The 43,216-nt window shown below is 63.7% G+C and carries 44 protein-coding genes (1 of these 44 running past the window's edge); 12 read left to right on the top strand and 32 right to left on the bottom strand.

The features are described from left to right. The 18 genes from folD to ruvC form a co-directional block, all read right to left on the bottom strand. Positions 1–898: bifunctional methylenetetrahydrofolate dehydrogenase/methenyltetrahydrofolate cyclohydrolase FolD (gene folD / locus ACP15O_RS15125; protein ID WP_425096959.1), on the bottom strand; the 898-nt coding region annotated here is incomplete at its 3' end. A 158-nt stretch (positions 899–1,056) separates the two neighbouring features. Then, the gene (locus ACP15O_RS15120; protein ID WP_425096958.1) at positions 1,057–2,733 is read right to left on the bottom strand and encodes a formate--tetrahydrofolate ligase; all 1,677 of its coding nucleotides are present in this window, start codon (positions 2,731–2,733) and stop codon (positions 1,057–1,059) included. 98 nt (positions 2,734–2,831) lie between these two features. Then, positions 2,832–3,431, bottom strand: a complete 600-nt coding sequence (locus ACP15O_RS15115; RefSeq protein WP_425096957.1) for an MOSC domain-containing protein — start codon at positions 3,429–3,431, stop codon at positions 2,832–2,834. Between the two features lie 91 nt (positions 3,432–3,522). Continuing rightward, positions 3,523–4,290, bottom strand: a complete 768-nt coding sequence (locus tag ACP15O_RS15110; protein ID WP_425096956.1) for a methyltransferase domain-containing protein — start codon at positions 4,288–4,290, stop codon at positions 3,523–3,525. Between the two features lie 78 nt (positions 4,291–4,368). After that, the gene (gene ftsH / locus ACP15O_RS15105; protein WP_425096955.1) at positions 4,369–6,282 is read right to left on the bottom strand and encodes an ATP-dependent zinc metalloprotease FtsH; all 1,914 of its coding nucleotides are present in this window, start codon (positions 6,280–6,282) and stop codon (positions 4,369–4,371) included. Positions 6,283–6,362: 80 nt separating this feature from the next. Beyond that, positions 6,363–7,595, bottom strand: a complete 1,233-nt coding sequence (tilS, locus tag ACP15O_RS15100; protein ID WP_425096954.1) for a tRNA lysidine(34) synthetase TilS — start codon at positions 7,593–7,595, stop codon at positions 6,363–6,365. Beyond that, on the bottom strand, positions 7,586–8,413 hold the full coding sequence (gene ybgF / locus ACP15O_RS15095; protein WP_425096953.1) for a tol-pal system protein YbgF: 828 nt from the start codon (positions 8,411–8,413) through the stop codon (positions 7,586–7,588). Before ybgF ends, tilS begins: the two co-directional genes overlap by 10 nt. A gap of 10 nt (positions 8,414–8,423) precedes the next feature. Beyond that, positions 8,424–8,924: a peptidoglycan-associated lipoprotein Pal gene (pal, locus tag ACP15O_RS15090; protein WP_425096952.1), complete on the bottom strand. Its 501-nt coding sequence runs from the start codon at positions 8,922–8,924 to the stop codon at positions 8,424–8,426. A 71-nt stretch (positions 8,925–8,995) separates the two neighbouring features. Then, the gene (tolB, locus tag ACP15O_RS15085) at positions 8,996–10,318 is read right to left on the bottom strand and encodes a Tol-Pal system beta propeller repeat protein TolB (protein ID WP_425096951.1); all 1,323 of its coding nucleotides are present in this window, start codon (positions 10,316–10,318) and stop codon (positions 8,996–8,998) included. Next, positions 10,315–11,415 (bottom strand): energy transducer TonB, encoded by a 1,101-nt coding sequence (locus tag ACP15O_RS15080; RefSeq protein ID WP_425096950.1) that lies wholly within the window; start codon positions 11,413–11,415, stop codon positions 10,315–10,317. Before ACP15O_RS15080 ends, tolB begins: the two co-directional genes overlap by 4 nt. Before the next feature lie 7 nt (positions 11,416–11,422). Further along, positions 11,423–11,917: a protein TolR gene (tolR, locus tag ACP15O_RS15075; protein ID WP_425096949.1), complete on the bottom strand. Its 495-nt coding sequence runs from the start codon at positions 11,915–11,917 to the stop codon at positions 11,423–11,425. 3 nt (positions 11,918–11,920) lie between these two features. After that, the gene (gene tolQ, locus ACP15O_RS15070; RefSeq protein WP_425096948.1) at positions 11,921–12,616 is read right to left on the bottom strand and encodes a protein TolQ; all 696 of its coding nucleotides are present in this window, start codon (positions 12,614–12,616) and stop codon (positions 11,921–11,923) included. Positions 12,617–12,728: 112 nt separating this feature from the next. After that, complete coding sequence (ybgC, locus tag ACP15O_RS15065; protein WP_425096947.1) at positions 12,729–13,118, bottom strand: tol-pal system-associated acyl-CoA thioesterase; 390 nt, start codon at positions 13,116–13,118, stop codon at positions 12,729–12,731. A gap of 30 nt (positions 13,119–13,148) precedes the next feature. Continuing rightward, the gene (locus tag ACP15O_RS15060) at positions 13,149–13,454 is read right to left on the bottom strand and encodes a 2'-5' RNA ligase family protein (protein ID WP_425096946.1); all 306 of its coding nucleotides are present in this window, start codon (positions 13,452–13,454) and stop codon (positions 13,149–13,151) included. Continuing rightward, complete coding sequence (locus ACP15O_RS15055) at positions 13,417–14,037, bottom strand: hypothetical protein (protein ID WP_425096945.1); 621 nt, start codon at positions 14,035–14,037, stop codon at positions 13,417–13,419. The genes ACP15O_RS15060 and ACP15O_RS15055 overlap by 38 nt, the downstream gene beginning before the upstream one ends. A gap of 98 nt (positions 14,038–14,135) precedes the next feature. Then, a complete protein-coding gene (gene ruvB, locus ACP15O_RS15050) occupies positions 14,136–15,179 on the bottom strand; it encodes a Holliday junction branch migration DNA helicase RuvB (RefSeq protein ID WP_425096944.1) in 1,044 nt (347 codons plus the stop codon). 18 nt (positions 15,180–15,197) lie between these two features. After that, on the bottom strand, positions 15,198–15,881 hold the full coding sequence (gene ruvA / locus ACP15O_RS15045; RefSeq protein ID WP_425096943.1) for a Holliday junction branch migration protein RuvA: 684 nt from the start codon (positions 15,879–15,881) through the stop codon (positions 15,198–15,200). Continuing rightward, positions 15,878–16,381: a crossover junction endodeoxyribonuclease RuvC gene (gene ruvC, locus ACP15O_RS15040; protein ID WP_425096942.1), complete on the bottom strand. Its 504-nt coding sequence runs from the start codon at positions 16,379–16,381 to the stop codon at positions 15,878–15,880. The genes ruvA and ruvC overlap by 4 nt, the downstream gene beginning before the upstream one ends. A gap of 305 nt (positions 16,382–16,686) precedes the next feature. Here ruvC and ACP15O_RS15035 point away from each other — a divergent pair, with 305 nt between their 5' ends. Next, positions 16,687–16,893, top strand: coding sequence for a DUF1127 domain-containing protein (locus ACP15O_RS15035; RefSeq protein WP_425096941.1), 207 nt, complete (start codon positions 16,687–16,689; stop codon positions 16,891–16,893). A gap of 76 nt (positions 16,894–16,969) precedes the next feature. Here ACP15O_RS15035 and ACP15O_RS15030 read toward each other — a convergent pair whose 3' ends face one another. The 4 genes from ACP15O_RS15030 to ACP15O_RS15015 form a co-directional block, all read right to left on the bottom strand. After that, positions 16,970–17,314 carry a hypothetical protein gene (locus tag ACP15O_RS15030; RefSeq protein WP_425096940.1) on the bottom strand — a complete coding sequence of 115 codons (345 nt, stop codon included), beginning with the start codon at positions 17,312–17,314 and terminating at the stop codon, positions 16,970–16,972. Positions 17,315–17,424: 110 nt separating this feature from the next. Continuing rightward, positions 17,425–18,291 carry a 50S ribosomal protein L11 methyltransferase gene (locus ACP15O_RS15025; RefSeq protein ID WP_425096939.1) on the bottom strand — a complete coding sequence of 289 codons (867 nt, stop codon included), beginning with the start codon at positions 18,289–18,291 and terminating at the stop codon, positions 17,425–17,427. Positions 18,292–18,348: 57 nt separating this feature from the next. Beyond that, complete coding sequence (locus tag ACP15O_RS15020; protein ID WP_425096938.1) at positions 18,349–19,731, bottom strand: MATE family efflux transporter; 1,383 nt, start codon at positions 19,729–19,731, stop codon at positions 18,349–18,351. A 4-nt stretch (positions 19,732–19,735) separates the two neighbouring features. Then, positions 19,736–20,968 carry an MFS transporter gene (locus tag ACP15O_RS15015; protein WP_425096937.1) on the bottom strand — a complete coding sequence of 411 codons (1,233 nt, stop codon included), beginning with the start codon at positions 20,966–20,968 and terminating at the stop codon, positions 19,736–19,738. 168 nt (positions 20,969–21,136) lie between these two features. Between ACP15O_RS15015 and ACP15O_RS15010 the strand changes: the two genes are divergently transcribed. The 4 genes from ACP15O_RS15010 to ACP15O_RS14995 all read left to right on the top strand — a co-directional run bounded on the left by ACP15O_RS15010 (position 21,137) and on the right by ACP15O_RS14995 (position 24,039). Further along, entirely contained in the window at positions 21,137–22,201 is a 1,065-nt protein-coding gene (locus tag ACP15O_RS15010; RefSeq protein ID WP_425096936.1) for a YeeE/YedE family protein, read from the top strand. Positions 22,202–22,328: 127 nt separating this feature from the next. After that, positions 22,329–22,709: a COG4315 family predicted lipoprotein gene (locus tag ACP15O_RS15005; RefSeq protein WP_425096935.1), complete on the top strand. Its 381-nt coding sequence runs from the start codon at positions 22,329–22,331 to the stop codon at positions 22,707–22,709. Between the two features lie 14 nt (positions 22,710–22,723). Beyond that, positions 22,724–23,233 carry a sigma-70 family RNA polymerase sigma factor gene (locus ACP15O_RS15000; protein ID WP_425096934.1) on the top strand — a complete coding sequence of 170 codons (510 nt, stop codon included), beginning with the start codon at positions 22,724–22,726 and terminating at the stop codon, positions 23,231–23,233. Further along, positions 23,230–24,039, top strand: coding sequence for an anti-sigma factor family protein (locus tag ACP15O_RS14995; RefSeq protein ID WP_425096933.1), 810 nt, complete (start codon positions 23,230–23,232; stop codon positions 24,037–24,039). Before ACP15O_RS15000 ends, ACP15O_RS14995 begins: the two co-directional genes overlap by 4 nt. Positions 24,040–24,041: 2 nt before the next feature. On the opposite strand, the gene ACP15O_RS14990 is transcribed toward ACP15O_RS14995, so the two are convergent. Continuing rightward, positions 24,042–26,237 (bottom strand): primosomal protein N', encoded by a 2,196-nt coding sequence (locus ACP15O_RS14990; protein WP_425096932.1) that lies wholly within the window; start codon positions 26,235–26,237, stop codon positions 24,042–24,044. 88 nt (positions 26,238–26,325) lie between these two features. Between ACP15O_RS14990 and fsa the strand changes: the two genes are divergently transcribed. From fsa to ACP15O_RS14970, 4 genes are all read left to right on the top strand, one after another. Further along, positions 26,326–26,979, top strand: coding sequence for a fructose-6-phosphate aldolase (gene fsa / locus ACP15O_RS14985; RefSeq protein ID WP_425096931.1), 654 nt, complete (start codon positions 26,326–26,328; stop codon positions 26,977–26,979). Positions 26,980–27,072: 93 nt separating this feature from the next. Beyond that, positions 27,073–27,780 carry a DUF484 family protein gene (locus tag ACP15O_RS14980; RefSeq protein ID WP_425096930.1) on the top strand — a complete coding sequence of 236 codons (708 nt, stop codon included), beginning with the start codon at positions 27,073–27,075 and terminating at the stop codon, positions 27,778–27,780. Further along, positions 27,777–28,700 carry a tyrosine recombinase XerC gene (locus ACP15O_RS14975; RefSeq protein WP_425096929.1) on the top strand — a complete coding sequence of 308 codons (924 nt, stop codon included), beginning with the start codon at positions 27,777–27,779 and terminating at the stop codon, positions 28,698–28,700. Before ACP15O_RS14980 ends, ACP15O_RS14975 begins: the two co-directional genes overlap by 4 nt. A gap of 48 nt (positions 28,701–28,748) precedes the next feature. After that, positions 28,749–29,420 carry a CDP-alcohol phosphatidyltransferase family protein gene (locus ACP15O_RS14970; RefSeq protein WP_425096928.1) on the top strand — a complete coding sequence of 224 codons (672 nt, stop codon included), beginning with the start codon at positions 28,749–28,751 and terminating at the stop codon, positions 29,418–29,420. Here ACP15O_RS14970 and ACP15O_RS14965 read toward each other — a convergent pair. Beyond that, entirely contained in the window at positions 29,417–29,866 is a 450-nt protein-coding gene (locus tag ACP15O_RS14965) for a methylated-DNA--[protein]-cysteine S-methyltransferase (protein ID WP_425096927.1), read from the bottom strand. The two genes, ACP15O_RS14970 and ACP15O_RS14965, sit on opposite strands and share 4 nt — an antisense overlap. Before the next feature lie 75 nt (positions 29,867–29,941). Beyond that, on the bottom strand, positions 29,942–32,845 hold the full coding sequence (gene ileS, locus ACP15O_RS14960) for an isoleucine--tRNA ligase (protein WP_425096926.1): 2,904 nt from the start codon (positions 32,843–32,845) through the stop codon (positions 29,942–29,944). 531 nt (positions 32,846–33,376) lie between these two features. On the opposite strand from ileS, the gene ACP15O_RS14955 reads away from it, so the two are divergent. Then, positions 33,377–33,784, top strand: coding sequence for a group III truncated hemoglobin (locus ACP15O_RS14955; RefSeq protein WP_425096925.1), 408 nt, complete (start codon positions 33,377–33,379; stop codon positions 33,782–33,784). Here ACP15O_RS14955 and ACP15O_RS14950 read toward each other — a convergent pair whose 3' ends face one another. From ACP15O_RS14950 to ACP15O_RS14940, 3 genes are read right to left on the bottom strand one after another with little or no spacing between them, the layout of a single operon-like run. Continuing rightward, complete coding sequence (locus ACP15O_RS14950) at positions 33,785–34,792, bottom strand: YcjF family protein (protein WP_425096924.1); 1,008 nt, start codon at positions 34,790–34,792, stop codon at positions 33,785–33,787. After that, on the bottom strand, positions 34,789–35,226 hold the full coding sequence (locus ACP15O_RS14945) for a GNAT family N-acetyltransferase (RefSeq protein ID WP_425096923.1): 438 nt from the start codon (positions 35,224–35,226) through the stop codon (positions 34,789–34,791). The genes ACP15O_RS14950 and ACP15O_RS14945 overlap by 4 nt, the downstream gene beginning before the upstream one ends. A gap of 14 nt (positions 35,227–35,240) precedes the next feature. Further along, positions 35,241–36,662 (bottom strand): YcjX family GTP-binding protein, encoded by a 1,422-nt coding sequence (locus ACP15O_RS14940; protein ID WP_425096922.1) that lies wholly within the window; start codon positions 36,660–36,662, stop codon positions 35,241–35,243. A 158-nt stretch (positions 36,663–36,820) separates the two neighbouring features. Between ACP15O_RS14940 and truA the strand changes: the two genes are divergently transcribed. Next, positions 36,821–37,615: a tRNA pseudouridine(38-40) synthase TruA gene (truA, locus tag ACP15O_RS14935; protein ID WP_425096921.1), complete on the top strand. Its 795-nt coding sequence runs from the start codon at positions 36,821–36,823 to the stop codon at positions 37,613–37,615. Here the strand turns inward: truA and ACP15O_RS14930 are convergent. Next, positions 37,564–38,835: an NAD(P)/FAD-dependent oxidoreductase gene (locus ACP15O_RS14930; RefSeq protein ID WP_425096920.1), complete on the bottom strand. Its 1,272-nt coding sequence runs from the start codon at positions 38,833–38,835 to the stop codon at positions 37,564–37,566. The two genes, truA and ACP15O_RS14930, sit on opposite strands and share 52 nt — an antisense overlap. Before the next feature lie 206 nt (positions 38,836–39,041). On the opposite strand from ACP15O_RS14930, the gene ACP15O_RS14925 reads away from it, so the two are divergent. Further along, positions 39,042–39,689: a hypothetical protein gene (locus ACP15O_RS14925; RefSeq protein ID WP_425096919.1), complete on the top strand. Its 648-nt coding sequence runs from the start codon at positions 39,042–39,044 to the stop codon at positions 39,687–39,689. A 6-nt stretch (positions 39,690–39,695) separates the two neighbouring features. On the opposite strand, the gene ACP15O_RS14920 is transcribed toward ACP15O_RS14925, so the two are convergent. The 3 genes from ACP15O_RS14920 to ACP15O_RS14910 all read right to left on the bottom strand — a co-directional run. Next, positions 39,696–40,115 (bottom strand): hypothetical protein, encoded by a 420-nt coding sequence (locus tag ACP15O_RS14920; protein ID WP_425096918.1) that lies wholly within the window; start codon positions 40,113–40,115, stop codon positions 39,696–39,698. Between the two features lie 70 nt (positions 40,116–40,185). Beyond that, positions 40,186–41,274, bottom strand: a complete 1,089-nt coding sequence (locus ACP15O_RS14915) for a serine protease (RefSeq protein ID WP_425096917.1) — start codon at positions 41,272–41,274, stop codon at positions 40,186–40,188. 59 nt (positions 41,275–41,333) lie between these two features. Beyond that, a protein-coding gene (locus tag ACP15O_RS14910; protein WP_425096916.1) for a caspase family protein crosses the window boundary here: on the bottom strand, positions 41,334–43,216 show its 3' portion. 181 nt of this gene lie beyond the right edge of the window; the window shows 1,883 of its 2,064 coding nt (coding positions 182–2,064); its start codon lies off the right edge, out of view — the gene reads right to left on this strand; it ends in the stop codon at positions 41,334–41,336.

The raw sequence follows: 43,216 nt of genomic DNA, 5'->3' as shown, positions 1-43,216 counted from the left end.
CGGTCAGCCCCTCTGGCTCTGTCAGGCCATTGGCGCGGCAGCAGGCGGTCAGGGTGTTGGCCAGAAGGCAGGCGATGGTCATTGGGCCGACGCCTCCGGGTACCGGGGTGATCGCCCCGGCCACCGCCGCGCAGCTGGCGAAATCCACGTCGCCCACCAGCCGGGTTTTGCCCGCGCCCTTTTCCGGAGCCGGGATCCGATTGATGCCCACGTCAATCACCGTGGCGCCCGGTTTGATCCAGTCGCCCGGCACCATTTCGGGACGGCCCACCGCCGCCACCACGATGTCCGCGCCCCGCACCACACCGGGCAGATCGCGCGTGCGGCTATGGGCGATCGTCACCGTGCAGCTGTCGCCCAGCAGCAGCTGCGCCATCGGTTTGCCGACGATATTGCTGCGCCCGATCACCACCGCGTTCAGCCCCGACAGGCTGCCATGATGCGCGCGCAGCATCATCAGGCAACCCAGCGGCGTGCAGGGCACCATCGCCTTTTGCCCGGTGCCCAGCAGCCCCACATTCGAGATATGAAACCCGTCCACATCCTTGGCCGGGTCGATGGCGTTGATCACCAGATCCTCGTTCAGATGCGCCGGCAAGGGCAGCTGCACCAGAATCCCGTGTACCTCAGAATCGGTGTTCAATTGGTTAATCAGCGCCAGAAGATCCGCCTCGGACGTGTCGGCGGGCAGTTTGTGCTCATAGGAATTCATGCCCACTTCGACGGTCATTTTCCCCTTCGAGCGCACATAAACCTGGCTGGCAGGATCCTCGCCCACCAGCACCACGGCCAGGCCCGGCGTGATCGCGTTTTCCTCTTTCAGCCGCGCAACATGCTGCGCAACGCGCCCACGAACATCCAAGGCAAACGCCTTACCGTCGATGATAGTTGCGGTCATGGGGGGCCCTTTCGTCTGATCTGCGGGCAATGCCCTGTTGAGCGAAGCGTTTAGCGCCTCAGAGCCGTCCGCACCAGCCCATCCACGCCAGATTCGGCCAAATTCCGACACCGTGCGTTTCCGATCAGCCCCGCGCGCGCCTCAAAGGGAAACCGCGTTCAGAACAGCCCCTCGATCTGGCCCAGATCATTCAGCCCGATCTGCTCGGCGCTGGGGTGGCGCGGCAGGCCCGGCATGGTCATGATTTCCCCGCAGATGACGACGACGAAACCGGCCCCGGCGGACAGGCGGACCTCGCGAATCGGGACGGAATGGCCGGTGGGCGCGCCGCGCAGGCTGGGATCGGTCGAGAAACTATACTGCGTTTTGGCCATGCAGATCGGCAGGTCCGCATAGCCCGCGTCCTCCCATGCGCGCAGCTGGTCGCGGATTTTCTTATCGGCCAGCACCGCGTCAGCGTGGTAAATGCGCCTGGCGATGGTTTCGATCTTCTGAAACAGCGGCATCTCATCAGGATAGAGCGGCGCGAAATGCGACCAGCCGCCCTCGGTCAGTTCAACAATCCGCGTCGCCAAAGCCTCGGTTCCGGCGCTGCCCTTTTCCCAATGCTGGCACAGGATCGCCTCAGAGCCCTGCGCGCTGACATATTCGGTGACCGCCGCGATCTCGGCCTCGGTATCCGAGAGAAAATGGTTGATCGCCACCACCACCGGCACGCCAAAGGATTTCACATTGGCGATGTGGCGGCCCAGGTTGGGGCAACCGTCCTGCACGGCCTGCACGTTTTCCGAATCCAGATCGGATTTCGCCACGCCGCCGTTCATCTTCATCGCGCGGATCGTGGCGACAATGACAACCGCATCGGGGGCCAGACCGGCCTTGCGGCATTTGATGTTCATGAATTTCTCGGCCCCCAGATCGGCGCCAAAGCCCGCCTCGGTGACCACGAAATCGGCCAGTTTCAGCGCACTTGTGGTGGCGATGACGGAATTGCAGCCATGCGCGATATTGGCAAAGGGGCCACCATGGACAAAGGCCGGGGTGTGTTCCAGCGTCTGCACCAGATTGGGCTGCATCGCGTCCTTCAGCAGCACGGTCATCGCGCCATCGGCCTGCAAATCGCGCGCGTAGATCGGGCTGCGGTCGCGCCGGTAGGCCACGATGATGTTCCCCAGCCGGTTTTGCAGATCCTCCAGGTCGCGGGCCAGGCACAGGATCGCCATCACCTCGGAGGCGACGGTGATGTCAAAGCCCGTCTGGCGCGGGAAACCGTTCGCCACGCCGCCCAGGCTGGTCACCATGTCCCTGAGCGCCCGGTCATTCATATCCATCACCCGGCGCCAGGTAACGCGGCGCTCGTCAATGCCCAGCTCGTTGCCCCAATAGATGTGATTGTCGATCATCGCGGCCAGCAGGTTATGCGCGCTGGTGATCGCGTGGAAATCCCCGGTGAAATGGAGGTTCATTTCCTCCATCGGCACCACCTGAGCATAACCGCCCCCCGCCGCGCCGCCCTTCATGCCGAAACAGGGGCCCAGGCTGGCCTCGCGGATGCAGATCGCTGCGTTTTTCCCGATCCGGCTAAGCCCGTCGCCCAGCCCCACGGTGGTGGTGGTCTTGCCCTCGCCCGCCGGGGTGGGGTTGATCGCGGTGACAAGGATCAGCTTGCCGTCCGGACGATCCTGAACCGAGCGGATAAAATCCTGCCCGATCTTGGCCTTGTCATGGCCAAAGGGCAGCAGATGCTCGGGCGGGATGCCCAGCTGCGCGCCGATGTCCTGTATCGGTTTTTTCACGGCCTCGCGGGCAATTTCGATGTCGGATTTATGGCTCATGTCCCCCTCCCAAGATCCTTGTGCGCCTTCCTTAGCCATAGCTTATTCGGCCAAGGTGCAGAGACGGTAAATCCGACATTTCTGGGACTGAAACGTCGCTAGGACGCCCGCGCGCTGTTCAGATGGGCCCAGACGGGTTGATCGGGGATATGCAGCCTCAGCACGTCCCCCACGGCAATCGGCCCCTCGCGTTCCACCCAGGCTGTCACCCCGCGTTTGCCTGCGGCGGCGGGTTTGAACAGCTTGCCGGCACCGGGGGCGTCGGCCTCGATCACCGGGGCGGGCAGCACGCAGGGGCGGTTCTCCATGTCCACCACCAGCGTCGCCCCCGAGGGCGCCTGCAACCGCGAAGACGGCGGCACATGGGTGAAATCGGGGATGCCTTCCACAATCAGGGACGCGCCCACCCAGGCCGGATCGAACCCATCCACGCCGATCTGGGCCGCGATATGCGCCAGTTCCTCGGCCGACAGAACCGAGAGCTGCCGCACATTCCGGATTTCAGTATCGCGCGGATGCTGAGACAGAACCCGACTGCACGAAGGCCGCGTGACCCCCCCATGCGCCTCGCCCTCGATACCGGCCCAGGTCAGCATGGCCTGGCTCAGAGCGTGCGACCGCAACGAGGCATCACGGTCAGGCACAAGGCCCAGATAGGTGACGGTGGCGGTGAATTCTGTCGGTTTTAGCGCGGGCATTGGGGGCTCCTGCATCGGTTTTCCATGTTGTCGCCCAAGCCGGCGGCGCACGCAATTCACGATCTGTGACAGCGCCGATCACCCGCCATGATCATCGCTGAAGGGTAAAGAACAGACGCCGGAACGGGAACAGAACCGAGCCATCGGCACGCAGGGGATAGGCCTCGGCCATCGCCGTTTCATACGCGTGGATAAGGGCCGCCTGCTCGGGCTCCTCCAGCGCCGTCAGGATCGGCCGGGCAAAGGTGGATTCGGTAAAGTGCCGCACCGGATGCCCCGTGGCCACGGGGGTCAGCCGTTGCAGATATTCCGTCTGCCAGATGCGTGGCTGGCCCAGCGGGGACAGAATGTCGAAATAGGCCTCGGGCGTCAGAATGCCGGGGCCTTTGCCCATGTCCACACGGCCGGGGAACAGCTGCTCGGCCAGGGCCACCCATGTCCGATGCGAGGGCGCGGGGTTCTGATAAGGCACCTGCACGGCCAGGACACCGCCGGGAGGCAGCGACTGCACCAGCGCGGGCAGCAGCGCCGCATGATCCGGAACCCAATGCAGCGCCGCATTGGAATAGATCAACGCAGGCGAGCTGCACGGGCGCCACAGCGCGATATCGGCCTGATCCAAACGCGCATAAAGCCCCAGCTGCTGCGCCTTGGCCAGCATGGTCGCCGAGCTATCCACCCCGACCAGATCACGCCCCGCAAACTGCTCCGCCAGATCCGCCGCCACCGCCCCGGCCCCGCACCCCAGATCCACGATATTCCCCTCTGGCAGCGCCGGAATCGCCGCGATCAGATCCAGCGCGGGGCGCAAGCGCAGATCCGCGAAACGCTGATATTTACCTGGATTCCAGTCTGCCATTGCCCCCTCCAAATTGTATACCATTGCATACACTAAATGCAGACAAAAGAAAAGCCGAGGTTTCCCCCGGCTGATCTATTATGCGGATGGTTCCGGTTCCATCCCCCCTTCGGGCGGGGATTTCTTCGGCTTGGTCTTGGGAATAGCCGTGACCGAGGGCGCATTGCCCGCGCCGTGATCATCCTCATCGGGGCCCGAATGGGGCGGCTCGCCGCGCATCACGCGCTCGATTTCCTCGCCGGTCAGGGTCTCATACTCCAGCAGGCCCTGCGCCAGACGTTCCCATTCCTCCTCACGTTCCTTGAGGATGCGATAGGCCGTGTCATAGCCATCCTGAATGAAGCGTTTGACCTCTTCCTCGATCAGCTCCTTGGTGTGCGCCGAGACCGAGAAACCGGGCGTCTGCCCCGAATAGCCCTGATGAGCCTCGGAATAGTCGATGTTCCCGACCTTATCGGACATCCCCCAGCTAAGCACCATCGCCCGCGCCAGACCCGAGGCCTGCTGAATATCCCCAGCCGGCCCGTTCGAGACCTCATCCTCACCGTATTTGAGGATTTCCGCCGCCTTACCGGCCATGGTCATGGCCAGTTTCTGCTCGCATTCGGATTTGTGCCAGTTCAGGCGGTCGATTTCCGGCAGGCTGACCACCATGCCCAACGCGCCACCGCGCGGGATGATCGTAGCCTTATAAACCGGGTCGCATTTGGGCAGCGCCAGGCCAACAACGGCGTGGCCGGCCTCGTGATAGGCGGTCTTTTCCTTTTGGTCCTGCGTCAGCACCATCGAGCGGCGCTCGGCCCCCATCATCACCTTGTCCTTCGCGTTCTCGAAGTCCTCCATGGTGACGAAACGGCGCCCCACACGGGCGGCCATAAGCGCGGCCTCGTTGACCAGGTTCATAAGATCCGCCCCCGAGAAACCGGGCGTGCCGCGCGCGATGATCCGCAGATCCACATCGGGGCCCAGCGGGGTCTTGCGGGCATGAACGCCCAGGATTTTCTCGCGGCCCTTGATGTCGGGGTTGGGCACGGTGACCTGGCGGTCAAAGCGGCCCGGACGCAGCAGCGCAGGGTCCAGCACGTCACGGCGGTTGGTGGCGGCCAGGATGATCACACCCTCGTTTGCCTCGAACCCGTCCATTTCCACCAGCAGCTGGTTCAACGTCTGCTCGCGCTCGTCGTTGCCACCGCCATAGCCAGCGCCACGGGCCCGGCCCACGGCGTCGATCTCGTCGATGAACACGATACAGGGGGCGTTTTTCTTGGCCTGCTCGAACATGTCACGGACACGGGACGCGCCCACACCCACGAACATTTCCACGAAATCCGAGCCCGAGATGGTGAAGAACGGCACACCCGCCTCGCCCGCAATCGCACGGGCCAGCAGCGTCTTACCAGTACCCGGAGGGCCCACCAGCAGCGCGCCTTTGGGGATCTTGCCGCCCAGACGGCTGAATTTCTGCGGATTGCGCAGGAATTCGACGATCTCTTCCAGCTCTTCCTTGGCCTCATCAATGCCGGCCACATCATCAAAGGTCACGCGGCCCTGTTTTTCGGTCAGCAGCTTGGCCTTGGATTTGCCGAATCCCATGGCCCCGCCTTTGCCCCCGCCCTGCATGCGGTTCATGAAGTAAATCCACACACCGATCAGCAGCAAAAACGGCAGAAGGCTTAGGATAAACGATTGGAAACCGGATTGTTCCTGGCTTTCGGCGGTGACCGGCACGCCTTTGGCGATCAGATCGTCGGTGATCTCGGCATCATCGGGTTTGATGGTGACGTAATCGCGCCCGTCGGTCCCCCGATAGCGGATTTTCTCGCCGTCCAGAGTGACTTTGCTGACCTTTTCCTGATCCACGGCCTGCACGAATTCCGAATACGGAATCGCCTGGCTTTGCAATGTCGATCCAGACCCGCTGAACAGGTTGAACAGAGCCAGAATCAAAAGGAACAGGATGACCCAGAAGGCGATGTTCTTAGCGTTGCCCAAGGAAACTCTCCCAAAATTTCGGTTGGCCCTGCGCCTATCACAGCAGCCACCGTTCTTAAATAGAGATCATGCACCCATGTTCAATGCGATAAAAGGGCAGAAAGGCAATCTTGGCGGCCATTTGCAGGTTCCACGCCCCATCCGCTGGCAAAGCCAGACAGGGGCGCGGCAATCAGGCGCTGCCCCTGCCAGACCGCCGGGTCGGCCATCACAGCCGCCGCGGGGCGCCCGGTCTGGCGCCAGTTTGGCAGGGCGGCCAGCCCGTTTTCACCCACTGCGGCGATGTGCACATCCGCCGCCGCAGCCCCGTGCAATCTGAAACGCCCGTCCCAGACCTGACCGGGCTGCGCGGTTTCCCCTGTCACGGCGGCGTATTCGCGGTGCAGATAGAGCGCGCCCTGACGGTGAGTCAGCACACAGCCGTGCAGGGTCATCCGCTGTTTTTGTGCCGCCGCCTGCAACAATTGCGCCACGGGCTGACGGCGCGGCGCATAGCCAGCCCCGGACAGCCAGCACAGCGCTCCGACCAGCAGCCGCCGCTGCAATTCCGGCGGCAGAGCGGTGAACTCTGCCCGGTCAATCCGCACATCCGGGCCCTGCATATGCAGATGCTGCTGCGCGAACCGATGCACCGCCCAGTCCAGCGCCTGCCGCGCCTGAGCCAGAGTCTGCGCCACCTCGGACAGGGCGCTGGCCGTCAGCCCCAGGTCGGCCAGCTGCGCCGCCTGCTGACGTATCCGGATCCGTTCATAGGCCATATCCGCATTCGAGGGGTCCTCGATCCAGCCCTGCCCCAGCCCCTGCAAATAGCGCCGCAGATCCTGCCGCGCGCAGCCGATCAATGGCCGCACGAAACGCACCCCCGAAACCATGCGTTCCCGCATCGCCGAGAGCCCATCCACACCCGCGCGGCGGGCCAGGCGCATCAGCAAGGTCTCGGCCTGATCCTCTTGGGTGTGGGCCAGCGCGACACAATCCAGCCCGTGCCGCGCGGCCCATTCGGACACCAACCGATACCGCGCCTGCCGCGCCCGATCCTGTAGATTGCCCGCCCCGTCCCAGCCGTTCCAGCGCAGCGTGTCATGCGGCACGCCCAGATCGGCGCAAAGAGCCGCGACAAAACGCGCCTCGTCAGCGGCCTCGGGGCGCAACCCATGGTCCACGGTGACGGCACGCAGGGGGACGCCCGCCGCGGCGGCCAGCCGCAACAGAGCGATGGAATCCCCACCGCCCGACACGGCCACCCCCAATGCGGGCGCGCCCAAATCGTGCAAAAAATCCGTCAGGGCGGCGGTGGGGTCGTTCACGAACATCCCAGTTGCTGCATCGCCACCTGCGCCGGCTCGACCGAGGCAGAAGTGGGGAAACGCACGCCGACCTCGGACAGGGTCACGCAGGCTTCCTGAGTCTGGCCCAGATCCGCCAGCGCCTGCCCCAGCAGGAACAGGGCCTCGGGGGCGTCCGTGCCCTGCGGCGCGCTGCTGAATGCGTTCAGAAAGGCCCGCGCCGCGCCCGGATTATCCCCCAGACGGCTAAGCGCCTTGCCACGCAGCAAATGCGCCGAGGCCGTCAGCGGGCTGCCGGGATACGCATCAATAAAGGCCGCAAATTTCTGCGCCGCCCCGCTGGCATCGCCGTTTTCCAGCGCGGCGCGGGCAGCATCGAAATCGGCCTGCTCGCCCACGGCCAGCTGCGCGTCCGATCCGCCGTTCACCTCAGGGCGCGCCGGGGCCGGGCTGCCCTGATCTGCGCCACCCAGGGTGGTTGTGTCCCCCAGTTTGGACACATCGCCGCCCTCCAGCTCGACCAGGCGGAACTCCAGATCGCCAATCCGGTTGGTGCCGTCCTGAACGATCCGGTTGATGCGGAATTCCAGCTGTTCGGTTTTCGAGGTCAGCTGCTGCATCTGCGCCTCGATCGCGTTGACCCGCGACAGAACCGAACCCCCGCCCGCTCCGGCCGGGGCGCCCGAGGTGCTCAGCTCGCGCTTGAGCCGCTGGATTTCAACGTAAAGCACCGACAGTTCCTGACGAATATCCGCCAAAGTCTGCGTCCGGTCCTGCGCCAGCCCGGCGCGCGGGCCCATCGGCAGCAACAGCGCCATCAGCAGTACAGCAAAAATCCAGCGCATCGCGTTCCCCTTAGCTGTTGTAATCGGCCGAGATGATCGTCACCGCGCGCCGGTTCTTGGCATAACAGGCCTCTTGGCTGCAAATCTCGATCGGGCGCTCCTTGCCATAGCTGACGACCTTCAGACGCGTGGCCGAGACCCCCTGTTGCAGCAGATATTCCTGCACCGCATTGGCGCGGCGCGCGCCCAGGGCCAGGTTATATTCCCGCGTGCCCTGTTCGTCCGCGTGACCTTCGATGATCGCGGTGTAATCGGAATTCTTGATCAGCCATTGCGCCTGTCCGTCCAACGTAACCTGAGCCTCGCCGGTCAGGGTGGACTGATCCACCTGGAAAAACACGCGGTCCCCCACGCTTTGCTGGAAATACAGCGGCGAGGTAGGATCATCGGCCGAGCCAGAGCCGCCCGCCCCGCCCAGGTTTACCTCGTCTCCGCTAAAGCGATCGGGATTGGTACAGGCCGCCAGAGCCAGGACCGACGTCAGCAGAATTGCGCGTGTCAGATGTTTCATGGATTTGCCCTACTCGATATGTCTGTTTTCTTAGGTTGTAGCACAGCGCGCGTCCCGTGGGAACGCGTGCCTTAGTTCTGCAAGGGCGACCAGGCCGGATCCGAGGCCCCGCTGACCGTTTTCACCCGTTTCAGGTTCCGCCCGGTGATGTCCACCGTATACAGGCTGGACGATCCGCTGGCGCCTTGGGTTTCGCGGGTGAACATGATCACCCGGCCATTGGGCGACCAGGTGGGCCCCTCATCCAGAAACGAGGCTGTCAGCAGCCGTTCCTCGGATCCGTCGGTGCGCATCACGCCGATATGAAACCGGCCCTTGTGCTGTTTGGTAAAGGCCACCAGATCCCCGCGCGGCGACCAGACCGGCGTGCCATAGCGCCCCTGGCCAAAGCTGATCCGCTTGGGCGTGCCGCCATCGGCGGACATGATATATAGCTGCTGGGTGCCGCTGCGGTCGCTTTCGAACACGATCTGGCGGCCATCGGGGCTGAAGCTGGGGGCCGTCTCAATAGAGGGCGCGCTGGTCAGCCGCTGCGAGCGCCCCGAACCGATGTCCATCTTATAGATGTCCGTGTTACCTCCGCGGGTCAGCGAATAGACCACCGTGCGCCCGTCGGGCGAAAAGCGGGGGGCAAAGCTCATGGTGCCGCTGCTTTCCTCCAGTACGCGGCGGCCCACGCTGGCCACATCCAGAACATAGATGCGCGGGAACCCGGTTTCATAGCTGGTGTACAAAATACGATCCCCCGTGGGCGAGAACCGCGGCGCCAGCACGATGGACCGGCTGTCGGTCAGATACTGCACATTCGCACCGTCGTAATCCATGATCGCCAGACGCTTTTTGCGGTCGCCCTTGGGGCCGGTCTCGGACACGAACACCACGCGGCTGTCGAAATAGCCGCCCTCGCCGGTGATCCGGCTATAGACCGCATCGGCCACCTTATGCGCCATGCGCCGCCATCCGTCCTGGGTGCCCGCAAATTGCAGACCGTTGCCCAGTTCCTGCCCGGCAAAGACATCATACACCCGGAATTTCACCACCAGACGCCCACCCGATTGCAGGCTGACCGCCCCGGTGATCAGCGCCTGCGCATTGATCGCCTTCCAATCGGCAAACTGCACCGGAGAGCTAAAGCTGGTGATCTTGCTGATATGCGCGCCAGCGGGGATTTCGCGGAACAGCCCGGTGCCGGACAGATCCTGCGCCACCAGCCGGGCAATATCCTGCGCGACCTTCTGCGCCGCGCCGTTTTCCGCGACGAAATCGGGCACCGCATAGGGCAGCGGCTCGATCACGCCCTCGGTGATTTCAATCCGCAGCGGCGCCGCCTGGGCCGGAGCTGTGAAACCAAGAACCAGGAACGCACACAGGAGGGTCAGAACATGTTTCATCATTTGATCCTCATTTTCTCCGGATTGAATGTCATTTCAATGTCGCGCCACTGCGCATATTTGTCTTTGGGCAGGTTAAAGCCGCTGGATCCGCAGCGAATGATCGCTCTTCGGGCAGCCTCGTAGGCCTGGCGGGCCGAGCTGGCCGTCCCGCCGCTGCTGGACACCATGCGAATCGAGCCCACATCCGGTTTGCCCGCCTCGGACAGGCGCACGGCCACGATGACAGTGGTGCGCAGCGCATCCGAGGACAACGAGCCGGTGTTCCAGCAGCGTTGCACCGCGATGCGCAGGGCGTCTTTTTCGCCTGCGGTCAGCGGCGGGCCTGCGGGGGCTGCGGGCGTGTCCGTGGCAGGGCCGGGTTCGGACCCGGCGGCATCGGCCACGGCCTTTTCGATGGCACTGCGCATGTCATCTTGTGCGGGATCGGGGCGCGAGGGCCGCGATTTGGGCCGACGCGAACTGGCCGGCGCGCCCGAGGGGGGATCCTCGGCCTCGGTCACGATCTCATCGGCGGCCTCTTCGGGGGCGGTGGCCTCGGTCTCTTCTTTTTGCACCTCGCCCGCGTCATCCTTGCGGACCTCTTCGCGGGTGATGTCATCGGGTTTGGTCTCGGGCGCGGGCTGGGCCACGGGCTCGGGCGCGACGCGCGGGGCGGGGCGCGGTTTGGGGCGCACGGATTGCCTGGGCGCCAGCACCACATCCTCGGCCGGGGGCGGAGCGATCTCGGGCGGGGTGTCCTGCACCTCGGCGGGGGGCGGAGGCACGATCTCGGTCACGTCGGGGCTGTCATCTTGCGGCGGGGTTTCCGGCACCGGCTCGGGCACGGGGCGCTCGGGCGGGGTGTCTGGCTCTGCGATGGGCTGCGGCGCGGACTCTTCGCGAGGATCGGGCTGGACCGGCTGCACGGGTGCCGGGGCCTCGGTGTCCACTGCGGGGGGCTGCTGAGCACCGACGATCCGTTCATATTCCTCGGGCGAGATGACGGCGACCTCGGTCACCTCAAAGGGTTCGGGCGCGGGGGCGAACACGTCCCCCACCAACAACCAGCCGATCAGCCCCACATGGCCAATCCCCGAGATATACTGCCCCGCGTTCATCTGTGGCTCAGTTTCCCTGATCCGCGGCGTCCGCTTCGCCGTCCAGCTTGGGCCCGCCGGTGTCTGTCACCAGCCCGATATTGCTGAACCCACCGCGATTAAGAGCCCCCATCACCTGCACCACCACCTCGTAGGGGACGGCGCCATCGGCGCGCAGGAACACCCGGTCGCCCTCGCGTTCGGCCGCAATGGCGCGCAGGCGGTTCACCAGATCGGCCATCGGCACCTCAGTTTTCTGGATCATCACCACACCAGCGGCAGTAACGGTGACGGCCAGCGGCTCTTCTTGGTCCGAGGGCAGCGCGTTGGCCGCCGTTTTCGGCAACTCCACCGGCACGCCCACCGTCATCAGCGGCGCGGCGACCATAAAGATGATCAGCAGCACCAGCATCACATCCACAAAAGGCGTGACGTTGATTTCCGACATGGCCTGAGCCCCGCCGCGACGATGCCGCCTGCGCCGTCCGCCTCCGCCGGTCTTTTTCATGACACCCGCGCCCATGGCTTAGCTGTCCAACTGGCGGCTGAGGATGGTGGCGAATTCGTCAGCAAAGGCCTCATAGCCGGCGATGATCCGGTCACTGTCGGCGCTTAGCTTGTTGTAGAACACCACGGCCGGGATCGCGGCCAGCAGGCCCAGGCCGGTGGCCAGCAGGGCCTCGGCGATGCCAGGGGCCACGACGGCCAGGTTGGTGTTCTGCTGCTCGGCGATGTTGATAAAGGCGTGCATGATGCCCCAGACCGTGCCGAACAGCCCCACAAACGGCGCCACCGACCCGATCGAGGCCAGCACCGGCAGGCCGCGCAACAGGCTGTCGGCCTCTTTGGCGATGGCCACATCCATGGACCTGTCGATCCGCGCCTGAGCATTGGCGATCATCCCGCCATCCGCCCGATGCGAGCGCCGCCATTCGATCATGCCGGCGGCAAACACCTTCTGCGCACTGCCCTTGGGCTCGGCTCCGATCTGGTCGAACAATTCGTCCAGCGGCTCGCCCGACCAGAAGGCGCGATCGAACCGATCCGCCTCTCGTCTTGCCTTACGGTAGGTGATGGTTTTCTGAAAAATGATCGACCAGGACCAGAACGAGGCAACAATCAGCAGGATCATCACCAGTTTCACGGTTAGGGTCGCGCGTGCGAACAGCGCCCACATAGAGAAGTCAATCTCCTGCGCCAGCGCAAGGGTCTCTGTTTCCATTAGCCTGCTCTTTGTTATCGGCCCATTTGCGGACCTTGTTTACAGGCGAAAATAACCGATCCTTAAGGGGAAAGCCAACACATCTGCGTCATTGGCGGTTTTCCGAGCGGTTTTAATGGATAAGCTGGCGAATATTTGCCGGCATCCGGGCCGGGTGGCCCGTATCGGTCATCATCACGACGGTGACGACCGCATGAAACAGCTCTACATCGCCGCGCCTGACCCGCTGTTCCAGGATCCAGCGCACGCCGGTCAGCTGCATGGTCTCGGTCTCGACCGTCAGCAAATCATCCAGACGCGCGGGCGCCAGATAGTCCGCCTCGACCCGGCGCACCACGAACACCAGCCCGTTTTCCTTCATCTCGCGCTGATCGATGCCCAGCTCGCGCACCCATTCACTGCGGGCCCGTTCGATATAACGCAGATAATTGGCGTAATAGACGATGCCCGCCATGTCCGTGTCCTCATAATAGACCCGGATATTCATTTCATGCGTGTTCATGTCGCTCTCCCTCGCGCTCTTGCCGGCACCCTATGCAGCCCCGCCCCCTGAGACAAGACACCCCCCGCTCAGCGGATAGCTGGCCAGAGGCTGATAAAGCGGACCGTCCGGATATAGCTGCGAGCGATACAGGCTGAACTGCGTGGCCTCTGGCCCGCGGATCACCCGATCCCCATTCCGCGCCAGCCAGGCCCCCATCCGCCCCCTGGCAGCCTCGGGCACCCGGCGCGGAAACCTGGCCAGGGTGATATGCGGCTTGAACCGCCGGCGCGGCAGATCCAGCGCACAAACAGCCGCATCACCCCGCCTGCAACCGCGCAAACAGACGCAGCGCATGGCTGACGTCCTGCGCCACAGCCGGCATCAGACGATCATACCCCGCGCGGATCACCCCCGCGATCTCGGGGCGCAGAATGGTCCGCCCCCCGGCAACAGCCAAAGGCGAGCTGTCCGCAAAAGCCTGATCCGACCACATCAGCACCACCTGCACCACCTGCGCCAACGCCAGAGTCTCAGCCGGCATCGCCGACAGCTCCGAATCCATCCGCAAAAACACAAAGGCCGCCTGAATCGCCCCCGTATCGTCAAACCGGAACGCACGATACTGATTGGCATCCGCCTGTTTCAAACGCGCCACCAACTCTGCCAGATCGGGGATCAAACGGTCCAGATCCGGCACCTCCAGCAACTCGTCCCAGCCCCGAAAGAAAAAGAACATCAGGTTCGCGCCCAACTCAGGATCGGTCTCGGCCATCTTGTGCCCGGCCAACGCCACCACAGCCTCGATCGCCCCCTTCACCGTCTGCAAAGTCGCCTCTTCCACCCCGAACACGATCGGCACAATCGGCCGCCCCCACCGGGCAAAAGCATAAGTTCCATCGCGGCGGGTAAACAGGTTCTCAATATCAGCCGGGGACATGGGCGCTCCTCTGCCAGGGCCGCACAGCCCCGATTGTGCTTCTTTTTGATCCAAATACTCAAATCGCAACCGATCCGCCAGCACCACGGCCACGGAATTCAGCCAAACATATCCGCCTGCCCCGGCGTCCTGGGCGCGGCCATCCCCAGATGAGTCCAGCCCTTCTGCGCCAGCATCCGCCCGCGCGGAGTGCGTTGTATCAGCCCCTGTTGCAGCAAAAACGGCTCGATCACCTCTTCCAGCGCATCGCGGCTTTCGGACAGGGCCGCGCTGATGGTCTCGATTCCCACCGGCCCGCCAGCATAATTTTCGGCGATCAGACGCAGATACCGCCGGTCCGCGCCATCCAGCCCCAGATGATCCACCCCCAGCCGGGTCAGCGCGTGATCGGCAATCTTCTGCGTGACCCGCCCGTCGCCCTCGACCACCGCGAAATCCACCACCCGGCGCAGCAGCCGCCCCGCAATCCGAGGCGTCCCGCGCGAGCGTTTCGCAATCTCGCGCGCGCCATCGGGGTCGGCGGGTGCCCCCAGCAGCCGGGCATTGCGGGTGACGATCTCGTTCAGCTCGTCCACGGTATAGAATTGCAGCCGCGTCGGAATGCCGAACCTGTCGCGCAACGGCGTTGTCAGCAGGCCCAGACGCGTCGTCGCCCCGACCAGAGTAAAGGGCTGCAACTCGATCCGCACGGTGCGCGCGGCGGGGCCCTCACCGATCACCAGATCCAGCTCGTAATCCTCCAGCGCGGGGTAGAGCACTTCTTCGACGGCCGGATTCAGACGGTGAATCTCGTCGATGAACAGCACGTCGCGCGCCTCCAGATTGGTCAGGATCGCCGCCAGATCGCCCGCCTTGGCCAGCACCGGCCCCGAGGTCATGCGGAAATTCACCCCCAATTCGCGCGCCATGATCTGCGCCAGCGTGGTTTTGCCCAGACCGGGCGGGCCATGAAACAACGTGTGGTCCATCGCCTCGCCGCGCTGGCGGGCGGACTGAATGAACACTTTCAGGTTCGCGCGGGCCTCGGCCTGACCGATAAAGGCGTCCAGCTCCTGCGGGCGCAGGGCGCGGTCGTTATCCTCGGGCAGCGGATCGGGGCGCAGGACGGGATCGGGCACAGAACCGGCGGAATCGATTGTCATGGCAGAGCCTTTCGCGGCTTAGTCTTTGGGGGCCAGAAGCTTCAGCGCCGATCGGATCAACCCCGAGGTATCGGCCTCAGGATCATCCTGCGCCGCCTGAGCCACGGCCGTCGCGGCCTCGGAAGGACCATAGCCCAGATTGGACAGGGCCGACAGGGCATCCGACTGCGCCGCCGCCCCGGCATTGGCGAGCGGGGCGGATTTCGGCGCGGGGCTGGGCGCAGGATCGGGATCGGGGTCTATCACCTCGGGCAAGGCCTGGCCGCTGGCCTGCGCCAGCGTGCCGCCCAGGGCCATCACGCCGGGCGCCTTATCCTTCAACTCATGCACCACGCGCTGCGCCGTCTTAGGCCCGATCCCCTTGGCCGCCTTGATCGCGGCAATATCGCCCAGGGTGATCGCGCGGCCCACCCCTTCGGCCCCCAGGGTGCCAAGGATCGCCATCGAGGCCTTCGCCCCGATCCCCTGCACGGAAATCAGCAGGCGGTGCCACTCTTTTTCCAGCAGGCTGGGAAAGCCGAACAGCTGCATCAGATCCTCGCGCACCAGCAATTCGGTGTACAAGGACACGGGCTCTCCATTGCCAGGCAGCCCGGCCAGCGTCCGATCCGAGCAATAGACGATGTAGCCCACCCCGCGCACGTCGATCAGCACGTGATCCTCGCTGCGATATTCAATCCGTCCGGTCAGTTTGCCGATCATGCCGCCGATCCCTTGATCCTTAGCGCCGCACCCGGAGCCCGCACGTAATGGGCGTGACAGATCGCGATCGCCAGCGCATCCGCCGCGTCGGGGCCGTTGATCTGCACGCCGGGCAATTGCATTTTCACCATGTGATCCACCTGTACCTTGGCCGCGTGGCCCACGCCCACGACCGTCTTTTTCACCTTGTTCGGCGCGTATTCGCCAATCGGAATTCCCGCCTGCGCCGGCACCAGCAGCGCGATCCCCCGCGCCTGGCCCAGCTTCAGCGTGCCCACAGCGTCTTTGTTGACAAAGGTATTTTCAACCGCCGCCGTATCGGGGGCGAACCGCGCCACGATGTCCGTCAGCTGATCGTGCAAGGACAGCAGGCGCGTGGCCAGCTCTGTGCCTTCTGAATGGCAAATCCCGTTCGCGATATGGCTAAGCCGGCTGCCGTCGGCCTCGATCACGCCCCATCCGAGATTGCGCAGACCGGGATCAATCCCCAAAACACGCATCTCTGCCCCCTGCTCTGTTGCTTTTTTACTTCATTAGCACGAAACGAGAACAAACGCCAAGCCGAATGCGCAATGGGCATTCATCCTCTGTTAACGGCACTTCGCCGAAACCACCCCGGCAGGCGCATCAGAATGACGAATGCGCCGGGCAGTTTGCCCAAGGTCGGGCGCGCGCTTTCTGCATCGCAGAACCCATGCATAAACCGCATATGAACTATGCAATTACCCCTGTTGTGCGGATGATTTAGGCGTTTTATGTGCCCAGCGTACCCGAAACGAAACCTTTGAAACTTAGGAAACCTGATATGGCTGTCTACGGAAATGCCCAAACCCAGTATCAGGCTGGCGGTGTTGCCAGCCGTATTATCAATGCCTTCTCGGGGGCGATCAATTCTGTCGCGCGCTATAACGAAGTGCGCGCCACCCGGATCGCTCTGTCGCGCCTGTCGGATCGCGAACTGGAAGACATCGGCCTGAACCGCGCGGATATCGAGCGCGTGGCCCGCAGCTAACCCCTGCTGAAATCGCTGAATCAAAACAGCCGCCCTGATCCTCAGGCGCGGCTGTTTCGTTTCCGAAGAGAGAGAGTTATCGGATAAAGGGGCGCATTTTCTGTGCAAGAGAGGCCGAGATCGGATCTGATTGCATGAACCATGCCCCCGCGCGTTCGATCATCGCCCCATTCTGAAGAACCGAGAGCCGATCCTGATAGGTCACAACGCCCAGATAGGCGATCAACAGCGCCTTGAATGCAAAGAAGCCTGCAACCAGAAGCACCATACCTTTGATCGGGAAACCGCGCCGGGCGGGGCGGGGACGGGCCACGATCAATCCGTCGCGATCGACGGTCAGAGAGTAGCCTCGTTTCAAGCGTGTGCGCCCGGCTTCGATCCGGCGCAGGCGGTCGTCAAACTGATTAAACATGTCGGCCATGGCAGCCTCCGGTCCTGGCCCCCACCAGTGACAGGACTTTTCTATGTGTGAAATGTGGCAAAAATGGGGCAAGCGCCTCAAAGTCGCTGCATTTCAGCCTTGAAATGACTTCATTTTCGCAGCGTTAGCGTCGTCCACTCACCAATCTCTTCGCGATAGATAAGATTGATGCCATTTTGTGCATAAACGTCAACCACCTCGTCGGCCTGTTCGTTCAGAATACCCGAGAGAATCGCGAATCCCCCATCCGTCAGATTCGTCGCCATATCGGGGGCCAGCATGATCAGCGGCGCCTTCAGGATATTGGCAAAGACCAGATCGAAGGGCGCCTTGGCTTTGATCGCGTCATTTTCGAAACCAGCGGCCTCCAGGCAGAGCACCCGGCCCTCCAGCTCATTCACCCGCACATTGGCCTGGGCCACATCCACGGCGACCTGATCAATATCGCTGGCCAGCACCGGGTTCGGCCAGATCCGCGCGGCCCCCATCGCCAGCACCGCCGTCCCGCAGCCCACATCAATCACGTTTTCGCAGGTGATCCCGTCATTGGCCAGCCGGTCCAGCGCGCGCAGACAGCCCTGCGTGGTGCCGTGGTGGCCGGTGCCAAAGGCCATGGCGGCCTCGATCAGCAGCGCCTCAGAGCCTTCGGGCACCTGATCGGCATCATGGCTGCCGTACACAAAGAACCGCCCGGCGGTGACCGGGGTCAGTTCACGTTTGACCTTGGCCACCCAGTCGGTCTCGGGCAATTCGGACACGGTGAAAGATTTCGCGCCATAGGCCGCGGCCAGCAGGGCCAGGCCGGCCTCATCCGGGGCCTCGGTGAAATAGCCGCCGACCTCCCACAGGCCCGAGTCGTCCTCGATTTCGAAGACACCGATGCCGGTGGGCTCGGGGGTCAGCTGCTCCATCGCCAGGCCCAGTGCCTCGGCGGGGGCTTTTCCTGGAAGAGTTGTCAGGGCGGTAAAGGTGGGCATTGCGGGCTCCGGCGATAATGGTGTTGCCCTAGCGCCTAAGCCCCCAACCCTGCGGGGTCAAGCGCGGCCGTGTTTTTCGCCTTGGTCTTTGGGGCTGGCGATGCCCTTTCCGGCCCGCACATAGCGCCAGCCGATCCAGGCCGCACCGATCCCCACCAGCGTATTGGCCAGCGCCTGCGCTGCAATCACCCCCGTCCCCGCCGCGACGGCCCCCAGCCCAAAGGCCAGAGGCGCCATCAGCAGGCCGTCGCGGCTCCAGTTGGCCATGGTGGCCCAGATGGGTTTGCCCAGATTGTTAAAGGCCGCATTGGACACGAACAAAGCCCCCGTAAACACGAACGACCCCGCCGCATAGAATGAGAACGCGCGCACGATGCTTTCGCCCTGACCGCTAAGCCCAAAAGCCGCCGCGACGTAATCGGCACAAAGCGCCATGACCGCCCAGGTCACCCCCGTATAGAGCGCGCAGAATTTCAGCGCATCCTTATAGGCCTGCGCCACGCGATCCCCATAACCGGCCCCGGCATTCTGGCCGATGATGCCTCCGATTGCGCCGGACAGGGCGAAAATCCCGCCAAAGGCCAGAATGGTCAGGCGCATCACCACCCCCAGGCCGGCCACCGCGCTGTCTCCGTGTTCGGCCATGGCGCGCATCAGCACCCAGTTGCCGAAAGGCGTGGACACCTGCGTGGCAATCGCGGGCACGGCGATCAGGGCAAAGGGTGCCAGATACAGCCGCATATCCCCCCAGGCCGGACGGGTCAGGATATTGTGGGTATGGATCAGCCAGTACATCCCCAGCACCACCATACCGGCCCGCGACAGCACGATGGCCAGGGCCGCGCCCTCGATCCCCCATCCCATATAAAGGATCAGCAGCGGGTCCAGCAGAACGGCGGCCAGCCCGGCTGACATCGTGACCAGCATCGAGCGCGCCGCATCCCCCAGCGCCCGCAGCACTGCGCTGGTCATCATCCCCGCCGCGATCATCGGCAAGGACGGCAGAGAGATTTGCAAGAAGGACACGGCGGCCTCCAGCACCGGGCCTTCGGCCCCCGACAGCCGCAACAAAGGTTCGCAGAACGCAAAGACAGCCGCCGCGATCACCGCCTGCGCCCCCGTCGCATAAATCAGCGCCGAAGTCGCGATCCGCCGCGCCCGCCGCACGCGCCCCTGCCCCAACGCGCGCGAAACCAGCGCCACGGCGGCAATCATCATGCCAATCGCGATTGAGATCACAAAAAACTGCAAAGTCCCGGCAAAGCCGACGGCGGCGATCAGCTCTTCTTGCTCTAGCTTGGAAATCCAGAACAGCGCCAGGAAATCCACCAGGAACATGAAGCTCAGCCCCAAAGAGCCCGTCATCGTCATCACCACCACGTGGCGCATGGTCGAGCCCGTCAGGAACTTGGCCTGAGTCTGTTGCGTCCGGGGGGACATCTGATTACTCGGCCGGGGCGGGCAGCCCGCGGGCAAAGATCGTCTCGCGGCCCGGTTCGGGGTGACGCGGGATCAGCAGGGCCAGCATCAGGGAAATCCCCGCCATCGCCGCCGCCAGGAAAAACACCGCCCCCGGCGAAACCAGCCACAGATAGCCCAGCAGCGCGGGCAGGAACACGGCGGCGATATGATTGATCGTAAACGCCACGGCGGCCGTGGGCGCGATGTCCCCTGGATCGGCGATTTTCTGGAAATAGGTTTTCAGCGCCAGCGCCAGGGCAAAGAACATGTGATCCACCACATACAGGATCGAGGCCAGCAGCACCCCCCAGCCAAACCAGTAGATCCCGCCATAGAGCAGGAACACCACCGCCAGCCCGGCATATTCAAAGACCAGCGCGCGGCGCTCGCCGAAGCGGGCGACGATTTTGCCAAAGACCGGCGCCAGCACCATGTTGGCCACCAGGTTGATCAGATACAGGCTGGTGACTTCGTGCACCTCGAACCCGAAGCGTTCAACCATCATGAAGCCTGCGAACACGGTAAAGATCTGACGGCGGGCCCCGGCCATGAACTGCATCGCGTAATACAGCCAATACCGGCGGCGCAGGACGAATTTCTTGACCTGCGGATTGGGGGCCTCGAATTGCGGATAGGCCAGCAGGCAGAACAGCGCGATCAGGGCGGTCACGCCTCCGGCCATCATGTAGACGATGTTATAGGTCAGCCCCAGCGCATCCCACAGCAGCACAATCGCACCGTAGGCCACCAGCGTTGCCGCCGACCCGGCCGCCAGCAGCCAGCCCAATATCTGCGGTGCGCGGTCCTTGGGCAGCCATTGCAATTGCAGCGACTGGTTCACCGTCTCATAGTAATGAAACCCGATCGAGCTAAGCATCGTGATCGTCAAAATCCCGCCCAGCGAGGGGAACCACGCCGTCACCGCCGTCGCCACACCCAGCAGGATCAAGGACACCACCCCCAGCACCTGTTCGCGGATGAACATGATCAGGGCGATGACTCCGATCGCGAAAAAGCCGGGAATCTCGCGCACCGTGTGCAGCCAGCCGATATCGGCCCCATCGAACTGTGCGACCTCGATCACAAAGTTGTTCAGCAGGGCCGACCAGGTGGCAAAGGCAATCGGCATCGCTGCCGCCATCAAAAACAGCAGGCTGATCGGACGACGCCACAGCGGCAGATTACGGGCTTGTTCCAGGGGGGTCACGTGTAACATGCTTCACCCTTACGCCTGAAATCCCCATTTGGCGAGGCCCGTAGAAACCCGGTTCTGTGCACAGGCGCGCATTGGCCTTTTGCATGAATGCACGAACCTGATCTGAATCAATGAAATATGAATATGTCTATGCCAAAGCCCCCTGAACACCAAGGAGGGCCCCCGCATATGGATATTCTGAGCATCGTTGAACAAATAGGCGAGGCCCCGACGGCGGCTCTGCTGGGGGTTATCACCGGGGTCATCTTTGGCATTTCGGCGCAGCGGTCCCGGTTCTGCCTGCGCGCGGCCACGGTAGAGTTCGCCCGCGGACAGCTGGGGGATAAGGTGGCGGTGTGGTTCCTGACCATTTCCACCGCCATCGTCTGGGTGCAGGGCGCGCAGTTGCTGGGCCTGTTCAACGCCGCCGATGCCCGCCAGATGGCCATTCCCGGCAGCTGGTCCGGTGCCATCATCGGAGGCCTGCTGTTCGGCGTCGGCATGGTGCTGGCGCGCGGCTGTTCGGGCCGGCTGCTGGTGCTGGCGGCGACGGGGAACCTGCGCTCGGTCGTGTCGGGGCTGATCTTTGCGGTGGTCGCGCAAATGAGCCTCTCGGGTATCCTGTCGGATTTCCGCAATACCATCGCCTCGCTTTGGATCACCCAGGGCGGGCGCAACCTGGACCTGATCGCCGCCGCCGGATTGCCGGAATGGGGCGGGCTGGGGATCGGCCTGCTGTTTGCCGCGCTGGCGCTGGTCCTGTCCTGGCGCAATAAAATCTCGATCGCGCGGCTGTTTTTCGGGGCGGGCGTGGGCTTTGCCGTGGCGGTGGGCTGGGTCAGCACCTATGCGCTCAGCCAGATCGCCTTTGATCCGGTCACCGTCGAAAGCGTCACCTTCTCAGGCCCCTCGGCGCATACGTTGATGTTCTTTCTGGACCGGAACGAAGTGCTGCAATTCTCGGTCGGGCTGGTGCCGGGGGTGGTGATCGGCTCGTTCGTGTCCTCGTTCCTGAAGGGTGAATTCAAGTTTCAGGGCTTTTCCGACGAATCCAACATGCGCCGTTCCATGACCGGGGCGGTGCTGATGGGATTTGGCGCGATGCTGGCCGGAGGCTGCGCCATCGGAGCAGGCGTGACCGGCGGATCGGTCTTTGCCGGAACGGCCTGGCTGGCGCTGTTCTGCATGTGGATCGGCGCCATGAGCACCGATTTCCTGCTGGATCAGCGCGGATTGCGCGCCAAGCCGGTGTAATCCGGGCGCAAATATTCACGAAACCGTGAGGGCCGGGATTATTCCCGGCCTTTTTGCGTCTTTTACTATGCCGGCTGCAGACGGCGCCAACACTTGCCAGAAACCGATGAACATAGGACATATTGAAATGACCCTGAAACTCTCTGCTGCGCTGGCCGCCGCCACGCTGATCCTGGGCACTGCCGCCTTTGCCGCCACCGCCATTCAGACCGGCAGCTCGGCCAAGGGCAAAATCCTGACCGATGGCGCCGGCATGTCGCTTTATACCTTTGACAAGGACACCCCCGCCGTTTCCAACTGCTATGACGATTGCGCCGCGAAATGGCCGCCGCTGCTGGCCAGCAAACGCGCCAAGCCGCAAGGGGCCTTTGGCATCATCCTGCGCACGGATGGGGAACGCCAGTGGACCCACAAGGGAATGCCGCTTTACACTTGGTTCAAGGATGCCGCCGCCGGCGACATCACCGGCGATGGCGTCAAGGGCGTCTGGCACCTGGCCCGTCCGTAACCCGAGGCGCTGAAATGACAGTCCTGGACGAGATTGAAACTCTGATCCCTGACCTGCGCCGCTATGCCTATGCCCTGATGCGGGACAAAGAGGCAGGCGACGACCTTGTTCAGGACTGTCTGGAGCGCGCCGTCACCCATCTGCATACCCGCAAGGGCGGGTCTTTGCGGGGCTGGCTGCTGCGTATCCTGATCAACCGGCACCGCGATCTGATGCGCCGCGCCCCGCGCGCCGGGCACCTGATCGCGGTGGACGAGCTGCCAGCCGAACCCGCCCATCCGGCCCGTCAGGACACTCATATGGCCCTGCGCGAGACCGAGGCCGCGATCGCCCGCCTGCCCGAAGATCAGCGCCGTGCCCTGCTGCTGGTTGCCCTGGACGGGGCCAGTATTGACGAAGCCGCCCAGGCGCTGGACATTCCCAAAGGCACCTTGCTGTCCCGTCTGGCCCGTGCTCGGGCCAGTCTGCGCACCCTGACGGACCGGGACGCGCCCACCGCCCGCACCGGAGACCCGCACCCATGACCCACGCATCCCTCCCGCCGCTGACCGACGAAGAGCTGATCGCCTATTTCGAAGATACGCTGCCACCGCAGGACCGGGCCGCGGTGCAGGCCCGGCTGGAATTGGACCCCGCAGCGCAGGCCAAACTGGCCGATTGGGCGCAGCAGAATGCCGATCTTCAGGCGCTTTTCCCGGCCGAGCCGGCGCCCGACCGCCTGCGCGCCCTTCTGCGCGCCTCTCCGCCCCAAATCCAGCCCGAAATTCAGCCTGAACCGCAGCCCGGATTTCTATCGGGGCCGCGCTGGCGCGCGCTGGCGGCCAGTCTGGCAATGCTGGCCATCGGGGGCCTGGGCGGCTGGCTCAGCCATGCGCAGCTGGCCCCCATCCCCGGCGAAGCCGCGCAGCAAACCCTGGCCCAGGCGGCCCTGCGCGCCCATGAAACCTATGTGGTCGAGGTCGTCCACCCTGTCGAAGTCCCCGCCAGCCAGCGGGCGCATATGGACAGCTGGATGTCCAAACGCGTCGGCGCACCTCTTAGCCCCCCGAACCTCAGCCAATCGGGATATACGCTGATGGGCGGGCGCATCCTGCCTGCGGGCAGCAATGGCGCGGCGGGCCTGTATATGTACGAGGATGAAAACGGCGGGCGGATCACGCTCTATGTCTCGCAGGGGCAGGCGCGCGACAGCGCCTTCCGGTTTGCCCAGACGCCCGGCGCGCAAAGCCTGATGTGGCACGATCAGGGGCTGGGATATGCGCTGACCGGCGCGGTGCCACGAGACGATCTGAAAAAACTGGCCCAAAGCGCCTATGACCAGCTGCTGTAGACCTAATAGAAGCTCTGCGGGTCGATATCCACGCTGATCCGGGTCTGGTTGCCGGGTTTGAACTGTGTCAGCCAGCGCGCGATCGCGGCCTGTAGCGGCGCGCCCTTGTCGGCCTTGATCAGCAGGCGCACGCGATGCCGCCCGCGGATACGGGCAATCGGCGCGGGCGCGGGGCCGAACACCTGCGCGCCGATCTGGCGCAGAGGCGCGTCCATCCGGGCCATCTGATTGCCCAGATCGAACACCTCCTGCACGTCCGGAGACGACAGGATGATCCCCGCCATCCGCCCGAAAGGAGGCACATTGGCCACGCGGCGCTCGTCTGCCTCGGCCTGCCAGAACCCGGTCTCGTCGCCGGCAATGATCGCGCGGATCACCGGATGGTCCGGCTGATAGGTCTGCATCAGGGCCAGGCCCTTGCGCTCGGACCGGCCCGCGCGGCCCGCCACCTGCCGCATCAGCTGAAACGTGCGCTCGGCCGCGCGCAGGTCGGACCCCTGAAGCCCCAGATCCGCGTCAATCACCCCCACCAGCGTCAGCAGCGGAAAGTTATGCCCCTTGGCCACCAGCTGCGTGCCGATGATGATATCGGCGCCGCCGTTGGCAATCTCCTCGATCTGGGATTTCAACGCGCGGGCCGAGCCGAACATGTCCGAGCTAAGCGTCACCACACGCGCATCGGGAAACAGCGCCTGGGCCTCTTCGCTTAGACGTTCCACACCGGGGCCGACGGGGGCCAGATGGCCCTCGGCCTGACAATTGGGACAGGCCTCGGGCATTGGTTTCGTCTCGCCGCATTGGTGGCAGACCAGACGTTTCAGAAACCTGTGCTCCACCATCCGCGCATCGCAATGATCGCACCCGATCTGATGCCCGCAGGCCCGGCACAAGGTGATCGGCGCGTATCCACGGCGGTTGATAAACAGCAGGGATTGCTCGCCTTTTTCGGCGCGGGCCAGAACCTCGCGTTGCAAGGTGCCGGAAATCCAGCGGTCCGAGGGCAGCTTCTCCGCACGCATGTCAATCGCGCGCATGTCGGGCATCACGGCGGGGCCATAGCGGCTGCTCAGGGTCAGTTTGCGGTACTTCCCGGCCTCGGCATTTGTCCAGCTTTCCAAGGACGGCGTGGCCGAGGCCAGCACCACCTGAGCGCCGCAGATGCTGGCGCGCAGAACGGCCATATCGCGGGCATTATACAGCACCCCGTCCTCTTGTTTATAAGAGGTATCGTGTTCCTCATCCACGACGATCAGGCCAAGGTTCTGATAAGGCAGAAACAGCGCCGAGCGCGCCCCGATCACCACCTGAGCCCCCCCCTGCCCGACCATTTTCCAGATGCGGCGGCGCTCGGTCATGGTGACACCGGAATGCCATTCGGCAGGTTTCGCGCCAAAACGCGCCTGCACACGGGTCAGGAATTCTGCCGTCAGGGCAATTTCCGGCAACAGAACCAGCGCCTGACGGCCCCGGCGCAGACATTCGGCGACGGCCTCCAGGTAGACCTCGGTTTTGCCCGATCCGGTGACCCCATGCAGCAAGGTGGTGCCATAGCGTTCCGTCTGGATGGCAGCCCGCAGGGCCTGCGCGGCGGCAGCCTGATCGCCGGTCAGCGCCTTGCCCGCGTGTTCGGCATCCATCTGCGGGAAGGGCAGATCGCGCGGGCGGTCCTCTTCCAGAACGGAGCCTTGCTTGACCAGCCCCTTGACGACACCCGTGGACACGCCCGCATGGTCGGCCAGTTCCTTCAGCGTGAAGGCCAGCCCGCCATATTCGTCCAGCACCGCCAGCACACGGGCGCGGGCCTCTGTCATCCGGTCGGGATCGCGCCCGCTGGCGCGGTACACCTTCTGCATGGACGGAGGATCGCTCAGCCCCGGCGCGCGCGTCGCCAGCCGCAGCATCGCGGACAAAGGCGTCAGGGTATAATCGGCCGCCCGGCGCAGGAACAGCTGCATTTCCGCGCGCATCGGGGCTACATCCAGCACCCGCAGGATCGCACGGATCTTGCTGCGGTCGTAATCGCCCTTCCCCCGGCCCCAGACCACACCGATCACCTTGCGCGGGCCCAGGGGCACCTCGACGAAAGCGCCGGGCAGGCAGCCGCCCTCGGGGGCTTTGTAGTCCAGCACCCGGTTGATCGGCTGGGCGGTCAGAACGCCAACCAGCTCGCCCTCTTTATAGAATTCCGCCTGGCTCACGTTCCGTCCGGTGAAAAGGGTTTCGGGATCATCCCCATTGGGGTAAAGCCTGACCTAAGCAAAGTCCAACCGAACTGAGGTTCCTGACATGAAATTCTTCGTTGATACCGCCGAGATCGACGCCATCGCCGAGCTGCACGCCCTGGGCATGGTGGACGGTGTGACCACCAACCCCTCGCTGATCAAGAAATCCGGCCGGGACATTCTGGAAGTCACCCGCGAAATCTGTGATCTGGTCAGCGGCCCGGTGTCCGCCGAAGTCACCGCCACCGATGCCGATGACATGATCGCCGAAGGCCGCAAACTGGCTGAAATCGCGGAAAACATCGCTGTCAAAGTCCCCCTGACCTGGGACGGGCTGAAAGCCTGCAAGGTGCTGACGGACGAGGGCAAAATGGTCAACGTCACCCTGTGTTTCAGCGCCAATCAGGCGCTGCTGGCCGCCAAGGCCGGCGCGACCTTTATCAGCCCCTTCATCGGCCGTCTGGACGACATCGCGCTGGACGGGATGGAGCTGATCGAGGACATCCGCACCGTCTATGACAACTACGGGTTCGAAACCGAGATCCTGGCCGCCTCGATCCGGTCGGTGAATCACGTTCTGGACTGCGCGCGCATCGGCGCCGACGTGATGACCGCACCGCCCGGCGTGATCAAATCGCTGGTCAACCACCCGCTGACCGATAAGGGGCTGGATGCTTTCCTGGCGGATATCAAAGCAGCGGATATCAAGATCCTCTGATCCGGCGACCGGCGGTCATATGCCTGCATAAAAAAACATAAAGAAATGCCGGGACAGATTTGTTATTGTCCCGGTAAAGACCAAGAGGCAGACATGAGCACCAAGCCCGTCATCGACGCGAACCTGCGGGAAAAAATCCTTGCGGAACCGGATGTTATTCTGGACGATCAGGATTTGATGCGCGCCCTTGTGGCCGCGAATGAACGCGCCATGGGCAGCAATATCGTGGACCTGCGCGGGGTTGCGATGGAACGTCTGGAAACCCGGCTGGACCGGCTGGAGGACACCCACCGCAGCGTCATCGCCGCCGCCTATGAAAACCTGGCCGGCACCAATCAGGTGCACCGCGCCATCCTGCGAATGCTGGAGCCCACCAATTTCGAATCCTTCCTGCGCGATCTTGGCGGCCCCGTGGCCGAGGTGCTGCGTGTGGATTGCGTGAAACTGGTGCTGGAAACCGCGCAGACGGACGAGGATCCGGTGCTCAAGCGGCTGGGCGGGGTGCTGTCCGTTGCCCGCGCCGGGTTCATTGACGCATATCTGTCCGCTGGCCGCAGCGCGCCGGTCCGTCAGGTCACCCTGCGCCAGATCCACGAAGGCGACCTACAGGTCTATGGCGACGACGCAGGGTATGTGCGCTCTGAGGCCTGCCTGAAACTGGATTTCGGCCCCAGCCGCCTGCCTGGAATGCTGGTCATGGGGGCCGAAGACCCGCACCAGTTCAGCCCGCAGCAGGGCACCGATCTGCTGGGCTTCTTTGCCGGCGTATTCGAGCGCACAATGCGGCGCTGGCTGGCATGACCCTGATCTCCGAGGCCGCCCGCGACGCACTGCAAACCTGGCTTGAGGGAATGCGCGCGCTCAACGGGTCTTCGGACAACACGCTGGAGGCCTATCGCCGGGATGTCACCGATTTCCTGGCCTTCATCACCGAACACAAAGGCGCCCCGCAGGGGCTGAAAGCGCTTGAAAACGTCACCGTGTCGGACATGCGCGCCTGGATGGCCCAGACCCGCGGCACCGGGATCGCGCCCCGGTCTCTGGCGCGCAAACTGTCCTCGGTCAAAAGCTTCTTTCGATGGCTGGCTGAACGCGAGGGCTTTGACCCGTCCGCCGTTCTGTCCACCCGATCGCCGAAATTCCACCGCAAACTGCCCCGCCCGCTGGATGTCGATGCCGCCCGTGCGATGATCGACACGGTCGAACTGCAATCGGGCAAAGACTGGGTGTCCGCCCGCGATACGGCGGTGGTGACCCTGCTATACGGCTGCGGTCTGCGGATCTCTGAAGCCCTGAGCCTGACCGGCCGCGACTTGCCTCTGGCCGCCAGCCTGCGCATCCTGGGCAAGGGCGGCAAAGAGCGCATCGTCCCGCTGATCGCCCCCGCCCGCCACGCGGTCGAGCGCTACACCCACCTGTGCCCCTTCCCGATTCAGGACGACCAGCCGGTGTTTCGCGGCGAACGCGGCGGTAAGCTCAGCTCGCGCCAGATCCAACTGGTGATGGAGCGCGCCCGGATGCAGCTGGGCCTGCCTGCCTCTGCCACGCCCCACGCCATGCGCCACAGCTTTGCCACCCATCTGCTGAATGCAGGCGGCGACCTGCGCGCCATTCAGGAACTGCTGGGCCATGCCTCGCTGTCCACAACGCAAGCCTATACAGCTGTGGACTTGGACCGGCTTATGGACGTATATCAAAAAAACCACCCCAAGGCGGGCTAGGTTGTTTCAAAGGCAATTGTTTTGAATTTTACAAATGAATCCAAAGCCTTGTCCGTCCACCTTCTGACGGCCACCGGCGCGGTCTTTGCCATGCTGGCGATGCTGGCCGCCGCTCAGGACAAATGGAGCCTGATGTTCCTGTGGCTGGTCGTCGCCTTCGCCGTGGACGGCATAGACGGCCCCCTGGCGCGCAAATACCATGTCAAACACTACGCGGCCCGCTTTGATGGCGTCCTGCTGGACCTGATCATCGACTACCTGACCTATGTGTTCATCCCGGCCTTTGCGCTGTTTAAATCCGGGCTTCTGCCCGGCTGGACCGGCTGGTTCGCGATCATCATCATCACCTTCGCCAGCGCCATGTACTTCGCTGACAGCCGCATGAAAACAAAGGATAATTCCTTCCAGGGCTTTCCCGGATGCTGGAACATGCTGGTGCTGGTGCTGTTCGCGCTACACCCCAATTTCTGGGTCATCCTGGCGCTGGTCTCCGTGCTGGCCGTCGCGATGTTCCTGCCGCTGAAATTCATTCACCCCGTCCGAACCGAGCGCTGGCGCCCCCTCTCGCTGCCCATCGCCCTGGCCTGGACCTTCTTCGCTGGCTGGGCCGCATGGGTGGATTTCCACCCCGAAAGCTGGGCACACTGGGGCCTGGTCGTCACCTCGCTCTACCTGCTTCTGGTCGGGATCGCGCAGCAATTGCTCCCGCTCAAAGACTAAATCAGCACCCCCGCAGCCCCTTCGTGCCGCAACAGCCAAACCTTGGTCTCAACCCCGCCACGGCCTGAAAACCCACCCAGCCCACGGGCCCCCAACACCCGATGGCACGGAATCAGAATCGGAAGGGGATTGCCCCCACACCCCTGCCCAACCGCCTGCGCCGACACCCCCAGATCCGCTGCAATCTCTCCATATGTGCGCGTCTGACCAAAGGGAATCGCCCGCATCGCATCGCATACCCGCTGCTGAAAACCGCTACCGCTGGGCTTCAAAGGCAAATCGAACTGCCTTCTTTGCTCCTGAAAATACTCATGCAATTGCCTCTCCGCCCGCGCCAGCAATTCCGAGCAATCCTTCCCCCCGCGCCCCCATGCACATCGCACAATCGCGCCATCCTCTTCGGTCAGGATCACAGGGCCAGTGGGTGTTTCAACGGTTGTCTGCATAGCCGCCAGCCAAACGCAAAACGGCCCCGCAATCAAGCAGGGCCGTCATGACTGTCATGAAACATCGCGCCGGGATCAGCCCAACGCGTCATTGCAGCGCTGGCATGTCCCCGCATGAGCATGGGTGCCCACATCCGGCAGGATTTTCCAGCAGCGCTGGCATTTCTGCCCTTCGGCTTTTTCGAACACCACGCCCACACCTTCGATCTCGGGCAGGCGGAAGGCCTCGGCCGGGATCGGATCGGCGGTCAGCGCCATCCCCGAGGTGATGCAGATATCCTCGAACGGGACAGTTTTCAGCGCGGCCAGCATGTCCTCGTTTCGGATATGCACCACCGGCGCGGCCTCCAGCGAGGCCCCGATCACCTTATCCGTCCGCTGGATTTCCAGCGCCGCCGTCACCACACGGCGGGCGCGGCGGACCTCGGCCCATTTCGCGGCCAGAGGCTCGTTCAGCCAATCGGCCGGCGTGTCGGGGATGTCCTGCAAATGCACGCTGCTATCGTCACCGGGGAAGCGTTCAAGCCAGACCTCTTCCATAGTGAACACCAGGATCGGGGCCAGCCAGGTGGTCAGCCGGTGGAACAGGATGTCCAGCACGGTGCGCGCCGCACGGGCCCGCAGCGTGTCGCCATCGCAATAGAGCGCATCCTTGCGGATATCGAAATAAAACGCCGACAGATCCACGGTGGCAAAGTTGAACACGGCACTGAACACGCCCTGGAAATCGAAGCTGGCATAGCCGGTACGCACCTTGTGATCCAGCTCGGCCAGACGGTGCAAAACCCATTGTTCCAGCTCGGGCATATCGGCGGGGGCGACGCGCTGCGAGTCCTCGAACTGCGCCAGGCTGCCCAGCATAAAACGCATCGTGTTGCGCAAACGACGATAGCTGTCAGCGACCCCTTTCAGAATTTCCGGCCCGATCCGCTGGTCGGCGGTATAGTCCGTCTGGGCCACCCACAGGCGCAGGATGTCGGCCCCGTATTGCTGCACGACTTTCTCGGGTACGATGGTGTTGCCCAGCGATTTGGACATTTTGTTGCCCTTCTCGTCCAGGGTGAACCCGTGCGTGACCACGTTACGATACGGCGCGCGCCCCTTGGTGCCACAGGCTTGTAGAAGGGACGAGTGGAACCACCCGCGGTGCTGATCCGTGCCCTCCATATAGACATCGGCGATGCCGTCCTTGGTGCCGTCTTCGCGGTCGCGCAGCACGAAGGCATGGGTCGAGCCGCTGTCGAACCACACGTCCAGCACGTCGAACACCTGCTCCCATTCGTCCGGGTTATAAGCATCGCCCAGGAAGCGCTCCTTGGCACCGTCCTCGTACCAGCAATCCGCGCCCTCAGCGTCGAACGCGGCGACGATACGAGCGTTGACCGCCGGATCGCGCAGCAGGAAATCATCCGCCGTCGGCAGCGTGTCCTTTTTGACGAAACAGGTCAGCGGCACGCCCCAGGCGCGCTGGCGCGACAGCACCCAGTCGGGGCGGGTTTCGATCATTGAATACAGGCGGTTGCGCCCGGTTTGCGGCGTGAACTTCACCAGCTCGTCGATCGAGGTCAGCGCCCGTTCACGGATCGTTTCCCCATAGGTGTCATCGCCCCCCGCCGGTTTGTCGATGGCGGCAAACCATTGCGGCGTGTTGCGGAAGATCACTGGGGCCTTCGACCGCCAGCTATGCGGATACGAGTGTTTCACCCGGCCCCGCGCGATGATGCCACCCGCCTCGACCAGCTTGGCGATCACGGCCCCGTTGGCCTTGTCTTCCTTGCCCTTGTGGTTGAACACGCGCAGCCCGGCAAAGAAGGGCACATGGGGCAGGAATTCGCTGTCCTCGCCTACGTTGTGGGTCATGCGGTCGATCCAGTTGCGCTTGACGAAACATTCATAGTCATCCGCACCATGGCTGGGCGCAGTATGCACAAAGCCCGTACCCGCGTCGTCAGTGACATGGTCGCCGTCGATCATCGGCACGTCGTAGTCCCAGAACCCATCGGCCCCGGCGATACCAGCGAAGGGGTGTTTAAGGATCATGCCGTCAAACTCGGCTGGAGCCACATCACGGACACGGGTGAACTCGGTCACGCGGGATTTCGTCAGCGCATCCTCGGCCAGAGCATCCGCGAAGACGTAAAGATCACCAGGCTTGGTCCAGCTTTCTTCCTCGGTCGCGTCCACGCGGTACAGGCCATAGGCGATCTTGGGGTTATAGGCGACGGCCTTGTTCGAGGGGATCGTCCAGGGCGTCGTCGTCCAGATCACCACGCGCGCATCCGCCAGCCCTTCGGGGGCCGATTTGAAGGCAAACGGCACCCAGATCGTGTGCGACTGGTGGTCGTGATACTCGATCTCGGCCTCGGCCAGGGCGGTTTTCTCCACCGGAGACCACATCACGGGTTTCGAGCCCTGATACAGCGTGCCGTTCATCAGGAATTTCATGAACTCGTCGGCGATCACGGCCTCGGCGTGGAAATCCATCGTCAGATAAGGATCGTCCCAGTTGCCGGTGATCCCCAGGCGTTTGAACTCGGACCGCTGCACATCCACCCACTGATCGGCAAAGGCGCGGCATTCGCGGCGGAATTCCACCACCGGCACGTCATCCTTGTCCTTGCCCTTCTGGCGGTACTGTTCCTCGATCTTCCATTCGATGGGCAGGCCGTGGCAATCCCAACCGGGGACATAGCGCGCATCGAAGCCCATCATCTGATGAGACCGCACGATCATGTCCTTGATCGTCTTGTTCAGCGCGTGGCCGATATGCAGGTGGCCGTTGGCATAGGGCGGGCCGTCATGCAGGGTAAAGGGCTGACGGCTGCCATCGGCGGCCTTGGTCCGCAGGCGACCGTAGATGTCCATGTCCTCCCAGCGTTGCAGCCAGGCGGGTTCGCGTTTGGGCAGGCCCGCGCGCATGGGGAAATCGGTTTGCGGCAGGTTCAGGGTTTGCTTGTACTCAGGGGTATCGGCGCACATCGGTGGCGTCCTTCGAATAGTCATCATGTCTGGGTGTGTGGGGGCGGCGCGGTATCCCATACGCCTTGTCCCGGCGGCTCATGGTGTCAGAGCGCCGGGCTGGTAATTCGAATAATGATCGCGATCAGATGCATCATGGGCCGCTTATACGGCGCGGCAACGCGGGGGTAAAGCCGTCTTGGCCTCGCGCGGCAATCGCGCCCAAGCCTGGGCAACGCCGTGTTTATCTGTCTGGCTGGCTGGGTCTGGCGGCGTAGCTGGCAAAGGCTGGCTGCGGGGCTGGATCTGGCTTGCTGAATAGATCAGTCGGGCTGGATGGCCGGTGATTCCGTCGCCATCTGGCTATGGGGTATATTTAGGGGCTCCCCGCACGCCCGTCAAGAGATTTTCTATATTTTTCAATTAGTTGATAGGTTTTGTCAGGATTTAAAACCCAAGTAATTTCGTCAGAAAACCGCCGACGCGACAAACTGGCCCTTGCCCGGCCACGGCAGATCACTAGGGTTCCCCTGCGCGCTGAAAGGAATGCAAATGGCTGCCATCCCTCCTAAATTTGACATCACCCGAGACGACATCGCGCGGGTTGTCCACAGCTTCTATGCGCTGGTGCGCCAGCATCCTGGGCTGGGGCCGGTTTTCGCCGCGCATGTCACCGACTGGCCCCACCACGAAGAGAAAATCATCCGTTTCTGGGCCAACGCCATTCTGCACGAGCGGGACTATGACGGAAACCCGCTGCTGGTGCATCGGGATGCGGGCAATGTGCGGCCCGGAATGTTCGACCCGTGGCTGGGCCTGTTCGATACGGTGCTGCGGCAGGAATTGCAGCCCCAGCAAGCCGCCGCCTGGTCCACGCTGGCGCATCGGATCGGCCGGTCCCTGCGCGCCGGTGTGGTCGAGAAAATCCACGGCGCCGATGGCGTGCCGCGCCTGTTCTGATCAGCTCTGACCGAACAGCCCGGTCAGCGCGCGCCGCACCAGCCCGGTCACCGAGGGGCTGTCGTTGCGCACGAAAGGCAGCGGGCGGCAGACCTCGATCGCGGCGACACCGACACGGGCGGTCAGGGCACCGTTTACCACGCCTTCGCCAAAACGGCGCGAGAGTTTGGACAGCAGCCCGCCCCCCGCCAAAGAGCCCAGCAGATCATCGCCCACCGCCACGGCCCCCGTGGCCACCAGATGCGTCATCACCGCCCGTGCCAGACGCCAGCTGCCCAGAGTCCCCGCCCGCCCGCCGTAAATCTCGGCCACGCGGCGGATCATCCGCAGGTTTGAGGTCAGCGCCGCGAACACATCCGCCAGCGCCAGCGGCACGATGGCTGTGACCGTGGCGACCTGCCGGGCGGCGGCCTCGACCTCGCGCAGGGCAGCCTGATCCAGCGGGGTCAGCAGCTCGGCCTCGGCCAGATCCAGCAGGGCATCGGCGTCGAATTGTTCGTCCTTGCGTTCGTTGAAATTGGCACGGGCCCAGTCCAGCTCGGGGCGGCCAGCGTAAAGGGACAGAATGCGCCCGACCACCTGCCGCGCCTTGGCCAGGTCATGATCCGCGCGCGCCTCGGCCCCGGCGCGGTGCAGCCGATCCAGACGCGCCAGACGGCTGAAGGCGGCCAGCTCGCGGATCGCGGCAATCGCCAGCACCAACACGAACGCCCCCATCAACACGCTGACCGCATAGCCCAGCAGCGGCATCCGCGCGATCAGCCCGGTCACGAAATCCCAGGCCGAGACAGACAGAACCGCCCCCAGCAGACCCAGCCCCAGCCCCCAAGCCCATTTCGCCAAAGACGACCGGCGCGCAGGCCGGGCCGCCAGCACCACGGCCTTTTGCATGGCCGCGCCCGTGGGGGCCTCGGTGTCCGGAACCGGCGGAGCGCTATCCGGGCCTTCGGCCGGGGCGGCATTTTCCAGATCGATCAGGACCGGGCCTTTTGCCTTTTCCGTGCTCATGGTTGCGGCTCCTTTTGCCAGACCAGACAAACATCGGGCAGCCCTTCGTCATTGCCCTCGCCTGCGGTGTGGGCAACCTCAGAAAACCCCTGCGCCAGATAGAAAGCGCGCGCCAGATGGTTGCTTTGCAAGGTCCATAATTCCAGCCGGGGGCTAAGCGTTTTGGCATCGTTCAGCAGCCCCCGCCCCACTCCGTGCCCCTGCGCGCGCGGGTGGACATAAAGCGCGTGAACCCGCGCGCCATCTCGCATGATAAACCCGGCAATCCCCGTTTCATCCCGCACAAAGCGCACCCATTTGCGCAGCACCACCTTGGCCATCAGCTGCGCATCGGACAGCCATCCACGCCCGGTTTCGCCTGCCGTGCGCGTGTGCAGCCACAGGATGCTTAGCAACACGGGCACATGCCACAGCCGGGCCATATGAGGCCCCATATGCGCCCCCTGCGTCATGACAGCCTGTCCCCGATCAGGAATTGCGCGGCGCGGTCCAGCCGGATGTGGGGCGGTCCCTCGCCCGGCTTCAAGGACAGGGGCGAGGGGGCGAAGGACATAATCCTGTAATCGGCGTCGAGCCATTTTTCATCTCCGGCACGGGCGGGGGAAAGAAGTCGGGCGGGATCTTCGGGCAGCGCCCCCGGATAGAAGGCAGCGCGTTTGCCCGTGTCCTGCAAAATACCGCGCACCACATCCAGAGGCTGGCCTTCGTGTGTCAGCCGGTCCTCGGTCGTGGCCCTAAGCGCGGCAATCGCCATCGCCGCCGTTTCCGCCCCGGCGAAATCGGCCCGGTCGCGTGCCTCGCGGGTCAGGGCCTCCATGATGGCGGTCAGGCGGGCGTGCTGGCTGTGGTGCAGATGGTCCGTCTTGGTGGCGGCAAACAGGATCTTTTCAACCCGCTTGCCCAGCAAAATCCGCGTCAGAAACGCGTTCCGACCAGGCCGGAATGCAGACAGAATATCGGCCATGGCGCGGCGCAGATCCTCAACCGCCTGCGGGCCATTATGAATCGCGCCCAACGCGTCCACCAGCACCACCTGCCGGTCGATCCGGGCAAAATGATCGCGGAAAAACGGCTTGACCACCTTGGATTTATAGGCGTCATAGCGGCGCTCCATTTCGCGCAGCAATGTCCCGCGTTTTGCGCCCCCGCCCGCCAGAGGCGCAAAGGTCAGCGCCGGGCTGCCCGCCAGATCGCCCGGCAACAGGAACCGCCCCGGCGTGCAATCGGCAAACCCGGCATCCCGCGCGGCGATCAGATAAGTGGCAAAGGCCTGCGCCAGCGCCTGCGCCGTGGGTTCATCATGGCGCGCGGCCCCATCCGCTGCGCGCGCCTGTTGCAGATAGGCCTCTGCCTGCGGGCGCGCGGCGATCCGTTCGAGGGTTTCGGCGGCCCATTCGGCATAGGATTTATCCAAAAGCGCCAGATCCAGCAGCCATTCCCCCGGATAGTCGACAATATCCAGATGGATCGTGCGCGGCCCGGACAACCCAGACAAAAGCCCCGTCGGCCGGACCTTAAGCGACAGGCGCAACTCGGAAATCGAGCGCGTGGAATCGGGCCAATAGGGCACCGGCGCAGTCAGCGCGGTCAGGTGGTTTTCAAACTCGAACCGCGGAATGGTGTCATCGGGCTGAGGCTGTAGATAGGCCGCCTCGATCCGGCCCTCGGCCCCGGCCAGCAGGCCCGGCATCCGCCCCCGATCCAGCAAATTGGCCACCAAAGACGTGATGAACACCGTCTTGCCCGACCGTGCCAACCCCGTCACGCCCAGCCGGATCACCGGCTCGAAAAACGTCTCGGATATACTGTCGCCGATGCTTTCGACCCCACGGGTCAGCCCATCGGCCAGATCGGTCAGTCCCACACCCATTTACCCTTCGTTTACTTTACCACCCCAAGATAGGCACAGAACCCCCGCCGGGGAAGCTCCGCCAAGCTTATTGTCCGATTTTGTTCAAAGATCGGCGATCAGAGTGTTTTTTCGGACCCGCGCTTTTCCGCGCCGGGAATTTGGGCTATGGCGGCGACATGCCCAGATTTGCTCTATCGGTAGAATATCACGGCGCGCCCTTTGCCGGGTGGCAGCGTCAGGCGGATCAGCCCTCGGTTCAGGGCGCGATCGAGGCGGCTTTGGCGCGGCTTGAACCCGGCCCGCACACGATTGCCGCAGCAGGGCGGACGGATGCCGGGGTGCACGCGCTGGCCCAGGTGGCCCATTGCGACCTGCAAAAAGAGTGGGATCCGTTCCGCCTGTCCGAGGCGCTGAACTATCATCTGAAGCCTCAGCCCGTCGCGATCCGGCAGGCCCGGCGCGTGGCCGATGACTGGCACGCACGGTTTTCCGCGGTTGAGCGGCAATACAGCTTTCGCCTGCTGATGCGGCGCGCGCCGGCCACGCATGACGCCGGGCTGGTCTGGCAGGTTCCGCAGCCGCTGAATCTGGAGCCAATGCAAGAGGCCGCGCAATACCTGCTGGGGCGGCATGATTTCACCACGTTCCGGTCCTCGATCTGCCAGGCGGCCAGCCCGGTCAAAACGCTGGACGAGCTGACCATCACACAGACCGAGGGCTGGTCCGGGCCAGAGCTGCGTTTCTTTTTGCGCGCCCGCTCTTTTCTGCATAATCAGGTGCGCAGTTTCGTGGGAACGCTGGAACGTGTCGGCGCGGGATCCTGGACGCCCGAAGACGTGCGCACCGCGCTTGAGGCCCGCGACCGCGCGGCCTGTGGGCCGGTCTGCCCGCCGCAGGGGCTGTACCTGTCCGGCGTCGTCTACCCCGACGCGCCCTTCGAAACACCCGCGCTGAAACGCCCCGGCGCATAGGGCGTCATGTCGATATTGGGGGTCTGCCCGGCAACCAGCTGCGCCAGCAGACGGCCGGTTCTGGCCCCGCCGGTCAGCCCCACGTGATGATGCCCGAACCCCAGAAAAGCGCCTTTTATATCAGGGGATTGCCCGATTATGGGCAGAGAATCGGGCAGCACGGGCCGGTGCCCCATCCACTCGGTTTTTTCGTCCCAGCTCAGCCCCGGCATGGCGGCGCAGGCCTGCCGCAGCAGCAGATCGAACGGCGCACGCGAGGGCTGCGCCCTCAGCCCTCCGAATTCGACAATCCCGGCAAGACGCAAACGCCCCTCCATCGGAGTGGCCACGAACTGGCCCGCGCTGAACAAAATGGGCGATTCCGGCATGATTGAGGGGTTCCACAGCTCGATATGATAGCCGCGTTCGGTTTCCACCGGCGCCCGGACGCCCAGGCTGCGCGCCAGCGGGCCGCTCCAGGCGCCCGCGGTCAGGACCACCGCATCGCAGGCCATCATTTTGCCATCGACACGCAGCCCGCTGACCCGGCCGGTCTTATGCGAAATTTCCGTGACATCGCCCCGCACGAAATCCCCGCCCTGCGCCACAAGATGCGCCACCAGCGCCTTGACATAGGCCCCCGGATCGGAAATCCGCCCGTGATCGCCGAAAACCGCGCCGATTGACACATCCCCGGTCAGCGCCGGATCGTATTGCCGCAGGGCCGCGCCCTCGAACTCTTGCCAGGAAAACCCGTTTTCGCGCTTGAGAGCGTAGGTATAGGCGTCCGCCTCGAAATCCCTGCGCGTCCGATAGGCATAGACGAAATCACACGGGTGCAGATAGGGCGCGGCCGGGGTGCCCAAGGCCAGCGCCCGGTGATCGGCCAGGCTGTCTGCGATCAACGCGGTCAAAGCCCGCGCCGTCGCCCGCGCATCCCGATCATTGGCTCGCCGCAGATAGGCCAGCAGCCAGGGGGCCAGACGCGGCAGATAGCTCCATTTCAGGAACAGCGGCCGGGACGGATTGAACAGATAGGACGGCCCCTGACGCAGCAGGCCCGGCACCGGCACCGGCACCACAGCACAAGAGGCCAGCACCCCGCCGTTTCCATAAGAGGCCCCCTCGCCCGGTTCCAGCCGGTCAATCAGGGTCACTTTCAGGCCGGCTCGCTGGGCCCAGATGGCAGTCGCGGCGCCGACAATTCCGGCCCCAATAATCGCGACATGGCTGTCTGGCATGTGTCGTGTTTCCTTTTCTCTGAACGGTCATGATGCAGATGCGGCACGGGCTTGCCAAGCCCCGTGAAAATACGGGTTTTGTGCATGTTTAGCGTGGTCGCCCGGAAATGACAGGCCTTGTCAGCAAAGAACAATTCCTATTGCGCCCCCAAGCGTGTAGCTTTGGGGAAACCGACGCGTTTTCGACCATTGAAAGAGTGCCCATCATGAAGATCTCCGCCCTGGCGCTGGCCGCCGCCCTGCTGATCCCTACGGCTACGCTGGCCGGTTCCGGCCCGCTGAAAACGCTGGCGCTGGGTCAGGATCTGTTCGCCTACGGGCAGGCCCAGCAAGACCCCGTTATGGTGCTGAGCGCGGCCAAGATCACCGGCTCGGTATTCATCGAAGACGTCCAGCGCCCCACCCAGACCCGCCCCGGCGCCGCGCCCGGTACGGATGACAGCGCCCCGGCCGATCCCACTGTGGTGACGGCCGCGCAGATGTATCAGATCGCCTATGATCTGGCCGAGGGGGACGACGCCCTGCAAGCGCGGATCGAGGATGCCTCGGTCGAGGGCAGCCGCGGGCGCATTGGCGGGGCCAGCCGGACGCTGAACCGTTTGCAGGCCGGCTATATAGACATGGTGCGCCTCGAATTCGAAGGCGGTATCCTGGCCGAGCTGGCCATTCTGGGCAATGACGGGTCTAATCTGGATCTCAAGGTGCTTGATGAAAAAGGCAACACGATCTGCCGGGAACAGGGGGCTTCGGACAAGCTGTATTGCGCCTGGACACCCACACAGAACGGCGTGTTCTTTGCCGAGGTCGAAAATGTCAGCTCCAAGCGGAACAGCTATTACGTGCTGACGAACTGAACGGGGTTATCCCTGGGTTACATTTTGCTGAACCACCTTGGCGCACCGCACCATCAGCTGTTCGACCTCCAGCATACGCCTGACATTGCCAGAGCCAATGAGACTCGGGGTTATGTTCTCGGGCAGTTCCTTACGCCGCGCGCTTTGTAAAAAGGCTTCGATCTGGGCAACGAATTCCGGGGACTGACGGTCGATTTCCAGATTGCGGGTCCTGTCACGTTCGACACTCTCGGCCGCGTCCTCTAGCCTTTCGATCAGGGTAAGCACCCCGGCGGTTTCACAGGATGCGTGCGCCAGGATCAACGTCGCATCGCGGTCCAGTTGCCGGTCATCGGTCTCGTCCAGATACTGCCAAAGTGGGAAAAATGCGAAAACCGAGGCCGCCGCAACCGCCAGCCGCTCGACGGACAGGAATAGTTTCAACATCTGGGAATATCTCTCGATCCACATAGAGACCCCCGCCAAAGCTGGCGGGGGGCTGATTTTTCAGAGTCGCTTAGTTCTGGCTGATGGTCTGCTCCAGCCAGGGCAGGAACTTGGACACCTTGGTATAGGCCGAGAACAGGGCGTTTTCCGCGCAGGTGTTGTTGGGACCGGCGGACAGGCCCCAGCTGACGATCCCGGCCTGAATATAGCTGCCATCGTCCAGCGGCACCACCAGCGGGCCGCCGCTGTCACCCTGACACGAGGTCTTGCCGCCTTCAAAGCTGCCCGAGCAGATCATGTTCTCGGTCAGCGGCAGGGGCGCGCGTTTGACCAGCTCTTCCCAGGCTTTCTGCATGTCGCTCTGGTTCAGGCGAAAGATCGAGGCCGCCTGCACAAAGGCCTTGCTGGCCGGGCGGGCGCGCGCCTTCATCAGGGCCTCGTTGCAGGTGTCGCGTGACATCATCTGGATTTCGGCCTGATACATCTGGTTGGGGTGTTTGCCCCCGTTCACCAGCCCCCAGCCGGTCACCACGGTGGGCACCCCGGCCTGATCCAGCACATCGCCGAAGTTCTGATCGGGCACCTGGATCGTGCGGTAGTTCGAGTTCGGACGACGCGCCAGTTTGATCAGGGCCACATCCCCGTCCCAGCCATTGGGGTTATAATTGGGGTAACGGATGATTTTCTCGACCGGGACGTTATCGCCCTGGCCATCGCCAATCACGTTGGTGCCGGTCAGCACGGTCAGCTGCGAGGGATGCAGATCGAAGTATTTCCCGTTCTTGTCCTGATGATGGATACAGTGGGCCGCCGTCAGCACCCAGCGATCCAGAATCAACGAGCCACCGCAGAAATGCGCATCGGGCGACAGCGGGTAACCGGCGATCATCAGGCCAACCTGCCAGGGCCAGGCGCCGTTCGCGGCCAGCTCGCCGCCGATCACCTTGGATCCGCTGCCATCCTTGGCCATCTGCTCGGCGCGTTCGGCCTTGCGGTTCGACGCGGCGAAATCAAAAGGCGAGGCATTGGCCGCATCCACCGCCGGCATCTCGATTTCCTGCGCGGTCACGGCTGGCGCGGTCATCAGCGCCGCCGCCATCACCAGGCCGGCCCACTTTGGGCCAGCCCATTTCAGACTGTTGAATTTAAAGGCTTTCATATCGGTTCCTTTCACTAAGTTTTGCGTCAAATACAGTGCGCTTAAGTCACATTCTAAGGCTATTCGGGCACGTTCAGATGCACAGAGTAGCGTTTTACATCCAGTTTCGGCAGGCCACCCGAGCCAGACAGGGAAAGATCGCGCGCGCTTTCATCCGGGGCCAGCGCCGCCCCCAGATAGGCCTGTAATGCGCCGCCCGTCGCGGGCAGATCGCGGGTCTGAATCGGGTCGGCCAGGGCTGTCAGCTCGGTTCGGGGGGCCCCATCGCGGGCAGGAGTGGAAATCACGATCAGTTCTTCTATACCGGCCCGCCCCCGCCCATCGGCCCCGGCCGGATTCTGGATCAGCAGACCGATTTCCTGTTCCTCGCCAAAGGCAATGCGGTTCGAAATTCCCGGTTCGGGCCAGATCGCCGTGACGCCCAGTTCGCGATCCACATAGAGCACAGTGACGTCCTGCGCCTCAAGATCGGTATTGCGCAGGCTCAGCCACAGCTGATCGCAGTGCTGCACCGAAACCGGCGCCGAAACCGGGGTTTGGGCGGCGTCCGGATCCGCGCAATCGCCATCCTTGCCGATCTGCCCGGCGACATGGCGCAGGCTTTGGCCGATGCCGGTGCTGAACAGGCTGAACCCGCCCGAACTGCCCTGTTCAGCCATCGACAGCGCAATACGCAAACGGCCCGTGCGGGCCACACGTTCCAGAAAATCGGCCAGGTGCAATTGCAATTGCGGGTATTCGGCGCCGTTCAGATCCAGACGCGGGCTAGAGCCCGGCCCGTGCGGGTCCAAAATCCCGTCGCGCCCGGCCAAAGCCAGCGTCCCGTCCACCAGATAGGGCTGCATATCGAACGCGGGGGCATTCAGGCGCACCCCCTCCAGCGCGTCGGCTTGCGCCAACCCGTCCAGCATCGCCGTCAGCGCCCCATAATCCTGCCCGTCCATGGCATCCGCGCGGATCGGCACACCCAGACGCACGGGCTGAGGCAATCCGGGCTGCGTAACCATGGCATACCCGGCCGAAGGCAGCGGATCATCGGACAGCAACGTCGCGCTATTGGCCTGTAGCCCGGTCAACCGCGCGCGGGCCAGAGCCGTCTGATCCGTCAGGCTGGCAAAGATCTGCACAACGGCCCCCTCGGCCAATCCGTGCAATAACCCGGCCTGCAACTGATCCCCGTCAAAGGCATAGCGCTTTTTGGGGGTGGCCTGTCCGAAAACACCTGCGGCCAGCAGGGTGCCCTCTGCGTCCGGGGATTGCGCGGCGGGCCCATTCCGAGACATGCCATCCGTCGCCGCCTGCAAGGCCTGCTGCCAGCTTAGCGCAGCTTCCGCCGTCAGCACCCCCATCAGCGCGCGGGTGAAATCGCCGTACCAATTGGCCGGATCATCCGCATCGCCCAACGGGTATTCAAACGAGCGCTGATTGGATTGCGAGGAATAGAGAAACGCAAAATCCCCCTGCAAGGCCCGCCCCGCGCCGTCCGGTTCTTCAAAAGGCCCCGCCTGCGGGATGCCCAGCATCACCGGATCCACATAGCGCGCCACCGCGGATTGCTGCCCCAGGGCACGAAATCCGGTGGCTGAATGGCAGGCATCCAGAACCGCCACCAAATGCGCTCCGGTGTCCAGAATGGCCTGAAAATGCGTGGCCATTTCATCATCGACAATCGCGTTTTCCACGGCTCCGATCGCGCCTTTCCAGCCGGTTGCATCGGCAGGCAGCAGGATCTCATCATAACCGCCGGCCTCGTCCCCGTTCTGATCGGGCGCCTGCGAGCCATGGCCCGAGAAATAGAAAAACACCGTATCCCCGGCCTGCGCCTTCTGGCTGAGCCGGGTCAGCTCGGACAGGATGGCGGCGCGCGTGGGGGCCTGCAGGATCGGCACACCCGGCGCGTGCCCCGCCCCTTCCGAGGCCAGCAGACGAATGCGCTGCGGGT

This window comes from Youngimonas ophiurae (nom. illeg.) (genome assembly GCF_049803795.1).
GTDB lineage: Bacteria > Pseudomonadota > Alphaproteobacteria > Rhodobacterales > Rhodobacteraceae > Thalassobius.
The sequence above is the reverse complement of the archived record's forward strand: the minus strand, read 5'-3'. Positions and strand labels throughout refer to the sequence as shown.

Coding starts and splice junctions, on each gene's coding strand:
- ACP15O_RS15120 (WP_425096958.1), bottom strand. CDS start 2,733: ATGAGCCATAAATCCGACATCGAAATTGCCCGCGAGGCCGTGAAAAAA.
- ACP15O_RS15115 (WP_425096957.1), bottom strand. CDS start 3,431: ATGCCCGCGCTAAAACCGACAGAATTCACCGCCACCGTCACCTATCTG.
- ACP15O_RS15110 (WP_425096956.1), bottom strand. CDS start 4,290: ATGGCAGACTGGAATCCAGGTAAATATCAGCGTTTCGCGGATCTGCGC.
- tilS (WP_425096954.1), bottom strand. CDS start 7,595: ATGTTCGTGAACGACCCCACCGCCGCCCTGACGGATTTTTTGCACGAT.
- ybgF (WP_425096953.1), bottom strand. CDS start 8,413: ATGCGCTGGATTTTTGCTGTACTGCTGATGGCGCTGTTGCTGCCGATG.
- pal (WP_425096952.1), bottom strand. CDS start 8,924: ATGAAACATCTGACACGCGCAATTCTGCTGACGTCGGTCCTGGCTCTG.
- tolB (WP_425096951.1), bottom strand. CDS start 10,318: ATGATGAAACATGTTCTGACCCTCCTGTGTGCGTTCCTGGTTCTTGGT.
- ACP15O_RS15080 (WP_425096950.1), bottom strand. CDS start 11,415: ATGAACGCGGGGCAGTATATCTCGGGGATTGGCCATGTGGGGCTGATC.
- tolR (WP_425096949.1), bottom strand. CDS start 11,917: ATGGGCGCGGGTGTCATGAAAAAGACCGGCGGAGGCGGACGGCGCAGG.
- tolQ (WP_425096948.1), bottom strand. CDS start 12,616: ATGGAAACAGAGACCCTTGCGCTGGCGCAGGAGATTGACTTCTCTATG.
- ybgC (WP_425096947.1), bottom strand. CDS start 13,118: ATGAACACGCATGAAATGAATATCCGGGTCTATTATGAGGACACGGAC.
- ACP15O_RS15060 (WP_425096946.1), bottom strand. CDS start 13,454: ATGCGCTGCGTCTGTTTGCGCGGTTGCAGGCGGGGTGATGCGGCTGTT.
- ACP15O_RS15055 (WP_425096945.1), bottom strand. CDS start 14,037: ATGTCCCCGGCTGATATTGAGAACCTGTTTACCCGCCGCGATGGAACT.
- ruvB (WP_425096944.1), bottom strand. CDS start 15,179: ATGACAATCGATTCCGCCGGTTCTGTGCCCGATCCCGTCCTGCGCCCC.
- ruvA (WP_425096943.1), bottom strand. CDS start 15,881: ATGATCGGCAAACTGACCGGACGGATTGAATATCGCAGCGAGGATCAC.
- ruvC (WP_425096942.1), bottom strand. CDS start 16,381: ATGCGTGTTTTGGGGATTGATCCCGGTCTGCGCAATCTCGGATGGGGC.
- ACP15O_RS15035 (WP_425096941.1), top strand. CDS start 16,687: ATGGCTGTCTACGGAAATGCCCAAACCCAGTATCAGGCTGGCGGTGTT.
- ACP15O_RS15030 (WP_425096940.1), bottom strand. CDS start 17,314: ATGGCCGACATGTTTAATCAGTTTGACGACCGCCTGCGCCGGATCGAA.
- ACP15O_RS15025 (WP_425096939.1), bottom strand. CDS start 18,291: ATGCCCACCTTTACCGCCCTGACAACTCTTCCAGGAAAAGCCCCCGCC.
- ACP15O_RS15020 (WP_425096938.1), bottom strand. CDS start 19,731: ATGTCCCCCCGGACGCAACAGACTCAGGCCAAGTTCCTGACGGGCTCG.
- ACP15O_RS15015 (WP_425096937.1), bottom strand. CDS start 20,968: ATGTTACACGTGACCCCCCTGGAACAAGCCCGTAATCTGCCGCTGTGG.
- ACP15O_RS15010 (WP_425096936.1), top strand. CDS start 21,137: ATGGATATTCTGAGCATCGTTGAACAAATAGGCGAGGCCCCGACGGCG.
- ACP15O_RS15005 (WP_425096935.1), top strand. CDS start 22,329: ATGACCCTGAAACTCTCTGCTGCGCTGGCCGCCGCCACGCTGATCCTG.
- ACP15O_RS15000 (WP_425096934.1), top strand. CDS start 22,724: ATGACAGTCCTGGACGAGATTGAAACTCTGATCCCTGACCTGCGCCGC.
- ACP15O_RS14995 (WP_425096933.1), top strand. CDS start 23,230: ATGACCCACGCATCCCTCCCGCCGCTGACCGACGAAGAGCTGATCGCC.
- fsa (WP_425096931.1), top strand. CDS start 26,326: ATGAAATTCTTCGTTGATACCGCCGAGATCGACGCCATCGCCGAGCTG.
- ACP15O_RS14980 (WP_425096930.1), top strand. CDS start 27,073: ATGAGCACCAAGCCCGTCATCGACGCGAACCTGCGGGAAAAAATCCTT.
- ACP15O_RS14975 (WP_425096929.1), top strand. CDS start 27,777: ATGACCCTGATCTCCGAGGCCGCCCGCGACGCACTGCAAACCTGGCTT.
- ACP15O_RS14965 (WP_425096927.1), bottom strand. CDS start 29,866: ATGCAGACAACCGTTGAAACACCCACTGGCCCTGTGATCCTGACCGAA.
- ileS (WP_425096926.1), bottom strand. CDS start 32,845: ATGTGCGCCGATACCCCTGAGTACAAGCAAACCCTGAACCTGCCGCAA.
- ACP15O_RS14955 (WP_425096925.1), top strand. CDS start 33,377: ATGGCTGCCATCCCTCCTAAATTTGACATCACCCGAGACGACATCGCG.
- ACP15O_RS14950 (WP_425096924.1), bottom strand. CDS start 34,792: ATGAGCACGGAAAAGGCAAAAGGCCCGGTCCTGATCGATCTGGAAAAT.
- ACP15O_RS14945 (WP_425096923.1), bottom strand. CDS start 35,226: ATGGGGCCTCATATGGCCCGGCTGTGGCATGTGCCCGTGTTGCTAAGC.
- ACP15O_RS14940 (WP_425096922.1), bottom strand. CDS start 36,662: ATGGGTGTGGGACTGACCGATCTGGCCGATGGGCTGACCCGTGGGGTC.
- truA (WP_425096921.1), top strand. CDS start 36,821: ATGCCCAGATTTGCTCTATCGGTAGAATATCACGGCGCGCCCTTTGCC.
- ACP15O_RS14930 (WP_425096920.1), bottom strand. CDS start 38,835: ATGCCAGACAGCCATGTCGCGATTATTGGGGCCGGAATTGTCGGCGCC.
- ACP15O_RS14925 (WP_425096919.1), top strand. CDS start 39,042: ATGAAGATCTCCGCCCTGGCGCTGGCCGCCGCCCTGCTGATCCCTACG.
- ACP15O_RS14920 (WP_425096918.1), bottom strand. CDS start 40,115: ATGTTGAAACTATTCCTGTCCGTCGAGCGGCTGGCGGTTGCGGCGGCC.
- ACP15O_RS14915 (WP_425096917.1), bottom strand. CDS start 41,274: ATGAAAGCCTTTAAATTCAACAGTCTGAAATGGGCTGGCCCAAAGTGG.